Annotated in this window: 49 protein-coding genes and 1 pseudogene (2 of these 50 cut by a window edge); 25 read left to right on the top strand and 25 right to left on the bottom strand. The window is 68.3% G+C overall.

What is annotated here, in order from left to right; genetic code table 11:
• The 6 genes from fabG to ACEOAB_RS06380 form a co-directional block, all read right to left on the bottom strand.
• Positions 1-156: the 5' portion of a 3-oxoacyl-ACP reductase FabG gene (gene fabG, locus ACEOAB_RS06405; protein WP_056510018.1), read on the bottom strand. It extends 588 nt beyond the left edge of the window; 156 of the gene's 744 nt are visible here — the first part of the coding sequence; its start codon is at positions 154-156; the stop codon falls past the left edge of the window.
• A gap of 28 nt (positions 157-184) precedes the next feature.
• On the bottom strand, positions 185-1,138 hold the full coding sequence (fabD, locus tag ACEOAB_RS06400) for an ACP S-malonyltransferase (protein WP_413748674.1): 954 nt from the start codon (positions 1,136-1,138) through the stop codon (positions 185-187).
• A 53-nt stretch (positions 1,139-1,191) separates the two neighbouring features.
• Positions 1,192-2,172, bottom strand: coding sequence for a beta-ketoacyl-ACP synthase III (locus tag ACEOAB_RS06395; protein WP_056586708.1), 981 nt, complete (start codon positions 2,170-2,172; stop codon positions 1,192-1,194).
• Positions 2,172-3,269 (bottom strand): phosphate acyltransferase PlsX, encoded by a 1,098-nt coding sequence (plsX, locus tag ACEOAB_RS06390; protein ID WP_413748673.1) that lies wholly within the window; start codon positions 3,267-3,269, stop codon positions 2,172-2,174. Before plsX ends, ACEOAB_RS06395 begins: the two co-directional genes overlap by 1 nt.
• 61 nt (positions 3,270-3,330) lie before the next feature.
• Positions 3,331-3,513: a 50S ribosomal protein L32 gene (gene rpmF / locus ACEOAB_RS06385; protein WP_007830466.1), complete on the bottom strand. Its 183-nt coding sequence runs from the start codon at positions 3,511-3,513 to the stop codon at positions 3,331-3,333.
• Positions 3,514-3,677: 164 nt separating this feature from the next.
• Positions 3,678-4,235 (bottom strand): YceD family protein, encoded by a 558-nt coding sequence (locus tag ACEOAB_RS06380; protein WP_413748672.1) that lies wholly within the window; start codon positions 4,233-4,235, stop codon positions 3,678-3,680.
• Between the two features lie 82 nt (positions 4,236-4,317).
• On the opposite strand from ACEOAB_RS06380, the gene ACEOAB_RS06375 reads away from it, so the two are divergent.
• The 3 genes from ACEOAB_RS06375 to ACEOAB_RS06365 are packed head-to-tail and all read left to right on the top strand — an operon-like array spanning position 4,318 to position 6,823.
• Positions 4,318-4,899, top strand: coding sequence for a Maf family nucleotide pyrophosphatase (locus ACEOAB_RS06375; protein WP_056510010.1), 582 nt, complete (start codon positions 4,318-4,320; stop codon positions 4,897-4,899).
• On the top strand, positions 4,896-5,666 hold the full coding sequence (locus tag ACEOAB_RS06370; protein ID WP_413751371.1) for an SAM-dependent methyltransferase: 771 nt from the start codon (positions 4,896-4,898) through the stop codon (positions 5,664-5,666). The genes ACEOAB_RS06375 and ACEOAB_RS06370 overlap by 4 nt, the downstream gene beginning before the upstream one ends.
• 2 nt (positions 5,667-5,668) lie before the next feature.
• Positions 5,669-6,823, top strand: a complete 1,155-nt coding sequence (locus tag ACEOAB_RS06365) for an MFS transporter (RefSeq protein ID WP_495653551.1) — start codon at positions 5,669-5,671, stop codon at positions 6,821-6,823.
• A 4-nt stretch (positions 6,824-6,827) separates the two neighbouring features.
• Here ACEOAB_RS06365 and ACEOAB_RS06360 read toward each other — a convergent pair whose 3' ends face one another.
• The 4 genes from ACEOAB_RS06360 to ACEOAB_RS06345 are packed head-to-tail and all read right to left on the bottom strand — an operon-like array spanning position 6,828 to position 9,992.
• Entirely contained in the window at positions 6,828-7,844 is a 1,017-nt protein-coding gene (locus tag ACEOAB_RS06360) for a S49 family peptidase (RefSeq protein WP_413750770.1), read from the bottom strand.
• Position 7,845: 1 nt separating this feature from the next.
• Positions 7,846-8,217, bottom strand: a complete 372-nt coding sequence (locus tag ACEOAB_RS06355) for a Rieske (2Fe-2S) protein (RefSeq protein WP_007830460.1) — start codon at positions 8,215-8,217, stop codon at positions 7,846-7,848.
• A 10-nt stretch (positions 8,218-8,227) separates the two neighbouring features.
• The gene (locus ACEOAB_RS06350; RefSeq protein WP_413750771.1) at positions 8,228-8,899 is read right to left on the bottom strand and encodes an HAD family hydrolase; all 672 of its coding nucleotides are present in this window, start codon (positions 8,897-8,899) and stop codon (positions 8,228-8,230) included.
• Complete coding sequence (locus ACEOAB_RS06345) at positions 8,892-9,992, bottom strand: RluA family pseudouridine synthase (RefSeq protein WP_495653550.1); 1,101 nt, start codon at positions 9,990-9,992, stop codon at positions 8,892-8,894. The genes ACEOAB_RS06350 and ACEOAB_RS06345 overlap by 8 nt, the downstream gene beginning before the upstream one ends.
• A gap of 561 nt (positions 9,993-10,553) precedes the next feature.
• Between ACEOAB_RS06345 and ACEOAB_RS06340 the strand changes: the two genes are divergently transcribed.
• Complete coding sequence (locus tag ACEOAB_RS06340) at positions 10,554-13,787, top strand: Rne/Rng family ribonuclease (protein WP_495653549.1); 3,234 nt, start codon at positions 10,554-10,556, stop codon at positions 13,785-13,787.
• Between the two features lie 209 nt (positions 13,788-13,996).
• Here the strand turns inward: ACEOAB_RS06340 and ACEOAB_RS06335 are convergent, their stop codons facing one another.
• From ACEOAB_RS06335 to hemC, 4 genes and pseudogenes are all read right to left on the bottom strand, one after another.
• Complete coding sequence (locus tag ACEOAB_RS06335) at positions 13,997-15,280, bottom strand: heme biosynthesis protein HemY (protein ID WP_495653548.1); 1,284 nt, start codon at positions 15,278-15,280, stop codon at positions 13,997-13,999.
• Between the two features lie 6 nt (positions 15,281-15,286).
• Positions 15,287-16,386, bottom strand: a pseudogene (locus ACEOAB_RS06330) (uroporphyrinogen-III C-methyltransferase).
• On the bottom strand, positions 16,383-17,156 hold the full coding sequence (locus ACEOAB_RS06325) for a uroporphyrinogen-III synthase (protein WP_413750301.1): 774 nt from the start codon (positions 17,154-17,156) through the stop codon (positions 16,383-16,385). Before ACEOAB_RS06325 ends, ACEOAB_RS06330 begins: the two are co-directional and overlap by 4 nt.
• Positions 17,157-17,172: 16 nt before the next feature.
• The gene (gene hemC / locus ACEOAB_RS06320) at positions 17,173-18,078 is read right to left on the bottom strand and encodes a hydroxymethylbilane synthase (protein WP_007830453.1); all 906 of its coding nucleotides are present in this window, start codon (positions 18,076-18,078) and stop codon (positions 17,173-17,175) included.
• Between the two features lie 104 nt (positions 18,079-18,182).
• On the opposite strand from hemC, the gene ppc reads away from it, so the two are divergent.
• The 4 genes from ppc to ACEOAB_RS06300 all read left to right on the top strand — a co-directional run bounded on the left by ppc (position 18,183) and on the right by ACEOAB_RS06300 (position 23,464).
• A complete protein-coding gene (gene ppc, locus ACEOAB_RS06315; protein ID WP_056586670.1) occupies positions 18,183-21,026 on the top strand; it encodes a phosphoenolpyruvate carboxylase in 2,844 nt (947 codons plus the stop codon).
• Positions 21,027-21,090: 64 nt separating this feature from the next.
• Complete coding sequence (locus ACEOAB_RS06310) at positions 21,091-21,492, top strand: GFA family protein (RefSeq protein WP_413750299.1); 402 nt, start codon at positions 21,091-21,093, stop codon at positions 21,490-21,492.
• Positions 21,489-22,040 (top strand): hypothetical protein, encoded by a 552-nt coding sequence (locus ACEOAB_RS06305; RefSeq protein WP_413750298.1) that lies wholly within the window; start codon positions 21,489-21,491, stop codon positions 22,038-22,040. Before ACEOAB_RS06310 ends, ACEOAB_RS06305 begins: the two co-directional genes overlap by 4 nt.
• A gap of 176 nt (positions 22,041-22,216) precedes the next feature.
• Complete coding sequence (locus tag ACEOAB_RS06300) at positions 22,217-23,464, top strand: MFS transporter (RefSeq protein WP_413750297.1); 1,248 nt, start codon at positions 22,217-22,219, stop codon at positions 23,462-23,464.
• Positions 23,465-23,475: 11 nt separating this feature from the next.
• Here the strand turns inward: ACEOAB_RS06300 and ACEOAB_RS06295 are convergent, their stop codons facing one another.
• A complete protein-coding gene (locus ACEOAB_RS06295) occupies positions 23,476-24,402 on the bottom strand; it encodes a LysR family transcriptional regulator (RefSeq protein WP_495653547.1) in 927 nt (308 codons plus the stop codon).
• Positions 24,403-24,450: 48 nt separating this feature from the next.
• On the opposite strand from ACEOAB_RS06295, the gene ACEOAB_RS06290 reads away from it, so the two are divergent.
• The gene (locus tag ACEOAB_RS06290; protein WP_413750421.1) at positions 24,451-24,975 is read left to right on the top strand and encodes a GNAT family N-acetyltransferase; all 525 of its coding nucleotides are present in this window, start codon (positions 24,451-24,453) and stop codon (positions 24,973-24,975) included.
• A 60-nt stretch (positions 24,976-25,035) separates the two neighbouring features.
• On the opposite strand, the gene ACEOAB_RS06285 is transcribed toward ACEOAB_RS06290, so the two are convergent.
• Genes ACEOAB_RS06285 through ACEOAB_RS06275 form a run of 3 tightly spaced genes read right to left on the bottom strand, consistent with a single transcriptional unit; the run spans position 25,036 to position 28,045 of the window.
• Entirely contained in the window at positions 25,036-26,304 is a 1,269-nt protein-coding gene (locus ACEOAB_RS06285) for an AI-2E family transporter (protein ID WP_413750420.1), read from the bottom strand.
• Positions 26,301-27,050: a LytR/AlgR family response regulator transcription factor gene (locus ACEOAB_RS06280; protein WP_413750419.1), complete on the bottom strand. Its 750-nt coding sequence runs from the start codon at positions 27,048-27,050 to the stop codon at positions 26,301-26,303. The genes ACEOAB_RS06285 and ACEOAB_RS06280 overlap by 4 nt, the downstream gene beginning before the upstream one ends.
• Positions 27,047-28,045 carry a sensor histidine kinase gene (locus ACEOAB_RS06275; protein WP_413315898.1) on the bottom strand — a complete coding sequence of 333 codons (999 nt, stop codon included), beginning with the start codon at positions 28,043-28,045 and terminating at the stop codon, positions 27,047-27,049. The genes ACEOAB_RS06280 and ACEOAB_RS06275 overlap by 4 nt, the downstream gene beginning before the upstream one ends.
• Here ACEOAB_RS06275 and ACEOAB_RS06270 point away from each other — a divergent pair.
• The 3 genes from ACEOAB_RS06270 to ACEOAB_RS06260 are packed head-to-tail and all read left to right on the top strand — an operon-like array spanning position 27,990 to position 31,063.
• Complete coding sequence (locus tag ACEOAB_RS06270; RefSeq protein WP_413750423.1) at positions 27,990-28,145, top strand: hypothetical protein; 156 nt, start codon at positions 27,990-27,992, stop codon at positions 28,143-28,145. The genes ACEOAB_RS06275 and ACEOAB_RS06270 overlap by 56 nt on opposite strands.
• Positions 28,146-28,176: 31 nt before the next feature.
• Positions 28,177-29,574 carry an argininosuccinate lyase gene (gene argH / locus ACEOAB_RS06265; protein ID WP_413750418.1) on the top strand — a complete coding sequence of 466 codons (1,398 nt, stop codon included), beginning with the start codon at positions 28,177-28,179 and terminating at the stop codon, positions 29,572-29,574.
• 19 nt (positions 29,575-29,593) lie between these two features.
• Positions 29,594-31,063: a rhomboid family intramembrane serine protease gene (locus tag ACEOAB_RS06260; RefSeq protein ID WP_413750417.1), complete on the top strand. Its 1,470-nt coding sequence runs from the start codon at positions 29,594-29,596 to the stop codon at positions 31,061-31,063.
• Positions 31,064-31,076: 13 nt separating this feature from the next.
• Here ACEOAB_RS06260 and ACEOAB_RS06255 read toward each other — a convergent pair whose 3' ends face one another.
• Positions 31,077-32,387 (bottom strand): hypothetical protein, encoded by a 1,311-nt coding sequence (locus ACEOAB_RS06255; RefSeq protein ID WP_056586645.1) that lies wholly within the window; start codon positions 32,385-32,387, stop codon positions 31,077-31,079.
• Between the two features lie 39 nt (positions 32,388-32,426).
• Complete coding sequence (locus ACEOAB_RS06250) at positions 32,427-32,966, bottom strand: hypothetical protein (protein ID WP_056586641.1); 540 nt, start codon at positions 32,964-32,966, stop codon at positions 32,427-32,429.
• 142 nt (positions 32,967-33,108) lie between these two features.
• On the opposite strand from ACEOAB_RS06250, the gene ACEOAB_RS06245 reads away from it, so the two are divergent.
• The 3 genes from ACEOAB_RS06245 to ACEOAB_RS06235 are packed head-to-tail and all read left to right on the top strand — an operon-like array spanning position 33,109 to position 35,264.
• Entirely contained in the window at positions 33,109-33,702 is a 594-nt protein-coding gene (locus ACEOAB_RS06245) for an RNA polymerase sigma factor (protein WP_056586637.1), read from the top strand.
• Positions 33,703-33,733: 31 nt separating this feature from the next.
• Positions 33,734-34,483, top strand: coding sequence for an anti-sigma factor (locus ACEOAB_RS06240; protein ID WP_495653546.1), 750 nt, complete (start codon positions 33,734-33,736; stop codon positions 34,481-34,483).
• 28 nt (positions 34,484-34,511) lie between these two features.
• Positions 34,512-35,264, top strand: a complete 753-nt coding sequence (locus tag ACEOAB_RS06235; protein ID WP_413751271.1) for an SGNH/GDSL hydrolase family protein — start codon at positions 34,512-34,514, stop codon at positions 35,262-35,264.
• 12 nt (positions 35,265-35,276) lie between these two features.
• On the opposite strand, the gene opgC is transcribed toward ACEOAB_RS06235, so the two are convergent.
• Positions 35,277-36,419, bottom strand: a complete 1,143-nt coding sequence (opgC, locus tag ACEOAB_RS06230) for an OpgC domain-containing protein (protein ID WP_413751269.1) — start codon at positions 36,417-36,419, stop codon at positions 35,277-35,279.
• A gap of 459 nt (positions 36,420-36,878) precedes the next feature.
• Here opgC and ACEOAB_RS06225 point away from each other — a divergent pair, with 459 nt between their 5' ends.
• The 5 genes from ACEOAB_RS06225 to ACEOAB_RS06205 all read left to right on the top strand — a co-directional run bounded on the left by ACEOAB_RS06225 (position 36,879) and on the right by ACEOAB_RS06205 (position 49,484).
• Positions 36,879-42,905 carry an alpha-2-macroglobulin family protein gene (locus tag ACEOAB_RS06225; protein ID WP_495653545.1) on the top strand — a complete coding sequence of 2,009 codons (6,027 nt, stop codon included), beginning with the start codon at positions 36,879-36,881 and terminating at the stop codon, positions 42,903-42,905.
• Positions 42,906-43,560: 655 nt separating this feature from the next.
• Entirely contained in the window at positions 43,561-44,745 is a 1,185-nt protein-coding gene (locus ACEOAB_RS06220; RefSeq protein ID WP_235507825.1) for an HlyD family secretion protein, read from the top strand.
• Between the two features lie 37 nt (positions 44,746-44,782).
• Positions 44,783-46,096 carry a hypothetical protein gene (locus tag ACEOAB_RS06215; protein ID WP_495653544.1) on the top strand — a complete coding sequence of 438 codons (1,314 nt, stop codon included), beginning with the start codon at positions 44,783-44,785 and terminating at the stop codon, positions 46,094-46,096.
• The gene (locus ACEOAB_RS06210; protein WP_495653543.1) at positions 46,084-49,029 is read left to right on the top strand and encodes a TolC family protein; all 2,946 of its coding nucleotides are present in this window, start codon (positions 46,084-46,086) and stop codon (positions 49,027-49,029) included. The genes ACEOAB_RS06215 and ACEOAB_RS06210 overlap by 13 nt, the downstream gene beginning before the upstream one ends.
• A complete protein-coding gene (locus ACEOAB_RS06205) occupies positions 48,912-49,484 on the top strand; it encodes a TolC family protein (protein ID WP_495653829.1) in 573 nt (190 codons plus the stop codon). The genes ACEOAB_RS06210 and ACEOAB_RS06205 overlap by 118 nt, the downstream gene beginning before the upstream one ends.
• Positions 49,485-49,524: 40 nt before the next feature.
• On the opposite strand, the gene ACEOAB_RS06200 is transcribed toward ACEOAB_RS06205, so the two are convergent.
• The 3 genes from ACEOAB_RS06200 to ACEOAB_RS06190 form a co-directional block, all read right to left on the bottom strand.
• On the bottom strand, positions 49,525-50,214 hold the full coding sequence (locus ACEOAB_RS06200) for a hypothetical protein (RefSeq protein ID WP_413750144.1): 690 nt from the start codon (positions 50,212-50,214) through the stop codon (positions 49,525-49,527).
• Positions 50,215-50,450: 236 nt separating this feature from the next.
• Complete coding sequence (locus tag ACEOAB_RS06195) at positions 50,451-51,002, bottom strand: hypothetical protein (RefSeq protein ID WP_495653542.1); 552 nt, start codon at positions 51,000-51,002, stop codon at positions 50,451-50,453.
• A gap of 29 nt (positions 51,003-51,031) precedes the next feature.
• Positions 51,032-51,931 (bottom strand): TapB family protein, encoded by a 900-nt coding sequence (locus tag ACEOAB_RS06190; RefSeq protein ID WP_413750146.1) that lies wholly within the window; start codon positions 51,929-51,931, stop codon positions 51,032-51,034.
• A 210-nt stretch (positions 51,932-52,141) separates the two neighbouring features.
• On the opposite strand from ACEOAB_RS06190, the gene ACEOAB_RS06185 reads away from it, so the two are divergent.
• From ACEOAB_RS06185 to ACEOAB_RS06175, 3 genes are read left to right on the top strand one after another with little or no spacing between them, the layout of a single operon-like run.
• Entirely contained in the window at positions 52,142-52,510 is a 369-nt protein-coding gene (locus tag ACEOAB_RS06185; RefSeq protein WP_495653541.1) for a SnoaL-like domain-containing protein, read from the top strand.
• Between the two features lie 36 nt (positions 52,511-52,546).
• Positions 52,547-52,825: a DUF2277 domain-containing protein gene (locus ACEOAB_RS06180; RefSeq protein WP_413750147.1), complete on the top strand. Its 279-nt coding sequence runs from the start codon at positions 52,547-52,549 to the stop codon at positions 52,823-52,825.
• 54 nt (positions 52,826-52,879) lie between these two features.
• Entirely contained in the window at positions 52,880-53,506 is a 627-nt protein-coding gene (locus tag ACEOAB_RS06175) for a LysE family translocator (protein ID WP_056586601.1), read from the top strand.
• 67 nt (positions 53,507-53,573) lie between these two features.
• Here ACEOAB_RS06175 and ACEOAB_RS06170 read toward each other — a convergent pair whose 3' ends face one another.
• A complete protein-coding gene (locus ACEOAB_RS06170; RefSeq protein ID WP_007830422.1) occupies positions 53,574-53,780 on the bottom strand; it encodes a thrombospondin type 3 repeat-containing protein in 207 nt (68 codons plus the stop codon).
• Positions 53,781-54,044: 264 nt separating this feature from the next.
• On the opposite strand from ACEOAB_RS06170, the gene pbpC reads away from it, so the two are divergent.
• Together pbpC and ACEOAB_RS06160 are read left to right on the top strand one after the other, a co-directional pair.
• Complete coding sequence (pbpC, locus tag ACEOAB_RS06165; RefSeq protein ID WP_495653540.1) at positions 54,045-56,297, top strand: penicillin-binding protein 1C; 2,253 nt, start codon at positions 54,045-54,047, stop codon at positions 56,295-56,297.
• A 125-nt stretch (positions 56,298-56,422) separates the two neighbouring features.
• Positions 56,423-56,776, top strand: the 5' portion of a protein-coding gene (locus ACEOAB_RS06160; RefSeq protein WP_495653539.1) for a FadR/GntR family transcriptional regulator. The gene runs 348 nt beyond the window's last position; the window shows 354 of its 702 coding nt (coding positions 1-354); the start codon lies at positions 56,423-56,425; the stop codon falls past the right edge of the window.

Below are 56,776 nucleotides of genomic sequence, written 5' to 3'. Positions count from 1 at the left end.
GAGTGCCGAGGTGATCTTGGCCGCGCCGTCGTCGGTGGTGCCGGTGCCCACGACCTTGAGACCGCGCTGGGCCAGTTCCAGCGCGATCGCTGCGCCGATACCGCGCGTCGCGCCGGTGACCAGGGCGACTTGCCCTTCGAATTTGGGAATGCTCATAAGAAAAAGTGTCGGGGCCTTGCCGGGTTCAGCCGGCGAGCGATTGTCGGGTGTCCGCGAGCGTGGCCGGGTCGTACACCGACGCGGCTTCCAGATCGGGGGCGATGCGCTTCACCATGCCGGCCAGCACCTTGCCGGGACCGCATTCGATGATGGCGGCTATACCGCGCAGTTTCAAGGCCTGCACGCTCTCGACCCAGCGCACCGGGCCGGCAGCCTGCCGCACCAGGGCGTCGCGAATGCGGTTGGCATCGGTTTCAACGGCAACGTCGATATTGTTCAGTACGGGAATCTGTGGCGCGGCCAATTCGAGGGAAGCCAGCTTCTCGCGCAATGCTTGCGCCGCGGGTTTCATGAGGCTCGAATGGAACGGAGCCGAAACCGGCAGCAGCAGCGCGCGCTTGGCGCCGTTGGCCTTGAGCAGTTCGCAGGCCTTGTCGACCGCGGCCTTGCTGCCGGCGATCACGGTCTGCATCGGGTCGTTGAAATTCACCGCCTCGACGATTTCCGCACTGCCGGCGCCAAAACTGGCCGTGGCTTCCGCACACCCGGCCACCACTTTACCCGACTCCATGCCGAGCACCGCAGCCATTGCGCCGACACCGACAGGCACCGCCTGCTGCATCGCCTGCGCGCGAAAACGCACCAGCGGCGCGGCCTGCGCGAGCGTGAGCACGCCCGAAGCCACCAGCGCGGAATACTCGCCGAGCGAATGGCCGGCCACGGCTGAAGGCGCCGCGCCTCCCTCTGCCAGCCAGGCACGCCACGCGGCCACGCCGGCAACCAGCATCACGGGCTGGGTGTTGGTGGTGAGCGCCAGCTCTTCCTTGGGACCATTCTTGATGAGCGCACCGATGTCTTCGCCGAGCGCTTCGGAAGCTTCGAGAAGCGTTTCGGCCACGGCCGGATGATCGCCCCAGGCGTCGAGCATGCCGACGGCCTGCGAGCCCTGACCCGGAAAGACAAAAGCAAAGGATTTCATTGTTTCAAGCGTCATCTCGCATCGCAGCACCCTCTTCCGGGCGCTGCAACGCACTACAGATTCAACAGCACCGCGCCCCAGGTGAAGCCGCCGCCCACGCCTTCGAGCATGAGCGTCTGGCCCTTTTTCACCTTGCCGGAGCGCACGCCCTCATCGAGCGCCAGCGGAATCGATGCAGCGGAGGTGTTGCCGTGCTCGTTCACCGTGACGATCAATCTCTCGCGCGGAAGCTTCAGCTTCTTCGCCGTGCCTTCCATGATGCGGATGTTGGCCTGGTGCGGAATGAGCCAGTCGATATCGGAATCGGTCTTGCCGGCCTTGGCCAGCGTGGTGCGCGCCGCTTCCTCGAGCACGCGCACTGCGAGCTTGAAGACGGCTTGGCCATCCATGTGCAGCAGCGGCGTACCAAGCACGTTGCCGCCGGACACGTGGCCCGGCACGCAAAGAATGCCGACGTGCTTTCCGTCCGCATGCAGGTCGCTGGCCAGGATGCCAGGCTCTTGACTGGCCTCGAGCACCACCGCGCCCGCGCCGTCGCCGAACAGCACGCAGGTGGTGCGGTCATTGAAGTCGAGGATGCGGGAGAACACTTCGGCGCCCACCACCAGTGCGCAGCGCGCGGAGCCCGTGCGGATCATCGCGTCGGCAACGGTGAGCGCATAGACGAAGCCGCTGCAAACCGCCTGGACGTCGAATGCCGGGCAGCCGGCAATGCCGAGCTTGTTCTGCAGGATGGCGGCCGACGACGGGAACACCATGTCGGGCGTCGAGGTCGCGACGATGATCAGGTCGACGTCGCTGGCCTTGCGGCCGGCGGCTTCCAGGGCGTGCCGGGCGGCTTCGAAACCAAGGTCGCTGCTCGTGACGTCCGGCGCGGCGAAGTGCCGCGCATGGATGCCGGTGCGTTCGACGATCCATTGGTCGGAGGTTTCGATACCGCGCGTCGCCAGATCCTTGGCGAGATCGTCATTGGTCACGCGGCGTGGAGGCAGGTAGCTGCCGGTGCCGGTAATGCGTGAGTAAGGAGGGGTCATCAAACGTGAAGGGCCGTCGCGTCGACCGGCGCCGCCGGGTCCTGCCGCGCGAGCAAAGGCGCGGCGTGGGCGATGCGGGCCCGCACGCGATCGAGCAGGTTGTTGCGAGCGGCATCATAAGCGCGATCCAGCGCATGGCCGAAAGCCACTTCGTCAGCCGAGCCATGGCTCTTGAAAACCAGGCCACGCAGGCCCAGGAGCGCTGCACCGTTGTACCGTCGATGGTCCAAGCGCGTTTTAAATGCTTTTAGGACCGGATAGGCAACAATTGCAGCAAGTTTCGTGAAAACGCTTCGCGAAAACTCGACTCGAATGAACTCACCGATCATGGAGGCCACGCCTTCGCTGGCCTTCAAGGCTACGTTTCCGACGAACCCGTCGCAAACGACGATGTCGGTGGTGCCTTTGAAGATATCGTTGCCTTCCACGTTGCCGTAGAAGTTCAGATCCTTGGAATTGGCAGCCGTACGCAGCAGTTGGCTTGCTTTTTTGATGGTTTCGCTGCCCTTGATAGCTTCTTCGCCAATATTGAGCAAGCCGACCGAAGGCGCCTCGTTACCGGTCAATGCCGAGACCAGCGCCGAACCGAGCACTGCGAACTGAAGCAGGTCCTCGGCATCGCAATCGACATTTGCCCCCAGGTCGAGCACCGTCGTCGCCCCGCCCTTCGCGTTCGGCAACTGCGGCGCGATGGCCGGACGGTCGATGCCTTCCAGCGTCTTGAGCAGGTAGCGCGCAATGGCCATCAGGGCGCCGGTGTTGCCAGCCGAGACCGCTGCCTGGGCAGCGCCGTCCTTTACCTGCTGGATCGCCACGCGCATCGAAGAGTCCTTCTTCTTGCGCAGGGCGATTTCAATCGGATCGTCCATGCCCACCACTTCGCTGGCAGCGACGATGCGGGCACGTGGATGCGCGGCAAATCCCGCCAGTGCGGCCGGCGCACCGACCAGCAGCAACGAGGCCTCGCTGTGCCGCTCGAGAAACGCGCGGCAGGCCACGAGCGTGACGCGCGGCCCATGGTCGCCTCCCATGCAATCCACGGCGAGCGTGATTGCAGAAGGCGCAGCAGTGATTTCGGGAGAAGAAGGCGTAGCCATCAAAACAAAGGCCCGACGCTACGGCAGAAGTAGCTTCGGGCCTTGGCCTTGGGATGCGGAATCAGGCTTCGGACTTGTTCTTGAGCACCTGGCGGCCACGGTAGAAACCGTTGGGGCTGATGTGGTGACGCAGGTGCGTTTCGCCGGTGGTCGGCTCCACGGCGATGCCGGGAACGACCAGCGCATTGTGGGAACGGTGCATGCCGCGCTTGGAAGGCGACTTCTTGTTTTGCTGGACGGCCATGATGGCTCCTGGACTGTTAGGTGAGTGATTGGATACGGGCTCAAGCGGTGGCAATACAGAAACTTCAGCGGCATGTATGGAATGCCCCTCTCGTTGCTACCTGTATCGCTGCTCACGGCGGCGCGCGCGAAGCCCATGATTATAGCCCAGCCGGCAGGAAAGGGCTACTTCCCCTCTTCCGGCTTGCGCGAACGCAACGCACCGAGCACCGCAAAAGGGTTCGGCTTGGCTTCCTCGGCCGCCTTGAAGTCTTCGTCGCTGGACGAAAGCTGGACCGGCGTCGGACAGACATCATGGGCGGGCATGACAGGGATTTCCATCAGCAGTTCGTCCTCGATCAGGGCGTGCAGGTCGAAATCCCGGCTTACGACGAGCAGATCTTCCTCGGATTCCTCGTCCTGCGCCTCGGCGGTGGCCTCATCGGCCACGAAGCGGAACCAGCGATCCACCGACAGCAGGGAATCGACGGGCGACAGGCAGCGCTGGCAAACCAGCGGCACCACGGCTTCGGCCTCCAGGTGCAGCCAGGGCGTAGCCTTGCCATCCGCGCCGGGGCGTTCTTCCCCATGGGCCACCCACCGGACCAGCGCATCGGGCGCCGGAATGGCCAGTTCGGCAACCAGGCGCTCATAGTCAGGAACCGGGTCGGCGGCTTCCAGGGTGGCGGCAGCGGCGGTAAAGCCCGGCACATTGAGCCGTTCGGGGGCAAATTCTCTCTTCATCCGCGGCAGTCTAGCGCGCCGGGCGTTCCCCCGGCGCGGGACATGGCGGAGGGTCTTGAGCGGCTCACGCACAATCGCCCTCATGCAACGCACCGTGATCCTCGCCTCGACCTCGCGCTACCGCCGCGAATTGCTCACCCGCCTGCGCCTGCCCTTCGATGTGCACTCGCCGGAAGTCGATGAAACGCCACTTGCCGGCGAAACACCGCATGACCTCGCCGTGCGCCTCGCGCTGGAAAAGGCCAATGCCGTGGCCGCCCGCTTCCCCGACGCTGTGGTGATCGGTTCCGACCAGGTGGCCGACCTGGCGGGCGAAGCGCTCGGCAAGCCCGGCGACCATGCCCGCGCCACCGCCCAGCTGCGCCGCATGCGCGGCCAGACGTTGATCTTCCAGACAGCCGTGGCCGTCGTCTGTCATGCCACCGGCTTCGCCCAGCGCGACATCGCGCCCGTGCGCGTGGTGTTTCGCAACCTCACCGACACCGCTATCGAACACTATCTGCAAGCCGAGCAGCCCTACGACTGCGCGGGCAGCGCCAAGAGCGAAGGCCTGGGCATCGCATTGCTGAGCGCCATCGACAGCGACGACCCGACCGCACTGGTCGGCCTGCCGCTGATCCGCACCTGCCAGATGCTGCGCGCCGCGGGGGTCGATCTGCTGTGACACAACAAAAGGGCAAGCTCTACCTCGTACCCGCGCCGCTCGACTTCGGCTGCGACGTGCAAGCCCCGCTGCAGGACGCCCTGCCACTGGGCACGCTGCAAGCGGCCGCCGGCATCACCCACTGGATCTGCGAGAACGCGAAGTCCGCGCGCGCCTACCTCAAGCGCATCGACGCAGTCGCGCCACTCGCTGCACCACTGCAGGCTCAGGCCATCCAGGAACTGCCGCGCGAAGTGCACAAGAAAGGCGATCATGCCGGCCAGTTCGATGCCCGCCCCCTGCTGGCCGCCGCGCTCGAAGGCCACGACATCGGTCTATTGAGCGAAGCCGGCATGCCGGCGGTGGCCGATCCGGGCTCCTCGGTGGCGCGCGCCGCGCACGACCTGGGCATCACGGTGGTGCCGTTGACCGGCCCTGTTTCACTGCTGCTGGCGCTTGCAGCGAGCGGCCTCAACGGCCAGAACTTCGCCTTCGTCGGCTACCTGCCGCAGGACGCCGTTGAGCGCCAGACCCGCATCCGCGAGCTCGAAGCGCTCGCGCTCAAGTCAGGCCAGACGCAGCTGTTCATCGAAACGCCCTACCGCAACGCCGCGCTGCTGCAGGCGCTCGTGCAGACCCTGCAGCACAACACCCGGCTCGCCGTGGCGCGCGGCCTGACGCTCGCCACCGCCCACGTACGCAGCGAGACGATCAAGTCCTGGCGCGCCGCCAAGCCGCAAGCCACGACAGACGAACGCCTGCCCGCCGTGTTCGCCATCGGCCGCTGACGATGGGCGGCGTTACCGCAGCCACGCGCTGGGCATCGCGCGCGCAGTTCTTTTGCGCCGGCTTCATCTTCGCGACCTGGGGCGTGCACGTGCCGACGGTCAAGGCGCACTACGGAATCGACGAAGCGCAGCTCGGCCTGGCGATGCTCGCGGCCGGCGCCGGTGCGATGTTCGGCCTGACCAGCGCGGGCCGCTGGATCGGACGCCACGGCCCGCGCCGCGTGGCCGGCATCTGCGGCTGCATCTACGCGCTGCTGCTGGCCGGCCTGATCGCGATGCCTGGTTACGCTGCCCTGTTGGGCCTGCTGGCCGCCTTCGGCCTCGTGACCAGCGTGTTCGACGTGTCGATCAACACCGAGGCGGCGCAGCTCGAGCTGCATGGCGACACGCCCTTGATGAGCGGCATGCACGGCATGTTCAGCCTGGGCGGCATGGCCGGCGCCGCGAGCGGCAGCGCCGCGCTGGCAGCCGGACTCAGCGCGCAGGCGCACCTGCTGCTGGTCGCCGCAGCAATGGCGCTGCTCGTCGCGGCGGCCTCGACGCGCATGCTGCCCAGAGCCGCCACCAGCGGCGCCACCGAGGCCGACCATGGCTTCCTGCTGCCCCGTGGCGCGCTCGCGGTACTGGGCGTGCTGGCCGCGCTGGGGCTGATCGCCGAGGGCGCCATTTACGACTGGAGCGTGCTCTACATGCAGCAGGAAATCGGCAGCCCGCAGCAACAGGCCGCGCTGGCCTATGCGAGCTTCTCGGCCGCAATGGCGGCGGCGCGTTTCGGCGGCGACGCGATGCGCGCCCGCTTCGCCCCGGCCACGCTGCTGCTCGGCAGCGGCCTCCTGGCAGCGCTAGCGATGACGCTGGTACTGGTCACCGACCTGCCGTGGCTGGCGCTGATCGGCTTCGCGGGCGTGGGCGTCGGCTTTGCGAACGTGGTGCCGATCCTGTTCTCGGCTTCGGCAAAAGTGCCGGGCATCGAGCCTGCGCGAGGCATTGCATCGGTCTCGGCCCTGGCGTACCTGGGATTCATGGCAGGCCCGGCGGTGATCGGGCTGCTGGCGCGGGCGACCTCGCTGACTGTGGCGCTCTATGTGGTCGTGGCCTTCGCCGCGGCGCTGGCGGCGTCGGCGCGCTACACCGCCAGCGGCGAGAACAACAAATAGGAAATCAGCGCAGGGCCGGAGCGGTGTGCATCAGGCGCACCGTGGTTTCGGCCATCGCGGCACCGAATTTCTTGGCCAGCTTCTCGGCCACGTTGTCGCGCCGCGTGTAGTCGATCACCTCTTCGGCCTTGATGACTTCGCGCGCCACGTAGTCGACGTTGCCCAGCTGATCGGCAAGGCCGAACTCGACCGCCTGCTCGCCGCTCCAGAACAAGCCGCTGAACAGGCCCGGGGTGTCGAGCTTCAGGCGGTCGCCGCGGCCAGCCTTGACCACGTTGATGAACTGCGTGTGGATCTGGTTCAGCATCGTCTGTGCATGGGCGCGCTGCGCATCGGTCATCGGGCTGAAGGGATCGAGGAAGCCCTTGTTCTCGCCGGCGGTCAGCAGGCGGCGCTCGACGCCGACCTTCTCCATCACGCCCGTGAAGCCGAAGCCGTCCATCAGCACGCCGATGCTGCCGACGATGCTGGCCTTGTCGACGAAGATCTTGTCGGTGGCAGCAGCGATGTAATAGGCAGCCGAAGCGCAGGTTTCCTCGACCACGGCATAGACCGGCTTCTTGTACTTGGCCTTCAGGCGCTTGATCTCGTCGTTGATGATGCCGGCCTGCACCGGACTGCCGCCGGGCGAGTTGATCAGCAGCACCACGCCCTTGGCACCCTCGTCCTCGAAGGCCGTCTTCATCGCTGCGATCACGAACTCCGCGCTCGCATCCCCGCCGTTGGCGATTTCGCCCTTGATCTCGACGACGGCCGTATGGGCCGTGGTCTTGGCCGCGCTCGGCGTGCCGCGCGAGAGCGCGAACCAGGCCAGGAAGATGAAGAAAGCCAGCCACGACAGGCGCACGAAGGTCTTCCAGCGGCGCGTGGCCCTCTGTTCGTTCAGCGAAGCGAAGGCGAGCTTTTCGAGCGTGGCGCGCTCCCATCCGGGGCGCTGCGTGGGATCTTTGGCCATGTTCTTGGAGGGGGCCGGCTCAAATGGTTCGAACCCTTCGGGTTCCGTTCGGTTCGGGTCGGTCATGTCAGAAGGTCAGGGGGTGAAGGTTCCAGTCAGTATGCCAGTGCACCACGCCGTCATGCTCGCTCAAGGCGATCTTCACGAGGCCACCGCGGCATGGGCCGCCCATGCATTCGCCGGTGTCGGGCTTGTAGACCGCGCCGTGCGTGGCGCACAGCAGCCACTGGCCCGTGTCGTCGAAGAAGCGGTCGGGCTGGAAGTCGAGCTCCATCGCGACATGGCTGCACCGGTTGAGAAACGCATGCGGCCGCCCCTCGAAACGCACCGCGAAGGCGCGGCATGTTTCTCCGCCGTAGACCACGTCGAAAGGCACGGCCAGGCCACCCTCGACCAGGTCCGAGGCGTTGCACAGCGGAATGCGTTCTTCGTCGCTCATGGCGGGGTCTTCAGGCGTTGTCGAGGAGCCAGGCTTCCAGCCCGGCCACCGAATGCGCGATGTGCAGCGGCTTGAATTCGTCGAAGCTGGCCGGTTCGTGCGCGCCGTAGCTCACGCCCACGCTGGCGGCGCCCGCGTTCTGGGCGAGCTGCAGGTCGTGCGTGGTGTCGCCGATCATCAGCGTGCGTTCCGGCGGCACGTCGAGTTCTTCCATCAGCTCCAGCAGCATGCGCGGATGCGGCTTACCGAAGGTTTCGTCGGCCGTGCGCGAGGCGTCGAAGCGGTCGCGCAGCGCGACCGACCTGAGCGCTTCGTTGAGGCCGCGGCGCGACTTGCCCGTGGCCACGGCCAGCTTGTGGCCGCGCGCGCGCAGCGCATCGAGCATCTGCAGCACGCCGTCGAAAAGCACGAGGTCGTCCTGGTGCTGGAGGTAGTGATAGCGATAGCGCGCGCCGAGTTCGGCATATTTTTCCTTCGGCACGTCGGGCGCCGCGCGGGCGAGCGCCTCGGCCAGGCCCAGGCCGATCACCCAGGCGGCGTCGTTCTCGCTCGGCTTGGCACCACCGACGTCGATCACCGCCGCCTGGATGCAGCGCACGATCAGGCGCGTGGAGTCGTAGAGCGTGCCGTCCCAGTCGAAGGCGATCAGGTCGAAGCGAAGGGGGCGGGGGGAATCAGTCATGGGTCGTCGCAACGGGGTGTTGGGCCAGCGCCTCGAGGGCGGCAGGCGGCATGAGCGCGTGCAGCTCGGGCGGCAGGCGGGCCTGCAACGCCACGCGATCACCGCTGGCCGGGTGGTTGAATTGCAGCCGCCAGGCATGCAGGAACATGCGCTTGAGGCCGAGTTTCTGCAGCGCGCGCTGGCGTTCGGACTCGCCGTACTTGTCGTCGCCGGCAATCGGATGGCCGGCCGACGCGAGGTGGACACGGATCTGGTGCGTGCGGCCAGTCTTGATCGTCACCGCGAGCAATGACAGCGGCGTGGCATCCCCCGGCAGCGACAACCGTGCCAGCACGCGCACCAGCGTGACGGCGCGCATGGCATCCGGATGGTCCTTGGCGACCACGCGCACACGGCGCTCGCCGGCGCCCGCACCGGAGCCGTCGGGCAGCAGATATTTGGCGAGCGGCGCATCGAGCACCTTCTTGTTGGCGGGCCAGGTCCCCTCGACCAGCGCCAGGTAGGTCTTGCCGGTCTCGCGTTCGCGGAACTGGTCCTGCAGCGCGACCAGCGCGCTGCGCTTCTTGGCGACCAGCAGGATGCCGGAGGTTTCGCGGTCCAGCCGATGCACCAGTTCCAGGAATTTGGCGGCGGGCCGCGCCGTGCGCAATTGCTCGATCACGCCAAAGCTCACGCCGCTGCCACCGTGGACGGCCACGCCGGCCGGCTTGTCGATGGCCAGCACGGCATCGTCTTCCAGCAGCACCGGGAACTCGCGCGCCGGCGCGGGTGGGGCCGCGCCCTCTTCCGCGCGGGGCGAGATGCGGATCGGCGGCAGCCGCAGCACGTCGCCCACCTCGATGCGGGTTTCGGCCTGCGCCCGGCCTTTGTTGATGCGCACCTCGCCGGACCGGATGATCCGGTAGACGTGCGTCTTCGGGACGCCTTTCAGATGGCGGAACAGGAAGTTGTCGAGCCGCTGCCCGGCAGATTCGGCGTCGACCGTGAGGAATTTGATGGCCGAATGCGGCGCCCCGGTATCGGTTGGGGCTTTTGGGTCTGCGGGATTTGGAGCAGCCGCCGGGCCCTGCTTCGCACCTATAATGTTTTTCACCAGCGCGGTCATGTAAGTGCTTGATTAGACAGAAGTTTAGTCCACTGCCATCAAATACCCAGGACAGCGCTGCGAGGTCGATGCCGCTTTGGCGCCGAGCTGCAAACCCCGCGCAATGGCGCAAAGTGGCAGACCAGGCACCCAAGTCAAGCCGACACCCACGAAACACCGATACGGAATACCCAGCCTGCAGCTTCCAAGCTGCCGGCGGATCGAAGCGAGTCCCTTGTTGTGTTGATGCTGCTGATTCAAATGTGCCTGCGCTGGCCGACCTGGTTTCGACCAGCGGCCTCAGGCATTGAATCGTCCGCGGCGCGCGCCACCCTTGCGCAACCGGCTATCAAAAAGATAGCCACTCAACACCGAATCTGGCTCGCGCCCATCCACGCGCCCCCACCCCGGCTGTCTTCTTGAGCTAGCGCTCGAGAGGCCTGCTCGCGCCTGGCGCGGCAGTCACAGCATCCGGGGCCCAAGCGGCAATTCCCTGGTTTCGCGGGCGTCGTCCGTGCATCGTTGGCTCGTCAAGAGCCGGTAGAACGATACATATAAGGACAACGCATCATGAAGCGGATGCTGATCAATGCCACGCAGGCCGAAGAACGCCGCCTGGCCATCGTCGACGGGCAGAAACTGCTCGACTACGAAATCGAAATCGAAGGGCGCGAACAGCGCAAGGGCAACATATACAAGGCGGTCGTGACCCGCGTCGAGCCCTCGCTCGAAGCCTGTTTCGTCGACTACGGCGAAGACCGCCACGGCTTCTTGCCGTTCAAGGAAATCTCCAAGCAGTACTTCGCCGAAGGCGTGTCGGCCAGCCAGGCCCGCATCCAGGACGCGATCCGCGAAGGCCAGGAACTCACCGTCCAGGTCGAGAAGGAAGAACGCGGCAACAAGGGCGCGGCCCTCACCACCTTCATCTCGCTGGCCGGCCGCTACGTCGTGCTGATGCCGAACAACCCCCGTGGCGGCGGCGTCTCGCGCCGCATCGAGGGCGACGACCGCGCCGAACTCAAGGAGGCGATGGACCAGCTCGAGTACCCGAAGGGCATGAGCATCATCGCGCGCACCGCCGGCATCGGCCGCATCGCGTCCGAACTCCAGTGGGACCTGAACTACCTGCTCAAGCTCTGGAGCGCCATCGACGGCGCGGCCAAGGGCGGCAAGGGCGCCTTCCTGATCTACCAGGAATCGTCGCTCGTCATCCGCGCCATCCGTGATTACTTCAATCACGACATCGGCGACATCCTGATCGACACCGACGACATCTACGACCAGGCGCAGCAGTTCATGGCGCACGTCATGCCCGAGCATGCCGCCCGCGTGAAGCGCTACCGCGACGACGCGGCGCTGTTCAGCCGCTTCCAGATCGAGCACCAGATCGAATCGGCCTACGCACGCACCGTGCAACTGCCCTCGGGCGGCGCCATCGTGATCGACCACACCGAAGCGCTGGTCTCGGTCGACGTGAACTCGGCCCGCGCCATCAAGGGCGGCGACATCGAAGAAACCGCCACCCGCACCAACCTCGAAGCCGCCGACGAAGTGGCCCGCCAGATGCGCCTGCGCGACCTGGGCGGCCTGATCGTCATCGACTTCATCGACATGGACGAGTCGAAGAACCGCCGCGAAGTCGAAAGCCGCCTGCGCGACGCGCTGCGGCAAGACCGCGCCCGCGTGCAGTTCGGCTCGATCAGCAAGTTCGGCCTGATGGAAATGAGCCGCCAGCGCCTGAAGCCGGCGCTCAGCGAAGGCTCGTCGATCCCCTGCCCCCGCTGCGGCGGCTCGGGCCACATCCGCGACACCGAGTCGAGCGCGCTGCAGATCCTGCGCATCATTCAGGAAGAGTGCCTGAAGGACAACACGGCCGCCGTGCACGTGCAGGTGCCCGTGGAAGTCGCCTCGTTCCTGCTGAACGAAAAGCGCCCCGAAATCGCCAAGATCGAACTCAAGCAGCGCGTCACCGTGCTGATGGTGCCCAACAAGACGCTCGAAACGCCGAACTACAAGCTCGAGCGCCTGAAGCACGACGATCCGCGCCTCGACCACATCGAAGCCAGCTACAAGATGGCCGACGAGATCGAGGACCCGACCTCGGTCACGCGCCGCTCGCAGGAGCCCACCAACAAGCAGACGCCGGTCATCAAGGGCGTGCTGCCCGACGCTCCCGCGCCAGTAGTGCCGCCCAAGCCCGAAGCGGTGCGCGCGCCTGTCGCCGCAGCACCCGCACCGGTCGCTCCGCCCGTGGTGAGCGCGCCGGTTCCGGCACAGACCGGCTTCTTCGGCTGGATCAAGAACCTGTTCGGCGGCACGCCGGCACCCGCTCCAGCGCCTGCGCCGGCTGCGATTCCGGTCGAGGCGCCGAAGCCCCGCCGCGACGGCCGACCGGGCCGCGATGGCGAACAGCGTGCCGGCGGACGTGACGGTGAACAGCGCCGCGGCGGCCGTGGTGGCGAAGCTCGCGGTGAAGGCCGTGGCGAGAGCGGCGGACGCTCCGGTGGCCGCGACGGCGAACGCCGTGGTGGCCGTGGCGGCGAGCGCCGTGAAGGTCGCGAAGGCCGTGAAGGCCGCGTCAGCGAGCAGCGCAGCGACGGCATCAACCAGCCGCGTGAACAACGCGAACCGCGCGAGCAGCGTGAGCCCCGCGAGCCACGTGAAGCGCGCGCACCGCGCGACGGCGAACAACGCCGCAGCGGCCGTGGCGAGCGCCGCGAAGGCGAAGGCCGTGAAGGCCGCAACAACGCGCCGGCCGAGGCCCTCGACGGCAACATCAGCCTGGAAGCCCAGCAACTGGCATCCGGCGCTGTCGCAGGCGACGAAGGCAACGCAGCTGAACGCGCACCCCGCGCCCGCGGCGAACGCCGTGAACGTGGCGAGCGCAATGAGCGTGGCGAACGTGCTGAACGCGGCAACGACCGTGGTGGCGAACGCGCCGAGCGCAACGGCGACAACGGCCAGCCGCGCGGCGACGCAGCACCCGCTGGCGACGAAGCCGCCCAAGGCGAGCGCCAGCCCCGCAGCGGCCGCGACGAACAGCGCGCTCCGCGTGGTGACCGTGGTGGCGATCGTGGCGACCGCAACGACGGCCGCCGCGAACGCCGCAACGATGCGCCGCAAGCCGAAGCGGATGCACGCGGCGCCGAAGCCGCGGCTTCCGATGCGGCGCAAGGCAATGAAGCCATCAACGGCAACAACGAGCAGATGCCTCGCCGCGAAGGCGACGAGCGTCGCGGCCGTTCGCGCGACCGTTACGGCCGTGACCGCCGCGAACGCGGCCCGCGCGACGAAGCTGAAGCCGGCAGCACGGCCGGCGCGCCGGTCGCCGAAGGCGTCGCAGCGGAAGCCCCGGAGTCCCGTCCGCAGCAGCAACTGCCGCTGGTGTCGGAACGCGCCGAAGCAGCTCGAGAAGTTGCCGCACCGGAAGCCCGCCAGCCCGCCGCACCGCAGCAGGTCCGCACCGAGCGCCCGGCGCCGGTGTCCGCACCGATCGTGGTCGAAAGCGCCAAGGCACCTGCAGCCGCCAACGGCCGCGCGCTGCCCAAGGTCCAGTCCTTCGAGCTGCCACTGACCGAACTCGCGCAGATCGCCGAGAACTCGGGCCTGCAGTGGGTCAACTCGGATGCCGAGCGCATCGCCCAGGCCCGCGCCGCCATCGAGGCCGAGCCGAAGCCGGTGCACGTGCCGCGCGAACGCCCGCCGGTGGTCATGCTCGACGAAGGCCCGCTGGTGCTGGTCGAAACCCGCCGCGACCTCGGTTCGATGTCGCTGCCGTTCGAGCAGCAGCAACGCACGCTTTGAGCGACACACGCCCGCAACCAAAAACGGCGCCACCTGGCGCCGTTTTTTTATGCCTTGCAATGAGCCGGTAGCTCGCATCGCCGCGCGAATGCCATGCTGGATCGCCGGGATATCTTCAGGGTGCGTCGGGCTACGACGCGGTCATGGCCCGCTCGGGACTCCGGGTGCGCGCCCCCGCCCCGCGCTCATCCGCCTGCCGCTGCAGACGCTCAGCTGTTCTCGACCTGCGCCGCGCGCTTCCACGCCTCGGCGGCCTGCTCGGTGTCGTTGCGGTCTTCGGCCAGCCTGGCCAGTGCAAGCCAGGCGCGGCGGTACAGCTCGGTGTCCTGCAGTCCCAGGCCGGCCTGCATCAGCAACTGCTGGGCCTTGCCCCACAACTGGCGCTTCATGCAGGCCATGCCCGCGAGGTATTGCAGGTTCGGGTCGCGCGGGTTGTTGCGCTGTGCACTTTCGATGCGCGCCAGCCAGTCGGCGTCCACCGAATCGAGCCCCGCTTCGAGCGCGCGCGCGAGCTTGACGCGCAACGCGTCACCCAGCCCACGCGGATTGGCCACCATGCGCTCCCAGGCCGGCAGCAGCCAGCCGCGCGCCAGTGCGAGGTCGCCACGCAGCGCGACCATCCGTTGCGCGGCATGGATTGCCACCTCGGGCATTCCGCGTTCGCTGGCATCGAGTTCGGTCCAGGCGCGAAGCAGCTGCGCAGGATCGTGCGCGCCCGACAGCAACTCGGTCGCGAGGCCCCGCACGATGCTCTGCGCCGCGGCTTCCGAGAACGCCCGGTGCTTGGCCAGCAGGCGCGCGGTTTCGAGCGCCTCGAGCGTGCGGCGATCCTGCCGCGCCGCCTTGAGCCGCAGCCGCAGGGCCAGCGTGCGGCGCTGTGCGCCTTGCGGCAGCTCTTCGAGCCGGGCGAGCGCCGCCGCCGCATCGCGGTCCTCGAGCGCCCAGCGCGCCGCGCGCAGTTGCACGCCCTCGCGCGTCTCGGGGCTGGAGAGCACGGCGCGGTCGGCGCTTTCGTTGAGGGCCTGCTGCAGGTGGGCGTCGCGCGCCGGCTTGTCCTGCAGGGCCTGCGCGCTTTCAGCGGCCAGCAGATGCGACAGCACGCGCACCTGCTGCGCCTGCGGCAGGCTGGCGCCCAGCGCGGCCAGCGTCTTCTCTTGCGTCAGTGCGGCCTGGGCCGCCTTGCGGGCGCGCGAGAAGCGGCCGGAGATGAGTTGCACCATCGCGTCGAGCAGCGCCGCATGCAGCGTGCGTTCCTTCTGCTGCAGCCGCCATTGGCGCGCCTGCTTCGGCAGCGAGAACAACGCCGCCAGCGCGCGCAGCGCGGCGTGCAGCAGCACGAAGGCCACCAGCAGGATCACCAGCACGAGGTTGAGCGACAGGTCGACGCGCCACGGCGGCCAGAACACGGTGATGGTGCCCTGGTTGTTGCCTGCGAACAGGGCGACGGCCGCGGCAACGGCAAACAGCGCGAGGAGCCAGATTGCGGCGCGCATTCCCGGTCAGCGTCCTGCAGCCGCGGTGGCGAGCGCGGTCAATGTGTCGTCGATGCGCACCGGCTCGGTCGTCTTGATCTGGGCCTGCAACTGCTGCAGCAGCGTGGCGGCAGCCTGGGTGCGACGCGATGCGGGATCGAAATAGCGGTTGAGCGACGCGGTCACCTGCGACAGTTCGCTGCGCGTGGCTTCCATCTGCCGCGACAGCAGCGACAGGCGCGCATTGAGCAGCTTGAGCTTGAGGTTCTCGCGCAGGAAATAGGACTGCTCGGGCGCCAGCAGGATCGCCTCCGGGCTCTGGATGCGGCCGACGCGCACCAGCGAGCGGGCTTCGCCGCGCACCGTGAGCAGTGCGCGCTGCCACCACGGCGCATCGGCGGGAATCGGTTCGGCCTGCCAGGCGTTGGTGCCGTTGCCGCGCACGGCAACCGCGTTGAGCGTGGGCAGGTCGTCCACGCCGCGCATCAGTTCGTCGAGCTTCTGAAGCGCTTCGGCGCTGTCGGTGCTGACGCTGCTGCGCAGGCGGTCGGCATCGCGCTGCATGGCCCGCTGCAGGGGGTCAGCCGCGGCTGCGCGGCACGCGCGATGCGCACGTCGCCGGCCTTGAGCGCGGCCAGCAGCGGCTCGACGCTGCCCGTGACCTGTGCCTGCTGCAAGGCAAGGCGCACGGCCGAGTCGATGTCGACCACGAGGTTCTCGTCGCGCGAACGCGAGAGGCTTTGAATCAGTTCTTCGAGCTGCGAGCGCTGCAGCGCGACTTCGGCCACGCGGGTTTCGACCAGGGCCACACGGGCTGAAGCGTCGCGCACGGTGTCGCTCGCCTGGCGCGCCAGCGTGCGCGCCTCCATCGATTGCGCGATGGCGTCGGCGCTCTGGCGCGCCAGCTGCTCCTTCATGCCGCTGACCTTCTGCCACAGCGCGATCGCAATCAGCAATGCGGCCAGCGCCACGAGGGCCACCAGGCCGAATCCCAGGCGGGAGAGGAGCAGCGCGCCCGCGGCCTGCGCGGCCGGCGTCTGGTGCGGTGCCAGCGTGGCAGGCACCGGCGCGGTGGCAGCGGTTGGGGAAGAAGAGGAAAGATCGTCTGACGGGGACGCGGCGCTCATGCCAAGGATTCTATAGACGCGATCAGCGCATCCAGCAGCGGCGTGCTTACACGCAACGCCCCGAAACCCGCGGCCCGCGCGGCTTCGCCGATGCGTGCATGCGTGGCGACCGCGCTTGCGGCATGCCAGTCGACGCCAGGCATCGCCCGCTGGAGATTGCCGATGGCCTCGGAACTGCTGAAGAGCCAGATCGCGCGGCCCTCGGCACCATCGATGGCCAACTGGCGTTGTACGACGTCCAGCGATGGCGACAGCCGGCGATATGCCACCACGGTGTCGCGATGGCCGCCCGAAGCATCGATCTCGTTGGCGAGCCAGTCGCGCCCCGTCGGTCGTCCGGCCTCGTCGCCGCCGCGCACGATCAGCACGCGCACGCCGGCCGACACCTGGGCCTGCACGCGCTCCCACAGCGCTTCGGAGTCGAAGCGCGTGGCTTCGGGCGGCGGCGCATCGATGGACCCGGTCGGCACGCCGGCACGAAGCAAGGCGCGCGTGGTACCCGGGCCCGTGGCCCAGAAGCGGCATCCCGCCAATGCGCGGCCAGGCTCCCTGTGCTGGAAGAAATGCTCGACGGCTGTGGCGCTCACGAACATCAGCGCCGAGTAGTCCCCGAGTTGCCGCCACGCCGTGCGCAAGGGCTCGGCATCGACCACCGGCTCGATCACGATGAGCGGCAGCGCGACTGCGTCGAGCCCCGCCGCGCGCAGGTCGCTCACCCATTGCCCTGCCTCGCGCGCCGGCCGCGTGACGATGACGGGACGGGCGGTCATGCGATGACCACGGATGTCAGTGGGCTCCGGCGTCGCGCAGCAGCGCCGCGGCGCGCTGGCCGAGCGCGTCGGCCTCGGCGAAGCCGGCGGCGGGCGCCAGCGCATGCACCTTCACCAGCGGCGCGTTGCCTTCCGGGTCGCCCCACGCTGCATCGATGCGCAGCGCGCCATCGGCCTGCCATCGCGCGTGGGCCGCGAGCGGCATCGAGCAGCTGCCGCCCATTGCGCGGCTCACCGCGCGCTCGGCAGTGGTGGAAAGCCAGTCGCCGTCATGGGCCAGCGAGCCCAGCAGTCCGATGAGATCGGTGCGGTCCGCGCGCACCTCGATGCCCAATGCACCCTGCCCCGCGGCCGGCAGCATGGTGTCGGGGTCGAAGGCCACGCGGATGCGGCTCTCGAGCCCCAGCCGCTTGAGTCCGGCCGCAGCCAGCACGATGGCGTCGTACTGCCCTTCATCGAGCTTGCGCAGGCGGGTGTCGAGGTTGCCGCGCAGCGGTTCGATGCGCAGGTCGGGCCGCAGCGCGCGCAGCAGCACCACGCGGCGCAGGCTGGAGGTGCCGACCACCGCGCCCTGCGGCAGTGCGTCGAGCGAGTCGTAGCGCGGGGAGACGAGCGCGTCGCGCGGGTCTTCGCGCTCCAGCACGCAGGCGAGCGCGAAGCCTTCGGGCAGGTCCATCGGCACGTCTTTCAGCGAATGGACCGCGATGTCGGCGCGCCCTTCTTCGAGCGCGAGTTCGAGCTCTTTCACGAAGAGCCCCTTGCCGCCCACCTTGCTGAGCGAGCGATCGAGGATCTGGTCGCCGGTGGTGGTCAGGCCGAGCAGGCTGACCGTGTGGCCCTTTTCTTGCAAAAGCGCCTGCACGTGTTCGGCTTGCCAGAGTGCCAGGCGGCTTTCGCGCGTGGCGATCACGATATTGCTCAAGACCTGTTCCAAAAGTACGTGTTCCAAACCCTTGGAATGCTAGCATGTTGCGCCGCAGCAACGCAGACGGCGCATCCATTCAAGAAGTCCAGGACCAACATCGAATGAAAGCCAGCAAGACCCCTGCTCCCCCCAAGCGCCGCCAGGCCGAAGACCAGCCGTTGATCGACGACATCCGGCTGCTGGGCCGGATCCTCGGCGACGTGATCCGGGAGCAGGAGGGAGACGAGACCTACGCGCTGGTCGAGAAGATCCGCACCTTGTCCGTGGCTTTTCGCCGCGATGCCGACCACGCCGCCGACCGCGCGTTGAAGAACCTGCTCAAGGGCCTGAGCGCGGCCGAGACGGTGCGCGTGATCCGCGCCTTCACCTACTTCAGCCACCTGGCCAACCTCGCGGAAGACCGTCACCAGATCCGCCGCCGCACCGAAACCGAGCGCGCCGGTGAAAGCGTCGACGGCGACCTGCAGACCGCCCTCGCCCGCATCCGCAAGGCGGGCGTAAAGCCCGACGAGATCGTTGCCTCGCTGGCCCACAGCTACGTCTCGCCGGTGCTCACCGCGCATCCGACCGAAGTGCAGCGCAAGAGCATCCTCGACGCCGAGCGCGCCATCGCGCAACTGCTCACCGCGCGCGACGAGATCAAGCTGCGCCAGAGCGCCTACGCCGGGGGAAAGGATGCGCTCACGCCGCTCGAATTCGCCGAGAACGAAACGCAGATGCGCATCCGCGTCACGCAGATCTGGCAGACGCGCCTGCTGCGCTTTTCCAAGCTCACCGTGGCCGACGAGATCGAGAACGCGCTGAGCTACTACGAAGCCACCTTCCTGCGCGAGATTCCGCGCGTGTACGCCGACCTCGAAAAGGCACTGGCCCAGGGCGGACACACGCCTTCGGTCGCCCCCTTCCTGCGCATGGGCCAGTGGATCGGCGGCGACCGCGACGGCAACCCCAACGTCACCGCCGAGACGCTCGAATACGCACTGAGCCGCCAGTGCGAGCTGGCGCTGCGCTACTACCTCACCGAGGTGCACTACCTGGGCAGCGAGCTGTCGCTGTCGGCCACACTGGTCGACGTGTCGGTCGAGATGCAGGCGCTGGCCGAGCGCTCGCCCGACAAGAGCGAACACCGCAAGGACGAGCCTTACCGCCGCGCGCTCACCGGCGTGTATGCGCGCCTCGCGGCCACGCTGCGCGAGCTCACCGGCGGCGAGGCCGCACGCCATGCCGTCTCGCCGCAGAACCCGTATGCCGCGGCCGAAGAGTTCCTGGCCGACCTGCGCACCGTGGCCGAGTCGCTCGAGGAAAAGCACGGCAACGTGCTCGCCGCACCGCGCCTGCTGCCGCTGATCCGCGCGGTCGAAGTGTTCGGTTTCCACCTGGCCACGGTCGACCTGCGCCAGAGCTCCGACAAGCACGAGGCCGTGATCGCCGAGCTGCTGGCCACCGCGCGCATCGAGCCCTCGTATGCGTCGCTGGCCGAAGAGGCCAAGCAGACGCTGCTGCTCAAGCTGCTCGACGACGCGCGTCCGCTGCGCGTGCCCGACGCCGACTACTCGCCGCTCGCGAAGAGCGAACTGGCCATCTTCGCCGCCGCGCGCACCGCGCGTGCGCGCTATGGCGCAGCGGCCATCCGTCACTACATCATCAGCCACACCGAAACGGTGAGCGACCTGCTCGAGGCGCTGCTGCTGCAGAAGGAAGTGGGTCTGCTGCGCGGCGCGATGGCCACCAACGCGGTGTGCGACCTGATCGTGGTGCCGCTGTTCGAAACCATCGAAGACCTGCGCAACGCCGCGCCCATCGTGCGTGCCTTCTACGCGCTGCCGAACATCCAGGCGCTCATCGAACGCTCGGGCGCCGAACAGGACGTGATGCTCGGCTACAGCGACAGCAACAAGGACGGCGGCATCTTCACCAGCAACTGGGAGCTGTACCGCGCGGGCATCGCGCTGGTGTCGCTGTTCGACGAGCTGAACAAGAAGAAGGCCAACCCCATTCGCCTGCGCATGTTCCACGGTCGGGGTGGCACGGTGGGGCGCGGCGGCGGCCCGAGCTACCAGGCGATCCTCGCACAACCGCCGGGCACGGTGCGCGGCCAGATCCGCCTCACCGAACAGGGCGAAGTCATCGGTTCGAAGTACGCCAACCGCGAGATCGGCCGGCGCAACCTCGAGACGCTGGTGGCCGCCACGCTCGAAGCCACGCTGCTGCCGCAGGGCAAGCTGGCGCCGGCCACCTTCCTCTCGGCAGCCGGCGAGCTGTCGACCGCGAGCATGGCCGCATACCGCAAGCTGGTGTACGAGACCCCGGGCTTCGGCGACTACTTCTTCGGCTCCACGCCGATCCGCGAGATCGCGGAACTCAACATCGGCTCGCGCCCCGCGTCGCGCAACCCCAGCCACAAGATCGACGACCTGCGCGCGGTGCCGTGGAGCTTCAGCTGGGGCCAGTGCCGCCTGACCATTCCGGGCTGGTTCGGTTTCGGTTCGGGCGTGGAGCAGTTCCTGGCCGCCGCCGGCACCGCCGCGGGCAAGAAGGAACGCGTGGCCCTGCTGCAGCGGATGTACGCGCAGTGGCCCTTCTTCCGCACGCTGCTGTCGAACATGGACATGGTGCTGGCCAAGAGCGACCTCGCGCTGGCCTCGCGCTACGCCGAACTCGTGACCGACCGCAAGCTGCGCCAGAAGGTGTTCTCGATGATCGACGCCGAATGGCACCGCACGTCGGATGCGCTCACGCTCATCACCGGCGCGAAGCAGCGGCTCGAAGGCAACGCCGAGATGCAGCGCTCGGTGCGCCACCGCTTCCCCTACATCGACCCGCTGCATCACCTGCAGGTCGAGCTGATGCGGCGCTACCGCGCGGGCGACGGCGGCGAGCGGCTGCAGCGCGGCATTCACATCTCGATCAACGGGGTGGCGGCGGGGCTGCGCAACACGGGCTGACGCATCCGGGGAAGAGGCGAAAGCGGGCATAGACTCGCGGCCCCAACACCCAAGAGAGATCGCCATGAAAGGCTCCTGCCTCTGCGGCACCGTCCGGTACGAAGCCGCCCGCCTCGCCGGGCCCATCGCCCACTGCCATTGCGCGACCTGCCGCAAGGCGCACAGCGCGGCCTTCACCACGACCGCGCGCGTCGACAGGTCCGACTTCCGCTGGACCGCGGGCGAAGACGCCATCGGCTCCTTCGAATCGACGCCCGGCAAGCTGCGCCACTTCTGCACCCGCTGCGGCACGCACCTCGTCGCCGAATGGGTGGCGCAGCCGCAGGTGATCCTGCGCCTGGGTTCGCTCGACGACGACCCGGGCCAGCGGCCCACCGCGCACATCTGGACCTCGCACGAAGTGCCGTGGCTGGACCACGCTTGCGACATTCCCTCCTTTGCGGAAGCGGCACCGCCCAAGGCATGAGCACGAAGATCCAGTTCCGCCGAAAGATCATCGTCGCCGTCCTGCTGTGCGTGGCCATCGGCGGCGCCGTCGTGCGGCACTACGCAGTGCCCGGCTCCACCACCCGCGACATCGGCACGCTGCTGATGGTGCTGTGGGTGCCGATCATCGGCAACGTCATCGCGTGGCTCATCAGCAAGCGGCCACGCCGCGCGCCGCCGCCCGCGGCAGTGGCGCCACCGAGCTTCGACACGCTGGGCGCGTTCGCGCCGCATGCGCTCGCCGAGCTCATCTTCCGCAAGCCAGCCCTGCCCTCGCAGGACATTCCTGTCGCGCCGGGTGAATACCGCTGCGCGCTGGTGATCGACAAGGAAGGCTTCTCGGCGCGCTGGGTCGTGCCGCCGGGCGATGCGCTGGAACGCGGCAAGCCTGCGGCACTGGAGATCGAGTTCCTCTCGCCGGCCATTGCCCAACCGAAGTTTCCGCAGGGTGCGGCCTTTCGTGTGCTGATCGGCGACTCGTTCATCGCCGATGGCCGGATATTGCAGCTGCGGCCAGCGCTCACCTGAGCCGCGCCAGCGGGCATGCGGATGGCGATAGCCATCAAAAGGGCCGATTGTTCGCCCTCGGGAAACTGACTACTGCTTCCCGGCCCCTATGTCGCGCACGCGACCGCTCGCACACTCGAATGCCTCTTCACCAGCATTGGCGTGCTCATCGCCGGTGCTTCCAAGGACCGCATTCCATGATGAATTCACCCAGCAGCACCCCCTGCATCGACGAGCTCGCGAGCGCGGCGGCACCCGCACCGGCCTCGGCCTCCCGCTCCGCATGGCTTGCCGTCGGCTCCATCGCCGTCGGCACCTTCGCCATGGTCTCGACCGAGTTCATGCCCATCGGCCTGCTGACCGACATCGCGCGCGGGCTCAACGTGTCCGACGGCACGGCCGGCCTGATGGTCACCATGCCCGGCGTGCTGGCCGCCTTCGCCGGCCCGGCGCTGATCGTCGCTTCGGGCAAGCTCGACCGCCGCACCGTGCTGATCGCGCTCACCACGCTGCTGATCGCCTCGAACCTGCTCGCCGCCTTCGCGCCCAACTTCGCCACCATGCTGGTCGCGCGCCTGCTGCTCGGCTTGTGCGTCGGCGGCTTCTGGACCTTCGCACCCGCCGCCGCCACGCAGCTGGTGCCGCATGCCTCGCAGGCACGGGCCATGTCGTACGTGCTAGCCGGCGTGTCGGCCGCCACCGTGCTCGGCGTGCCGGCCGGCTCGTTCCTCGGCACGCTGTTCGGCTGGCGCGCCTCGTTCGCCGTGACCGGTGCTCTCGCCACGTTCGTGCTGCTGGTGCAGCTGTGGCTGCTGCCGTCGATTCCGCCGGTGCGCGCCATCGGCGCACGCGACCTGCTGACGCCGCTCACGCGCCGCATGGCGCAGGTCGGCCTGCTCGCGGTGCTGTTCTTCATCGCCGGCCACTTCGCGGCCTACACCTACCTGAAGCCGCTGCTGCAGCAGGTGTTCGGCCTGGCGCCCAACTCCGTTTCGACGCTGCTGCTGGTCTACGGCGCGGTGGGCTTCGTCGGCACTTTCGTCGGCGGCAGCCTGGTGGCACGCAGCGTGCGCGGCACCACCCTGCTGGCGGCGCTGATGCTCGCGACGGCGCTGCTGCTGACGACCGTGATCGGCTCTGGCTTCGTGCCGGGCGCGGTGGTGGTCGTGATCTGGGGCGTGGCCTTCGGCCTGATCCCGGTGGCGCTGACCGGCTGGATGATGGAAGCGGTGCCCGACGCGCCCGAAGCCGGCCAGGCCCTGCTGGTGAGCGGCTTCCAGGTGGCGATCGCCTCGGGCGCGCTGATCGGCGGCGTGACGGTCGACAGCTTCGGCATCTCCAGCGCGATGGTGCTGAGCGGCGTGCTGGTGCTGATCGCCGCGCTGATTGTCGGCACGCTGGGCCGGGCGCGCGGCGGCGCGGCGCTGGCCGCCGTTCCCGAATAACGAAAACCTGGCTAGCGGCGGGCGGGCGGCTTTCCGGCTGCCACGAGGGCATCGAGCACTGCGCGCAAGGCCTTGCTGACGGGCTTGTCCCGCCGCATCACCACGGCCAGCGTGCGGTGCATGCGGGGATTCAACCGGCTGGCCTTCAGCTCGGGATGGGCGCCGCGGCCCACCATCGACATGCCGGGCACGATGGCATGGCCCAGCCCTGCGGCCACCATTTCCTTCATCGCCTCGACGCTGCCCAGCTCCATCACGGGCTGCGGCTGCAGGCCCTGCGCAGCGAACCAGCGGTCGACCAGCTTGCGCGTATTGGCGGCGGGCTCGAACAGCACCAGCGGCAACGCGCCAAGGTCGCCCGGCGCCACCCTCGCCTTCAATGGCGAGGAGTCCGCCCGGCCGATCGCGACGAACTCGTCATCGAGCACCGGCGTCACCGCCAGCGACCGCCCCGCCACCGGCAGCGTGACCAACGCGAGGTCGAGGCTGTTCTCTTCCACCTTGCGTGCCTGGTCTTCCGTGTTGCCGGTGCTCACCACCACGCCGAGTTCCGGAAACCGTTCGCGCAGGCCGCGCAGCACGGCCGGCAGGAAATGCAGGCAGGCCGTGGCGCCCGTGCCCAGCCGCACCCGGCCCGCGATGCCGCTCGCATGGTCGGCCAGCGCATCGATCGCGTTCTCCACCGCGGCGTCGATGTGCGGCATGTGGCGCAGCAGCTCCATGCCCGCGGGCGTGGCCTTCGCGCGCTTGCCGACGCGCTCGACGAGCCGCACCGCCAGGCGACGCTCCAGCTGGCGGACCTGCAGGCTCACGGCGGGCTGCGAGAGGCCGAGCCGGTCGGCGGCCGCCGAGAAGCTGCACGTTTCGATCACCAGCCCGAAAGACCTGAGCTGGTCGAGGTTCAGCGACTTGTCCAAAGTATTTCTCATGCCTTGCATATCTCGGCGAAGCTTCACTTATCGAATGTGGATCGTCAAGATCGGGGCATGCCATCGCAATCCATCGCTTCCGCCACCGTCGAAGTCCTCGACGCCGAACCGCACCACATGGCCGCCGTGCAGGCCATCTACAGCCACTACGTGCTGCACGACCTCTGCTCCTTCGAGGAAGAAGTGCCCACCGTCGAGCTGATGCAGGCGCGCCGTGCCGACGTAGCCGCTCGCGGCCTCCCCTACCTCGTGGCGACGATCGGGGGCGAAGTGGCGGGCTATGCCTACGCCACGGCCTACCGCGCCCGCTCCGCCTACCGCCATACGGTGGAAGACTCGATCTACGTCGCGCACGGCATGCACGGCCACGGCATCGGCCGGGCGCTGCTGCACGAAGTGATCCGCCGCTGCACCGACAACGGCTTCACACAGATGGTGGCGGTCGTCGGCAACAGCGCGAACATGGGCTCGCAGCGGCTGCACGAAAAACTGGGCTTCGATCGGGTCGGCGTGCTGCGCGACGTCGGCTTCAAGTTCGGTCGGTGGGTGGACACCGTGTTGATGCAGCGCGCCCTGCGCTGAGCCCCGCGCCGAACGACGACGGCGCCCGGGAGCGGCCGGCTTGCGCTGCTGTGCGCAGCCCTACTCCCCCAGCAGCTCCCCGACCGGCTGCAGGTCCTCGACCCGGTCGCAGATCGACTTGATCACCATCGTGATCGGAATCCCCAGCAGCAGCCCCCAGATACCCCAGAGCCAGCCCCAGAAGATCACCCCGACGAACACCGCCACCGGGTTCATGCGGCTGGTGCGGCTGGTGAGCCAGGGCATGAGCAGGTTGCCGACCAGCGTGTGGATGACCAGCGAGGTGCCGGCCACCAGCAGGCCCATCTGCAGCGTGTTGAACTGCAGGAAGGCCACGAGTCCGGCCGCCGAAAGCACGATCACCGAGCCGATGTAGGGAATGAGGTTGGTGACCGCCGCGAGGATGCCCCAGACAGCAGCGTTCTCGAGGCCGATGGCCCAGAACGAGAGACCGGTGGCGAGGCCGACCAGCGCGCTCGTGAAGATCTGCACCAGCAGATAGCGCTCGATGTTGCGCGTGATGTCGTCGAGCACATGCACGGTGACTTTCTTCTTCTGCAGGCTCGGCCCGGTGATCTTGATCAGCTTACGCCGGAAGGTGTCGCCCGAGCACAGCGCGAAGTACGTCAGAAAGGCCACCAGCGTGAGCTGCCCCATGGCGCTGAGCAGCCCGACGGTGCCGCTCAGCAGGTAGTCGCGCACATTGAAGTTGGGCCGTTCGACGATGACGCGCGCCACGCCCTTGCGCGCCGCCACGCGGGCCGAGTTTTCCTCGGCGGCGCGTTCGAGCTGGGCGGCGGCCTGTTGCACGCTTTCGAGCGGCGTGGCGCTGGCGTTCCTGTCCCTGCGCATCGCCTGCCCGAGCTTCTGTGCTGCGATCGGCAGCGCATCGAGCAGCTGCGAGGCATTGCCCGAGAGCGAGTAGCCGGTCCAGCCCACTCCGCCGAACACGCCCGCGAGGATCAGCGCTGCGCCGATCCAGCGCGGCAGCTTCCAGCGATACAGGCGCTCGACCAGCGGCGACAGCGCATAGGCCAGCAGCAGGCTCAGCATCAGGGGAATGAACACCGCTTTCGCCCACTGAAGCGTGAAGACCGTGGCCAGCACCGCGAGCAGCACCAGGGAGGCGCTGCGCACGTCGATCGGCATGTCCAGCACCAGGCGTTCGCGCCCGGTCGGCGCGGGTTGCGCGAGCAGTTCCTCCGGCGAAGGTTCGGGCGGGGGTTCGGACGTGGCCTCGGATGCAGGCGCGGCAGGCGGAGGCTCCGCGGAGGCTTCGGCGGGTGCGGGCTTTTCTTCGGAGGCCGGGGTCTTCTGCTCGTCGTTCATCGCGTTTCCTTCAGCACTTCGCGCACCGCGGCGAGCTGGCGGCGCGACACGGCCACGGGTTCGGGAATGGCGTCGAGCCGCAGCGCCCAGCCTTCGGCGTCCTCGCCATCGTCGTACTTTTCCAATGCGCGGATGGCCCAGCGCGCCACCAGCGCATTGCGGTGCACGCGCAGGAAGCGGTTCGGATAGCGCTCCTCGAACTCGTTGAGCGAGCCGTCGAGGATGTGGCTGCGCGTGGCGGTGCGCACGGTGAGGTACTTGTATTCGGACTTGAGGTAGAGCACCTCCGACAGCGGCACGCGTTCGGCGCGGCCGCGGTCCTGGATCAGCACCGTCTCGGGTACCTGGGTCTCGGCCTGCAGTGCACGGCGCTCCTTCAGGAAGCGCTCTGCCTTCTGCAGCGCCTGCTGCAGGCGCTCGGCGCGCACGGGCTTGGTCAGGTAGTCGACCGCATCGAGGTCGAAGGCCGTCACCGCATGGCTCGCATGCGCGGTCACAAACACCACGGCCGGCGCGTCGGGCCGGCTGCGCAGCGCGCGCGCCACCTCGATGCCGTCCACGCCGGGCATGTGCACGTCGAGCAGCACCAGGTCGAGCGCCAGCGCAGCAAGATGCCGCTGCGCTTCGGCGCCCTGCGAGGCCTCGGCCACCACGTCGGCGGCAGGCGAGGTGCAGTCGCGCAGCAGGGTGCGCATGCGCGAACGCGCCAGGGCTTCGTCGTCGACGATGAGGGTCTTGAGAGTCATGATTCGGCAGGAATGGCGATGCGAACCCGGTAATTCTTCTGGTCCATGCCGGCGCTGAACTGCATCTGCATGTCGTGCAGCAGCCGCAAACGGTCGCGCACGTTGGCCAGCGCAATGCCGTGGCCGCGCGGCAGCGGCTCGTCGGCCCAGCGCAGCGGCGGCAGGCTGTTGACCACCTCGATCACCACCATGCCGCCGCGCCGCTCGGTGCGGATGCGCACCTTGGCGCCCTCGGGGCTGGGCTCCACGCCGTGCTTGATGGCGTTCTCGACCAGCGGCTGCAGCAGCAGCGGCGGCAGGCGCGCGTTGCTGGCGGCGGCATCCAGGTCCCAGCGGATGCGCAGGCGGTCGCCGAAGCGCACCTGCTCGATGGCGAGGTAGCGCTCGGCCAGCGCGATCTCGTCGGCCAGCGTGCCCGATTCGCCGGGGTCGGCCAGCGCCTGGCGGAACAGTTCGGCCAGGTCTTCGAGCATGGTCTCGGCCTTGGCCGGCTCCTCGCGCACCAGCGCGATGGCGCTGTTGAGCGTGTTGAACAGGAAGTGCGGGCGGATGCGCGACTGCAGCTCTTCGATCCGGGCCGTCATCGCCGCGGGCGTCTGGCCGCGCGCGCGCAGCACCATCGCGGCCATCACCAGCGCCGAGAACAGGGTGCCGGCCAGGGCGCTGGCCAGCCAGGGTGCGGTGGAGAGCACGCCCGTGAGGCGCAGCAGGCCGCAGCCATACAGCGCCGACACCGCGCCAAGCACGGCGCCGGCCGTGTACTGCCATTGCTTGGGCAGGCGCTGCAGCGGCTTCTTGAGCCCGCAGGCGCTCACCAGCCACAGCAGCGTGGCAGGCAGGGCCCCGCCCGTAACCGTGGCCGCCTGCACCAACCATTCGCCGGGCGTGGACGCCACGAACAGGGTCGCAATCGCCACCACCACCTCGACGAACACCACGGTGCGCAGCACCACTCCGATCTGGCAGGCGTCGAAGATGGACGGACTGCCGCGCAAGGGCGCGCGCGCCCTTTCCGGCGATGGCGGGGGCGTGGGTGTGGAGCTGGCCGATAAAATCGCCGGGTTGCGCATCGCAGACATCAGTTACATCGGGTGACCAACCCATTATTGCCTCCTGGACGGCTCCCATGACCCAAAACCAACTCGACAAGAAATCCGAAGCCTGGTCGGCCCTGTTCTCCGAACCGATGAGCGACCTGGTGAAGCGCTACACCTCCAGCGTCTTCTTCGACAAGCGCCTGTGGCAGGCCGACATCCAGGGCTCCCTGGCCCACGCCGGCATGCTGGCTGCGCAGGGCATCATCGGCGTGCAGGACCACGCCGCGATCGAACGCGGGATGGCGCAGATTCGCGCCGAGATCGAATCCGGCGCCTTCGAGTGGAAGCTCGACCTCGAAGACGTTCACCTGAACATCGAGGCCCGCCTGACCCAGCTGGTCGGCGACGCCGGCAAGCGCCTGCACACCGGCCGCAGCCGCAACGACCAGGTCGCCACCGACGTGCGCCTCTGGCTGCGTGGCGAGATCGACCTCATCGGCGACCTGCTGGTCGAGCTGCAGAAGGCGCTGGTGGACATCGCCGAGAAGAACGTCGACGTGATCCTGCCGGGCTTCACCCACCTGCAGGTGGCGCAGCCGGTGAGCTTCGGCCACCACATGTTGGCGTACGTGGAAATGTTCAGCCGCGACGCCGAACGCATGGGCGAGGTGCGCCGGCGCGTCAACCGCCTGCCGCTGGGCGCCGCCGCACTGGCTGGCACCAGCTACCCGCTGGACCGCGAGCTGGTCGCCAAGACGCTGGGCATGGACGGCGTCTGCCAGAACAGCCTGGACGCCGTGAGCGATCGCGACTTCGCCATCGAGTTCACCGCCGCGGCCAGCCTGTGCATGGTGCACGTGAGCCGCATGAGCGAAGAGCTGATCCTGTGGATGAGCCAGAACTTCGGCTACATCAACATCGCCGACCGCTTCACCACGGGCTCGTCGATCATGCCGCAGAAGAAGAACCCCGACGTGCCCGAGCTGGCACGCGGCAAGACCGGCCGCGTGGTCGGCCACCTGATGGCGCTCATCACGCTGATGAAGGGCCAGCCGCTGGCCTACAACAAGGACAACCAGGAAGACAAGGAGCCGCTGTTCGACACCGTCGACACGCTCAAGGACACCCTGCGCATCTTCGCCGAGATGATCGGCGGCATCACCGTGAAGCCCGAGGCGATGGAAGCCGCAGCCCTGCGCGGCTACGCCACCGCCACCGACCTGGCCGACTACCTCGTGAAGAAGGGCCTGCCCTTCCGCGACGCGCACGAAACCGTGGCCCATGCCGTGAAGGCCGCCACCTCGCACAAGGTCGACCTGGCCGAGCTGCCGCTGGCCGTGCTGCAGCAGTTCAACCCGAGCATCGAGAAGGACGTGTACGACGTGCTGAGCCTGCGCGGCTCGCTGAACGCGCGCAACATCCTGGGCGGCACCGCGCCCGCGCAGGTGAAGGCACAGGTGGTCCGCCACCGCGCCCGCCTCGGCTGATCGCGACCGAAGCGGCACCGTGTTCTACGCCATACCGCTCGAGAACAAACCGAGCTGGCGCAATCCACCGTGGATGACGGTGCTGCTGATCCTCGTGAACATGATCGTGTGGTGGGGGCCGCAGCGCAGCGAGGAGAACGCGCGCGAGCGCGCCGCCCACTACTACGTGAACAGCGTGCTGCCCGAACTCGAGCTGCCGCCCTTCGTGGAATGGCTCGAAAAGACGGACCCCAAGCGCGGCAAGCTGGCTCGCCGGATGCTGCCGCACGAGGAAACCTATCCGCAGCTTCTGGAAAGCCTGCAGAACGACAGGAAGTTCCTGGCGAAGCTGCAAGCCGACGGGATCATCACGCCCACCAACCCGCAGTACGGCGAATGGAAGCGCGACCGCCAGCAGTACGAGGCCATGCTGCCCGCGCCTTTCACCGCGCGCTGGTCGCAGGACTACACCAAGGATGCCGAGTTCAAGCCCTGGACCTGGATCACCGCCGCCTTCCTGCATGGCAGCACCGGCCACCTGCTGGGCAACATGCTGTTCCTGTTCCTGTTCGGCTTCTCGGTCGAGCTGGCGCTCGGACGCGGCACCTACCTGAGCTTCTATCTGCTGGGCGCCGTCGGCGCCTCGGCGCTGGCCGGCTGGGCTTATGCCGGCAAGGATGGCTATGGGCTGGGCGCCTCGGGCGCCATCTCGGCGCTGATGGGCATGTACGCGGTGATGTACCGGCTCAAGCGCATCCGCTTCTTCTACCAGCTGTTCTTCTATTTCAACTACGTCACCGCGCCGGCCTTGCTGCTGCTGCCGGCATGGATCGTCAACGAGCTGATGCAGCATTGGCTGGGCGGCCAGGGCATTGCCTACATGGCCCACCTGGGCGGCCTGCTGACCGGTGCGGCCTTGATGACCGGCGCCCTGCTGCTGCGCCGCGTGCAGGCGCCGGAGACGGCCGCCGCACCCGAGCCCGACCGCTTCGGCGAGCACGTGGCCGCTGCCCAGAAGTTCAGCGCCGCAATGAAGTTCGACAAGGCATGTGGCGAATGGCGCGCCGCCGCCGCGCTGCGCCCCGGCGACAGCGACACGCTGCGCGCCTGGTTCAACACCGCGCGGCTGCAGCCCGCGAGCGACGACTTCCACCAGGCCGCCCGCCGCATCTTCCGCCTGCCCGCCACCGACGAGGGCACGATGGCGCTGCAGCACGCCAGCTACAAGACCTACCTCGACCAGGCCAAGCCCGGCGCACGGCTGAAGCCCGAGGACATGGCCCGGCTCGCGCGCCGCTTTGCCCGCATCCGCCAATTCGAAGACACCGACAAGCTCTGCCGCATCCTGCTGAAGACAGCGCCCGACCATCCGGAACTGGCCGATACGCTGTCGGCCTGTGCGAACGGGTTGCTGCATGCGGGCGAGCGCGACAAGGCGATCGGCCTGCTGCCGCACCTGCTGCGCCTCGCGCCGAACGACATGGTGACGCGCGCACTGCAGCGCGCCTGAGGAGCCTGAAGAACTAGGCGGCCGCCGCCGGCCGCAGCAGCCAGCGCACTTCCTGCGTCTGCTCGCTGTCGGGGTAGCGCGACTCCATCGTCGCGAGGATGGGCTGTGCCATGTCCGAGCGCCCCAGCCCCTGCACCAGCGCACGCGCCGCCAGCTCGTAGGCCTGCGGAATCGCCTCGTGGCCGCGAAAACGCTTGTCGAAGCCCGACAGCAGCGCCAGCGTGGCGTGCGCGTCGCCGCTGCGCCACTCGGCGCGCGCCATCGCGACCACCATCGCCGCGTCGTCGAGCGCGAAGGCCTTGTCCTTCTCCTTGCAGGCCTTGAAGACCTTGAGCGCCTCCGAGGCCAGGTCGCGCCGCATCAGCAGCGGAATGAAACGCCGCGCCTGGTCAAGCATGGTGTCCTTTTTCTCGGGCATCAGCGCCAGCACGCGGTGGTAGCGGCGCTGCGCCGCGAGGTCGTCGGACGCGGCCGTGCGCTGGGCTTCGTAGGCCGAGCCCAGCGCGGCCGCGAGATCGCCCTCGGTGATCAAATGGGCCACCTCGGCGTCGATGCGCTGCGCCGCGATCTGCTCGGGCGTACGGCGGTCGACCGGGGAGCCGTCGCCCAGTTCGCTGCCCGGCACCGCGTCGAAACCAAAGGCATCGTGGTGCTGGAACATCACGTAGCCCAGCAGGCTCGCCATGACCCAGCCGAAGTAGATGAACGCGAAGTTGATGACCGGCAGCGCGATGCGCCCGTCGAACATCGGCAGCAGCAGCGACAGCGCCACCTGCGCGCCCGTGCTCAGCAGGAACAGGAAGAAGCACAGCAGCGCATACGGCGAGCCGATGATGCGCATCGCGTCCATCACGTGGCCGGGGTTCATCGCCTGGAAGAAGCTGCCCGACTGCACCAGCACGATCACCGCCGCCGGGAAGGTGAAGGACATGACGAACAGCCCCACCGTGCCCAGGATCGGCGCATACCAGGCGAGCCAGCCGATCAGGAAGGCCTGCACCAGCGTGATCGCGAACAGCTTCCACGGCAGGTAGGTCCAGTCGTCGCTCGATTCGCGGCCGAAGTCGGCCGAATCGCGGATGCCGCGCGCGCCCAGCGCGATGACCTTGAAGCCGTATCGGCTGGCCGCCAGCATGATGCCGACCTCGATGACGAAGAGCGCCAGCGCATCCGGCAGGAAGAAGATCGCGTCGAAGAGCAGGCTGCAGAACGACAGCAGCAAGCCGTAGGCCAGCGGCCGCATCTGGAACGGGAACGCGAAGAAGCTGTTCAGGCGGCGCCAGAACGGCGGTGGCGGCGGCAGCGAATCCTTGACGGCGATCATGGCAATTCCTCCTGTTTTTCTTTTTGTGCCTGTATCCGCTTACTTGCGAAAGAACTCGCTCTGGCTCATGGCGCCGGCACCGCCCATGCGCATCACCGTGACCTCGTCGGCATGCACGAGGCGCATCTGACCGAGCTCGCGTTCCAGGCGCTGGGTGAAGCTGGTCTTGTACTGCAGCAGCGACTCGCCCATCTTCAGCACATTGGTGCCCGTGACGGTCGCGCTCTTGCGGTCGGTGGCCACCTCGATGGTGTCGATGTGGTAGTCGTACTCGATGGTGAGGATGCCGCCCATCCGCTCGCCCACCCTGCTGAAAGTCTCGAAGGCCTCGCGGTTCGCCTGGCAGGCCTCGTCGCGGTTGTGGGAGCGCTCCACCGTTTTCCCCATCATGGTGGTCTTGCTCTCGATCCGGGCCTTGCGGCTGAGCTGCTTGCACAGCATCTCGGCGTCGCGCGAGTAGATGGCGTGGGCTTCCTTCTGGTAGAAGTCGCGCACCATCGATTCGTCAAGCTTGCGGCCGCCAATAAAGAAATACCACGCGCCCACGCAGAGCGCGATCACGATCGCAATTTGCTTCATTTCTTCCCGCCCGCGCCTGCGCGCATCCCTCTTGATTTTGCGGGGCAGTATACGTTGCCGAATGTTTCCTGGAGGCGTCGAAACGAGCTCGTGCCCCTGAATCCGGCCGCCCGGGAGCCCCGTATACCGGGCATGTGCATCGATGCCCGACAATCCCCGAATGCCAGCACCCAGCCCCGACGCCGAACTGATGGCACTGATCGACCGGATCGGCCGTCGCGACGAAGCCGCCCTGCGCCTGCTGTACGACCGCACCTCGCCCAAGCTGATGGGCCTCGCGATGCGCGTGGTGCGGCAGCGCGAATGGGCCGAGGACGTGCTCCAGGAAGCCTTCCTGACTGTCTGGCGAGTCGCCGGCGACTATCGCGCCTCGCTCAGCCCGCCGCTCGCATGGCTCGGGCTGATCGTGCGCAGCCGGGCGCTCGACCTGCTGCGCCGCCGCGCCGCCGACCGCACCCGGCTGACCCAGGAATTCGACGAAATCATGGCCGACCAGTTCGAATCGGATGCACCCAACCCCGCCGACACCGCCGATGCCAGCGAGCAGGCCTGGGCGCTGCACCAGTGCCTGAGCCGGCTCGAGGGCCGCCAGCGCGAGGTGGTCAGCCTGGCCTACCTGCGCGAAATGAGCCACGGCGAACTGGCCGAGCAGCTCAGGCTGCCGCTGGGCACGGTCAAGACATGGATCCGGCGCGGGCTGGAAAAACTGCGCATCTGCATGGGGCGCTTTGCGTGAGAGCGATGGCGAAGAAGAAGGCGACCCTCCCATGAATCTCCTCGCGCACCCCGAGCTGCTCGAACTGCTGGCCGCGAACCACGCGCTCGGCACGCTGCGCGGCGGCGCCCGCCGCCGTTTCGAGACCCTGGCCCGCGAACAGGCGCCGGTGCGCGCCGCCGCGCTGGTCTGGCAGAGCCGGCTCGCGGGCATGACCGAAATGCAGCCCCCGGTCGTGCCCGACCCGGCCGTGTGGACCCGCATCCGCAACACGATCGACGCCGAGCAGGCCGCGCTCGCCATCGAACGCCAGCGCAATGCCGCCGCCGGCAAGCCGCAGTCGCAAGGCGGCTGGCTGCGCAGCCTCGCGCTGTGGCGCGGCGCCACGGCCGCCGGCGCACTGGCCACGGTGCTGGCCGTGGTGGTCGGGCTGAACCTGCGCGACCAGCTGCAGAACGCCCCGGCGGTGCAGTACGTGGCCGTGCTGAACGACGACAAGGCCGCGCCCTCGATGCTCGTCACCTTCGATCCGAAGAAGAAGCAGCTGGTGCTGCAGCGCGTGGGCGGCTTCGACGAAGGCAACGACAAGTCGCTGCAGCTCTGGGCCCTGCCCCCGGGCGGCGTGCCGCGTTCGCTGGGCGTGCTCGACAAGGCGCCCGCGCTGCGGCTGGCTGCGTCAGAATCCGACGTGCGCGTGCCGGCCCTGGCGATCAGTCTCGAACCGAAGGGCGGCGTGCCCAGCGAGGGCGGCCCGACCGGCCCGGTGCTCTTCCATGGCGCGCTCATTGAAAAAACCATCTGACCTGTTTGCTGTCCTTCCGATGCCTTCGATGAAAACCGCGCTGGCCGCGGTCGCGCTGCTGACTGCGGCACTCGCCTCGCATGCCCAGTCCGCCTTCTTTCCCCAGGAATCGGAGACCGCCGCCGCCGAGGCCGCGTCCGCGCGCGACTACCTCGCCGCCAAGGAGCGCTGGCACAACGAGCTCGCGGCCTTCGCGCGCGCCGACCAGGAGCGTTTTCCGGCGCCCGGCGGCGTGGTGTTCGTCGGCAGCTCCACGGTGCGCATGTGGACCCGCCTTGCGCAAGATTTCTCGCGCGTGCCCGGCGGCGTGGTCAACCGCGGCTTCGGCGGCTCGACGCTGGCCGACTGCAGCTTGTTCGCGCGCGATCTCGTGGTGCGCTACAAGCCGCGCCAGGTGATGGTCTATGCGGGCGACAACGACCTGGCCGAAGGCCGCACCCCGCTGCAAGTGCTCGACAGCTTCGCGCGCTTCGCCAACACGGTGCGCGCCGAGCTGCCCGACACGCGCATCAGCTTCATCTCGGTCAAGCCCAGCCCCTCGCGCGAGCAGCTGATGCCGCAGATCCGCGAGACCAATCACGTGATCTCGGCCTACCTGAACCTGCTGCCCAACAGCGAGTTCATCGACGTCTACACGCCGATGCTGGGCGCCGATGGGCGCCCGCGCGCGGAGCTGTTCCGGGGCGACAGGCTGCACATGACGGACGAAGGCTACCGGCTGTGGCATTCGATCATTGCGCCGCACCTGCCGGCCCCGGCGCCGACGGCCCCCTTGCCCTGAGACCGTTGCCGGTCAGGCGCGCGCGGTCTCCGACGGCATGTCGTCCGCCGGCGGCGGTACATCCGCCCCGCGCGTGAAGCGCGCCACGAAGTACATCCCCGAGAACACCGCCAGCAGCAGCAGGCCGTCGCCCCACCAGGGCCGCGCCATCTGGTTGTCGCCGTAGAAGGCCAGCACCAGCAGCACCGCCACGAGGTGCGCGCAAAACACCGGCAGCGAGGCCGAGCCCATCGCCTCCAGCCAGCGCAGCCGCGGAATGCAGCGCATCAGCCATGGCCCGAAGCGCACCGCCAGGATGCACAGCGCCACGAGGTTCACCAGCCGCAGCGGGCCGAGTTGCCATTTGTCGAACAGCAGGTTCAGCTCGACGTCGCCGCCGAACGGCGCCTGGCCGTTGATGCCGGTGTGGCGCCAGTAGACCCCGTAGAGCGCAATGCCTGCCGCAAGCAACAGCAGCCACCACGGAAAACGCAGCGGCCGGGCTTCCGGCCCACTGCGCGTGGCGCCGATGCAAAGCCCCGCGAACCACAGGAACTGCCACGCATAGGTGTTGAACGCGCCCATCTCGTGGAATGGCACCGGCACGTCCAGGTAGCGCACAGCCAACGCATAGATCCATTCGCTGACCCCGAACTGCGCCGCTGCCCACACGATCGCGCTCGCCACCATCACCCCGGTCCAGCCGTGGCGCATGGCAAAGGCCAGCACCCAGGGGCTCAAGAGCATGAAGAAGATATACATCGGCAGGATGTCGAGCAGCGCCGGCTCGTAGATCAGCAGCAGCCCGAACAGGAAGCCGTCGCGCGGCTCCGCCAGGTAATACGACACCAGGTTCTTCACGGCCGGCTGGTCGATGTGCAACCCCACCGCCGCGATCACGGTGAACAGGAACAGCAGGATCGCCGCCTGGCACAGGTAGACCTTCACCACGCGCCGCCAGAAGGCCTGGCGCATCGAGTCGACGCCGCGCAGGTAGCCGATGCGGCTGTACACCAGACCGGCGACGAAGGCCGACAGCAGCACGAAGCCCTCGGCGGCCGAGACGAAGCCGAAGGGCTGGCCCAGCGGATCGGTCAGGCGGGTGGGCAGATGGGTGACGGTCATCAGCACGAGCATCAGCCCGCGCAAGGCGTCTATTTCCCAGTAGCGTTTCATCGGTCGGCGGCGAGGTCTTGGTGGCGGTCCGCGCGGCGCACGCACGACAGGGTTCGATTGTAAGAAGGCCGGCAGACTCGTTCGGGGGGCGTGCGAATGACACCGGGTACTCCCCTCCGCGAATGTCCCCCGGCCTGCGGCCTCCTCCTTTATTTCGCTGCGGGGAGCACCCGGTGCCATTCGCACATGGACGCTCTGCTCGTGCCGGCGGTTCAACCGCTCTGCTGAACGCTCACGCCGATGGGGTGCCTTGCGCAGCGAAATAAAGGAGGAGGCCGCAGGCCGGGGGACATTCGCGGAGCAAGGCACCCCGTCGGCGTGAGCACACCCGGACAGCGACCAACGCATCGGCATGAAAGCGAATGCGACCACCCCAACGGCCTGTGACCGTTGGCACTGCCGAACCGTCGCGCAAATCGGATACGCTGCGCGCTGCCTTCAGGTGGAGATACAACAAAAGTGAATCATTTCGTTCCAACATTGCTCCTGGCCGGCGGTGTCCTCGCGGCCGCCCCGGGCTTTGCCCTCCAGATAACCAGCCTCACGCCCCAGGGCGAAGTCGCCCGAGTGCGCCAGGTCGTCGCCAAGTTCGACCAGGCGGCCGTCAACTTCGGCGACCCCAAGGCCCCCGCCCCGCTCACGGTGAGTTGCACCGACGCGCAGGCCGCCAAGGGCACCGGCCGCTGGACCGACGCCAAGGCCTGGGTCTACGACTTCGAAAACGACCTACCGCCCGGCGTGCGCTGCACCGTCACCCGCATTCCAACCTTCAAGCCCGCCTCGGGCGAACTCACCGGACCCGAGCGCTACCAGTTCAACACCGGCGGCCCGTTCGTGCGCAACTACATGCCGGGCAGCTACAGCCGCATCGACGAGCAGCAGATGTTCATGCTGGAACTCAACGGCGCAGCCACGCTCGACAGCGTGCGCCAGAACGTCTGGTGCGCGGCCGACGGCGTGGGCGAGCGCATTCCGGTCAAGCTGCTCGATGGCGACCAGCGCGCCGGCCTGCTCAAGGCCTTCGGCCGCGACAAGGCTGCGGAGAAAGACCCGCTGCGCTTCGTCACGATGCAATGCAACCGTACGCTGACGCCCGGCGCGAAGGTGCAGATCGTCTACGGCAAGGGCGTGGCGACGCCCTCGGGCGTGGCGAACAACGTGGAGCGCCGCTTCGACTTCCAGGTGCGCGAGCCCTTCGCCGTGTCGTTCACCTGCGAGCGCGAGAACGCGCAGGCCGGCTGCCTGCCGCTGCGACCGATGCAGCTGCAGTTCAACGCGCCCGTCACGCGCAAGCTGGCCTCGCAGATCCAGCTCAAGGGCGACAAGACGATCAAGGCCAAGCTCGACAACGAGGGCGGCGCGCAGAGCGACGACGACGTGGTCAGCAGCGTGAGCTTCGAGCCCCCGCTGGCCGAGAGCGCGCAGTTCAGCATCGAGCTGCCCTCGAAGTTCGAGGACGCCTCGGGCCGACCGCTGGCCTCGCCCGGCAGCTTTCCGCTGAAGGTGGCGACCGGCGCGATGCCGCCCCTGGCCAAGTTCGCCGCCTCGCCCTTCGGCGTGGTCGAGCGCCTGGCCGAGCCCGACACCCCGGCCATGATGCCGGTCACCGTGCGCCGCGTGGAGCCGAAGCTGATGGTCAACGCCCTCACGCCCGGCAAGGTGAGCGACATGAACCCGAAGACCGACGCGGAAATCATCGCGTGGTTCCGCAAGGTGCGCCGCTACGACAGCTTCACCATCTCGCGCGAGCAGGCGCGCAAGGACGTGAAGGGCCCGCTGCCCCCGGTCATCGACAAGGACGACCGCACCACGCTGCAGACCCGCATGCTGTCGCTGCTGGCGGGCCAGTCGGGCGTCAAGGCGCTGGACATGCCCAAGTCGGACAGCGGCGATCCGCGCCCCTTCGAAGTCATCGGCATCCCGCTGACGCCGGGCTTCCACGTGCTCGAAATCGCCTCGCAGAAACTCGGCGAGGCGTTGCTCGACGAGCGCTACAACGCCGGACGCACGATGTACGTGCGCACCACCGCGCTGGCCACCAACCTGGCGGTGCATTTCAAGCTGGGCCGCGAGAACTCGATGGCCTGGGTCACCACGCTCGACAAGGGCAAGGTCGTGGCCGGCGCCGATGTGCGTGTGTCGGGCTGCGACGGCAAGGCCGTGGCCACCGGCACCACCGATGCCAACGGCGTGGTCATGCTCAATGGCATCTCGCCGCAGGCGCCGTCGTGCAACGGCCCGAACGAATACGACACGGCGGCCTGGTTCGTCAGTGCCCGCGCCAAGGACGACAAGGGCGTGGAAGACCTCGCCTTCACCTGGAGCGACTGGCAGCGCGGCATCGAGCCCTGGCGCTTCAACGTGCCGACCAGCATGCAGGCCGAGGCCGACCGCGTCGCCCACACCATCTTCGACCGCACGCTGCTGCGCGCCGGCGAGACGGTGTCGATGAAGAGCCTGATCCGCACGCAGACCAGCAAGGGCTTCGGCCTGCCCGAGAACCGGCCCGACACGCTGGTCATCACCCACGTGGGCAGCGGCCAGCGCTTCACGCAGCCGCTGAAATGGCGCAAGACCGCCACCGGCGGCCTGAGCGCGGAGAACACATTCCCTATTCCGCCGGCCGCCAAGCTCGGCGTGTACGAGGTGATGCTGCGCACCGGCGGCGGCAAGGACGCCAACGGCGAGGGTGAAAGCGATGGCGACGAAGGCTACGGCCGCAGCTTCTCCACCGGCATGTTCCGCGTCGAGGAGTTCCGCCTGCCCGTGCTCGAAGGCCGCATCGCGCCCACCGACAAGAAACCGCTGGTGGCTGCCACCAGCGTGCCGACCGACGTGCAGATCAACTACGTGGCCGGCGGCGGCGCCGCCAACCTGCCGGTGCGCGTGTCGGCCATGGTGCGCGGCAAGAGCCTGAGCTTCTCCGACTACGACGCCTTCAGCTTCAACCCGCCGCGCGCAGCGCAGGGGGACGGCAGCGAGGCCGCCACCGCAGTCAGCGCCGCGGCCGAGGCAGGCTCGGGCGAGGAAGACCTCAACAGCGTGAACGACACCCGCGTGATCGCCGACAAGTTGCCCCTCACGCTGAACAAGGATGGCGCCGGCAAGGTCACCATCGACAAGGTGCCGAAAGTGAAGGCCGCGCGCGAGCTGCTGCTCGAAGCCACGTACGCCGACCCGAACGGCGAGGTGCAGACCATCCGCAGCACGCAGACGCTGTGGCCCGCCTCCGTCATCGCCGGCATCAAGACCGAAGGCTGGGTTTCGACCAGCCAGAAGCTCAAATTCCAGGCGCTCGCGCTCGACCTCTCGGGCAAGCCCCAGGCCAACGTGACGCTCAACGTGCGCGCCGTGGCGCGCATCACCACCACCAGCCGCAAGCGCATGGTGGGCGGCTTCTACACCTACGACAACAAGACCGAGACGAAAGACATCGGCACCGTCTGCAGCGGCAAGAGCGACGCGCGCGGCCTGCTGCTGTGCGAATCGGAGCTGAAGGAAGCCGGCGAAGTCGAACTCATCGCCAGCGCCACCGACGGCGAAGGCCGCGACGCCAAGGCCGTGAGCTCGGTCTACGTGACCAAGCAGGGCGAACTCTGGTTCGGCGGCGAGGACAACGACCGCATCGACGTGCTGCCCGAGAAGAAGAGCTACCAGCCCGGCGAAGTCGCCAAGTTCCAGGTGCGCAGCCCGTTCCGCTTCGCGACCGCGCTGGTCGCGGTGGAACGCGAAGGCATCATCGAGACGCACGTGGTGCAGCTCGACGGCAAGGACCCGACCGTCACCCTGCAGGTCAAGCCCGAGTGGGGCCCGAACGCCTACGTGAGTGTGCTCGCGCTGCGCGGCCGCCTGCGCGAGGTGCCGTGGTACAGCTTCTTCACCTGGGGCTTCAAGTCGCCGCGCGAGTGGTGGACGGCCTTCTGGTACGAAGGCAAGGAATACGTGGCGCCGACCGCCATGGTCGACCTGAGCAAGCCCGCCTACCGCCTCGGCATGGCCGAGATCCGCGTCGGCACGCGCGCCCACCAGCTCGACGTGACCGTCACGAGCGACAAGCCCAGCTACCCGATCCGCAGCAAGGCACAGGTCACCATCAGCGCCAAGCTGCCCGACGGCAAGCCGGCCGCCGGCGCCGAAGTGGCGCTGGCCGCGGTCGACCAGGCCCTGCTGGAACTGATGCCCAACGACAGCTGGAACCTGCTCAACGCGATGCTGCAGCGGCGAAGCTGGGGCGTGAGCACCTCCACCGCGCAGATGGAAATCGTCGGCCGGCGCCACTACGGGCGCAACGCCGAGCCTGAGGGCCGCGGCGGCGGCAAGGGGCAGACGCGCGAGTTGCTCGACACCCTGCTCGTGTGGAATCCGAAAGTGGTGCTCGACGCCAACGGCCAGGCCGTGGTGACGGTGCCGCTGAACGACGCACTCACCACCTTCAAGATCGTGGCCGTGGCCGATTCGGGCGCCAGCCTGTTCGGCACCGGGCAGGCCAGCATCCAGGCCACGCAAGACTTGCAGATCATCAGCGGCCTGCCGCCACTGGTGCGCGAGGACGACCAGTTCCGCGCACAGATCACCTTGCGCAACACCACGCAGAAGCCGATGAAGGTCGAGGCCACGCCGCGCGCCACCCTGCTCACGCTGGAGACGCAGACCGTGGACATCCCGGCCGGCGAGGCACGCGAGGTGGCCTGGACCGTGACCGCGCCCGCGCAGCTCGCGCAGACGCGCGCCGAAGCCATCCTGTGGGAGATCGAGGCCAAGGACACCATCGGCGGCGCGCGCGACGCGCTCAAGGTGCGCCAGCGCATCATCCCGTCGGTGCCGCTCACGGTGCAGCAGGCCACGCTGGTGCAGCTCGATGGCCCCTTCACGCTCGACGTGGCGCCGCCCGCCGACGCCCTGCCCGGCCGCGGCGGCCTGAAGATGTCGCTGCAGCCCAAGCTGGCCGAAGGCCTGCCGGGCGTGCGCGACTGGTTCGCGAACTACCCCTTCATCTGCCTCGAACAGAAGACCAGCAAGTCGGTCGGCCTGCGCGACGCGAAGATGTGGCAGAGCGTGCTGGCCCAGCTGCCGACGTATCTCGACAGCGACGGCCTGGCCAACTACTTCCCGCCGCGCGACGGCGAGGCGAACCGCGGCAGCGACGTCCTCACCTCGTACCTGCTCGCATCGACCAACGAGGCCGCGCAGCTCAACCCCGCCTTCGCGCTCGCCGATGACGTGCGCGCGCCGATGGAGTCCGGCCTGATCGCCTTCGTCGAAGGTCGCATCACGCGCGAGTTCTGGAGTCCGCGCAAGGACCTCGACGTGCGCAAGCTCGCCGCGCTCGAAGCGCTCTCGCGCTACGGCAAGGCCAAGGGCAGCATGGTGGGCAGCATCACCATCGCGCCGAACCAGTGGCCCACTGGCGCAGTGATCGACTGGCTCAACATCCTGAAGCGCGTGAACGACGTGCCGCAGCGCCAGCAGCGCCTGGACGAGGCCAACAACGTGCTGAAGGCGCGACTGTCGTACCAGGGCACCAAGCTGATCTTCAGCACCGAGCAGGACGACTACTGGTGGTGGCTGATGACCAACGGCGACGTCAACACCGCCCGCCTGCTGCTCAGCGTGATGGACGACCCGGCCTGGAAGGACGACATCGGCAAGCTGGCCAACGGCTTCATCGGCCGCCAGCAGAACGGCGCCTGGCACACCACCACCGCCAACCTGTGGGGCGGACTGGCGCTGGAGAAGTTCAGCAAGGTGTTCGAGAGCACCCCGGTGGCCGGCGTGACCGCCGCCACGCTCGGCGCGGTCAAGGCGCAGGTCGACTGGAGCAAGGTCGAGCGCGTGAAGACCAGCGACGCGGCCGGCGCGCCCAACCAGACCACCTTCTTCGGCGCGCCCGCCTCGCCGGGCAACCTGAAGAACAACACGATGTTCCTGCCGTGGGCTGCATCGCCGTCGGGCGCACCCGTGCGCGACACGCTGCTGGTCACGCAACAGGGCACCGGCAAGCCGTGGCTCACGCTGCAGTCGATTGCCGCCGTGCAGCTGAAGGCGCCGTTCGCGGCCGGCTATGCGCTCAAGAAGACCATCACCCCGGTCGAGCAGGCCGTGGCCGGCAAGTACACGCGCGGCGACGTGCTGCGCGTGAGCATCGAGGTCAACGCCAGCACCGACATGACCTGGGTCGTCATCAGCGACCCGATCCCCGGCGGCGCCACCATACTCGGCAGCGGCCTGGGCCGCGATTCGCAGATCGCCACCCAGGGCGAGAAGAAGAGCGGCGCCGGCTGGCCGGCCTTCGAGGAGCGCAGCTTCGAGGCCTTCCGCAGCTACTACGAGTACCTGCCCAAGGGCGTGGTGAAGATGGAATACACGGTGCGCCTGAACAACGTCGGCGACTTCGCGCTGCCGCCGAGCCGCGTCGAGGCGATGTACGCGCCCGAGATGTTTGGCGAGACGCCGAATGCGCGGGTGAAGGTGGAAGCGGCGAAGTAGCGGCGCCCGGCGCTTCTTCTCCAGCTTCTTTACCTCGTCGACCCAGCCGGATCCGCACCCCGCGGCGCATCCGGCTGTTTCGCCCCGGCCGCGGGCGAGCGCAGCGCGGGGGTCGGCGAGCCCCCCAACCTGGCCAGGTTGTGCGGCCGCGGTCAGCATCGTTACTGAATACCGCGCCGGTTCGCCTCCCGCCATCCCGCATGGCGAAAGGCCATCGGCCGCCCATCGGCGTCTTTCGGCGCCGTCATCCCACGCATTCCCTTGAGAAGCCCGGCCCCGCCTCGGCTGGCATGCCGGTGCGCCTTTTGATCGTCAACGGCGCGCAATCCGACGCCTTTGTAGGACTTTGGCCTGACTCGCGCTGTGGCTGAAATGTGAAGTTTGCACACTTTGTTTCGCCTCGACGCAGCCCAAATCCGGGTTTTGCCCTACCTTTATATTGCACTGCAGCATGCCACGTGAGGGCCGCGGGCAGTCTCTTCAATCCCCTGGATGCACGCCGACGTTCCGGCGTGCGCCGTCGCCACGAGAGGTTGGTATGCATGTCTCGAAAACCGGTTCGTTCCGTCCTTCCCGCGCCCTGAGGCGCAATGCCCGCGCCTCGGCCCGCCGCCCTTCCGGCTCGTCCGGCCGCCACCGACAGCGGGGCGCTTTCGTGCCCAAGCTCGCGGGCTACGGGCTGCTGGCGTTCGTGCTGTGGCTGATGGTCGAAACGCTGATCCAGCCGCTGCTGTCCTCGCAGGCCACCCGGGCCGTGTTGCAGGCGCCGGTAGGGCTGATCACGTCGCCGATCAACGGCGTGGTCACCCGGATGGTGGTCCACACGCGCGATGCGGTCGAAGCCGGCACCGTCGTGGCCACGGTACGCAATCCGACCGTCAACCAGGAAATACTGACCACCCTGAGATCGCAGCACCTCGCGCTGCAGAGCCAGCTTGCGCAGCTGGGCAACCAGTTCAAGGCCGACAGCCAGGAAATGAAGTTCGTCGGCCATGAGGCCAATGTCCATCGCGAGGCCTCGCTGGCCCAAGCCTGGGAGGCCTGGCAGATCGCCCAGCGCCAGCGCGACGTGGCGCAGAGCGTGGTGGAGGAGCAGGAGAACAAGGTCCGCACCAACCAGGCGCTGCTGGAACAGGGGGCGATCAGCGAGCAGGTGATGAACGCGTCCGAGGCCCAGCTGAACACGGCGCGTGCCAACGCCGCGGTGGCGGCACAGGCCTTCGCCGGGCAGGCCCAGACGGTGGCGAGCGCCGGACAGGGCGCCTTCGTGGGGACAGGCGGCAACAGCCTGTTCCAGACGCTGGAGAGCCGGCGCGGCGTGCTGCGCAACAGTGTCGACCGTGCCCGACAGGACGGCACCGCCATCGTCCAGCAACTCAAGCAGGTCGCGGCGCTCGAGGAAGAGGAGCGCCAGCGGGTGGAGAAACTGTCCTCCTACGAGATCAAGGCCACCCAGTCGGGGCAGGTCCACACCGTGCTGGCGCCCGAGGGCGCGTATGTGACGGCGGGGCAGTCGCTGGTGCGCGTCACCGATTGCAGCCGGCTGGGCGTGGTGGCGGTGTTTCCGGCCCGGCTGGCCAAGCGGCTGAGCATCGGTTCGGTACTTGACGTGAAGGTCGGCCAGGCCGTCGCATCGGTGCCGGCGCGCGTGGAGCAATTGCTGCCGGTGGCATCGGACGCACTGCAGAGCACCTACAGCGTGCCCTTCCCCTTCGCCGAGCAGGGCTCCATCTACGCCGTGGCGCGCATCGACAGCAACGAGCCGCCGAAGGCGCAGTCCGCCGGCGAGAGCAACCTGTGCGCGCCCGGCAAGGTGGTCTCGGCCAGCCTCAGGTCCTGAGTACAGGCAATGAACTGCCCTGCATCGAAAGACAAGCATGCGTTTTTTCCCTCGCGGCCTGGCCCTGGCGCATTGCACGGCCGCCCTGGCGGCGCTGGCCCCGCTGCCGGCGCTCGCCCAGCAACCCGGTGCCACGCAGCAGCGCCTCGTACAGCAAAGCTGTGAGGGTTTGCGCCGGGCGGTGGCCGAAGACCAGAAGGGCGCTGCGTCAGGTCCGCTCTTCCTTGCCAGCTACAGGCTCGCCGCAGGCGGCCAGGGCACGCCACCGCTGGAACCCGCGCTGGCGGGCGCAGCCTTCACCTACGACAACGCACTGGCCGGCATCGCGCTGCTGGCATGCGGCGACCCGGGCTCGGCCAGGCGCATCGGCGACGCGATCGTCCGCGCGCTCGAGCGCGACCCGAACGTGGCCGACGGGCGCGTGCGCAACGCCTATCGCGCCGGCCCGATGACCGAGGACAAGGCCGCGCTGCCGGGCTACTGGGATGCCGGCAAAAAGCAATGGATCGCCGACGCCTACCAGGTGAGCACCGCGACGGGCAACGTGGCATGGGCCGCGCTGCTGCTGTTGAACCTGAACCAGGCCGAACCGACGCCAGCCTATCTGGCGAGCACGCGCAAGCTGCTCGGCTGGATCGAGCAGCGCACGCGTGCCCGGAACGCACCCGACGGCTACAACGGCGGCTGGTACGGCTGGGACAACAAGCAGCGCCCCCAGACCTGGAAGTCGACCGAGCACAACATCGATGTCGCGGTGGTCGCCGCGTGGGCGGCGCGCGCCGGCGGGCAAGGCGAGGCCGAGACCCAGCAGGCGCGCACCGCGCTCGATTTCGTGACCCGCATGTGGAACCCGTCCGAGCAGCGCTTCAACATCGGCACCAAGGAAGACGGCGCCACCATCGCCACCGAAGGCTCCGGGCTCGACGCCCAGCTCTGGCCGCTGCTGGCGGCCACCGACCGTTCCTGCGGCTGGATGCGAGGGCTCGAATGGGTGGAGAAGAACCATCGCTTCGGCGAAGGCTATGGCTTCTCGCGCAGCCCCGACGGCATCTGGACCGAAGGCAGCGCGCAGGTCGCCGCCACGCTGGTGGCCCGCAAGGGCGCGGCGCCCGAAGCGCTATGGCGCCTGCTGGCGTCGCAGCGCGCCGACAACGGCCTGTACTACGCCACCCCCGCTTCCCGCATCTCCACCGGGCTGGCCATCGGGCCCGACTCGGCGGGCGCCGACTTCTTCTACTACCACTGGCCGCACCTCGGCGCCACTGCGTGGATCGCATTGGCCGCCACCGGCTTCAACCCATTCACCGGCAAGACCGCCGCAACCGGAGCCATTCCATCATGTCCCACCTGATCGCCACGCCGGAGTTCCAGCTCAATGCCCTCGTGGCGGGGCTTGCGCTCCTCCTGATGACGTGGGGCCGCGTTGAGCGCATCGGCCACCGCGCGTTGTTTGGAGCACTCACCGCCCTGCTGCTGATGCGCTACGCCGTCTGGCGCGTGGTGGCGACCATGCCGCCCTCGGACCTCGGCTTCGAGACCCTGTTCGCCTGGATCTTCCTGGTCTTCGAGCTGACGGCCATCGTCTACACGCTGATGTCCATCCACATGCTGCTGCGGCGGCGCGACAACCACGGGCTGGCCGATCGCGGCGAGGCCGCGTTGCGCGGGCGTGGCGAGCAGGTGCCGGCACTGGACGTGTTCATCTGCACGTACAACGAGGAGCTGGCCGTGCTCGAGAAAACCATCATCGCCGCCCAGGCCATCGACTACCCGCAACTGAAGGTCTGGGTGCTGGACGACACCCGCCGCGACTGGCTGCGCGACTACTGCGAGCGCCGGGGCGTGCACTATGCGCGGCGGCCCGACAACAGCCATGCCAAGGCCGGCAACCTCAACAACGGCCTGCGCCTGTCGGCGGAGGTGACCAACGCGCCTTTCATCCTGGTGCTCGACGCGGACTTCGCGCCGCAGCGCCAGATCGCCTACCGCATGCTGGGCCTGTTCGACGACCCCAAGGTGGGCCTCGTGCAGACGCCGCAGTTCTATTACAACGCCGACCCCATCCAGCACAACCTGCGCGCCACCAACAGCTGGGTCGACGAGCAGCGCGTGTTCTTCGACGTGCTGCAGCCCGCGAAGGATGCCGTGGACTCGGCCTTCTGCGTGGGCACTTCGTTCATCGTGCGGCGCGACCTGATCACGGCCGCAGGCGGCTTCCCGGTCGGCAGCGTCTGCGAGGACATCCACACCACCTACCTGCTGCTGCGGCATGGCCACATCACGCGCTGGCTGGGCGAGCGGCTTTCGCACGGCCTGTCGGCCGAGAGCATCGTCGACTACATCAACCAGCGCAGCCGCTGGTGCCTCGGCACGGTGCAGCTCGCGCTGCTGCCTCAGGGGCCCTTGCGCGGCAAGGGCTACAGCCTGTCGGCGCGGCTGCATTTCCTGCACGGGCTCCTGCACTGGCTGGGCAAGCCGTTCATGGCGATGATCATGGTGGCGCCGGCGTTGTACTGGTATGCCGGTGTCTCGGTCTTCCACGCGACGCCGCAGGCCTTCGCGGCCTACGGGTTGCCGCCGCTCGTGATGTTCTGGGCCTACAGCTACTGGATCAGCCAGCGGCGCTGCCTGCCCGTGTTCAGCGAGGTGAGCCAGCTCGTGGCGGCGATGGCCGTCACCAGCACGCTGCTCGCCGCGATGCTGAAGCCCTTCGGCCATCCCTTCAAGGTCACCGCCAAGGGCCTGGACCGCTCGAAGACGGTGGTGCACTGGAAGCTGGTCGCCGTGTTCGGCGGGCTGCTCGTCGCACTGCAGGGCGGCGGTGCATCGGCCGTCATGAGCGGCGCTGCGCTCACGCCGGGCGACCAGCTCAATCTGGTGTGGACCGGTATCGCGCTCATTCTGTGCCTTGGCGCGCTCATCGCCTGCGTCGACCTGCCGCGGCCCGACCAGGAAGAGCGCTTCCCCTGGCGCGCCGCGACGCGGGTCCGCACGGCGACGGGCGAAGGCGACTCGCGCTTCGTCAATATCGCCGTGGACGGGGCACTGCTCGAAGGCGGCGCCCTGCTGAAACGCCTGCGCGTGGGGCAGGCCCTGGAGGTCTACGTCGATGCGGTGGGCTGGCTGCCCGCGCTCGTCGCCGGCCGCAGGCGCGCCAGCGCGGAACTGCGCTTCGCCGGCACCGAGACGCAGCGCGAGCAACTGGTGAGCCATGTCTTCAACGTGCTGCCGAGCCACGTCGCGGTGCAGGTGCGCCCGTGGGGGGCGGCTTCGGCGCTGCTCGCCAGCGCGGGGTTCCGTGCGCCTGGCGCCGGCTTCGTGCGCCTGTTCCTGCGGCTGTCGCTGCTCGTCCTGGCGGCCGGCCTCCTGCTGGTGGTAAGCGGCTGCAACCTCACGCCGCCGCTCAAGCAGCCCGACCTGGCGGTGCCTTCCAGCTGGCCCGCCGGCAAGGCGGTGCCGGCATCGGAGCCCGCGGACTGGCGCAGCTTCGTGCGGGATGACGAACTGCGCGGCCTGATCGCCACCGCCCTGAACCAGAACCGCGACCTGCGCGTCTATGCGGCCCGTGCGCGCGAAGCCCGCGCGGCCTACGCGGGCAGCCGCGCCTCGCTGTTCCCGCAGATCGGGCTGTCGAGCCATGCGCAGCGCGCCCAGACCACGACGCAGGGTTCGCTCAGCCCGGTGGGGAACGTGCCGTCCGACGGGCGGATCTCGAACAGCTTCGACGTGCAGGCCGGCGTCACGTCGTACGAGCTCGACTTCTTCGGCCGCCAGCAGAGCACCGCCCAGCAAAGCGGCTCCCTGGCCGAGGCCGGCGACAAGGACTACGCCGCAGCCCGCATGAGCCTGGTGGGCGAAGTGACCAATGCGTATCTCACGCTGCGCGCCGACCGCGCCCAGCTCGCACTGGCCAACGCCAACGAGGCCTCGCTGTCTTCCAACGCCGACATGATCGGCCGCGCCAAGGCCGCAGGCGGTGCAGCGCAGCTGGACGTCTTCCGCGCGCAGTCGCTGCTGCAGAACGCCCGTGTGCGGCAGGAGGAATACCGCATGCGCGTTGCCCAGGACCTGCAGGGGCTCAACGTGCTGGTGGGCCAGCCTGTGTCGCCGGACACCGGCGCCGCGCGCCCTGGCCCGAGCAGTCGACGGAATCCGTGGCCGCGGGCCTGCCGTCCAGCCTGCTGCAGCGCCGGCCCGACCTTCTCGCGGCCTATGCCCGCGTCGAGGCCGCGAACTCCGGCGTCGGCGCGGCCAAGGCGGCCATGCTGCCGACCATCTCGCTGACGGCCCTGGCGGGCGGCGTCAGCGGCGAGCTGTCGACGCTGCTGAGCAGCGGCAGCCGCAGCTGGGCCGGCGTGCTCGGCGTGTCGCTGCCGCTGTTCGACTGGGGACGCCGCTCGGCCAACATCACGGGCAGCGAAGAGCGGCTCGCGGCAGCGATGGCCTCGTACGAATCCGCCGCGCAAGTGGCCTTCCGCGAAACCGCCAATGCACTGATCGCCAGCGACCACCTGCGCCCGCAGCTGCAGGCGCAGCAGTCCCGCGTGCAGGCGCTGGAAAACGTGGCGCGCATCTCGCGCACGCGCTTTCGCAGCGGCCTGGAAGACTACTTCTCGAGCCAGGATGCGCAGCGCGAGCTCTATTCCGAGCAGCAGCAGCTGATCGAGCTGCAGCTGAAGGAAGCCGTGAACATGGTCAACCTCTACAAGGCCTTGGGTGGGGGGTGGAGCAGCACCTAGCGCGAACTGGCGTCGTCGAACGTGGCCGCCCGGCTCGTGCTCAGAATTCCTTGTCCTTGAGCAGATAGCCAGGCGGTATCACGTAGTTCCAGTTTTTCTCGTTGAAGGCGAACTCCCAAGCCTGCGGCGCGAGGGTCTTGCCGCCGTCCTTGCCCGTGACCACGATGCGCAGGGGAAACACCTTGTCCTGGATGCGGCTGGCGTCGATCTCCAGGGTGCTGTCGAGATCGGAGGCCTTTTGCTCGCAGGCCTGGTCGTCGTCGCCGTTGCAGGCACCGGCATCGGAGTACTCGGCTGTCATGCCGCCGAGGTCCTTGATCTTCCTGCCGTAAGGTGCGAGCACGATATACCAGCTGCCGGCGTAGCCCTGGTGCATGTCGCCATGGGTATTGAGCCACCCCCAGTAGTCCGAAGGCCCGAGCTTGACGAACTCCCAGTTGGTGGGGGCGTTGCCGTACGAACCGTAGTTCATGCGCGCATCGCCCGCGAGCATGACCCACCGGCCCTGTTTCTGCTCCAGAACGAAGGCGCCGACCAATCCGGGCGTAGGGTGTCCTCCGTCCCCCGTGCTGCCGCGCGTGAGCAGGTAGAGCCGCTCGCCGTCGGGTGCACTCACGCGGTCGACCCGATCCAGTTCCATGCAATAGGTCAGGCCTTCGGCTGCTGTTTTCCAGCAGTGCCCAGCCTCGTCATAGCCGCTGTAGACCTCGTCCAGGATGGGCTTGGCCAAGGCCAGCAGGGTCGGACTGCCGATCGTGCGCGGGGTTTCGTGTTCACGCGCAGTCGAAAAGACAGAAGCATGCGGTGCGGGAGCTGCCACCGATTGCGCCTCTGGCGAAGGTGCTTCGCTGCGCTGGCAAGCGGCAAGAGAGGCTGCGAGGCAGGCCATGAAGATCGCGGAATGAGAAAACTGGGGCATAGGAATAAGGGATGCGTGGGGTCGATGGGAAACGCTCTCGCGTTCCGTCACGGGGTGCACAAGAACGGAGCCGGTGGCCTCACCGGCACTGCGGTTGCCAGGACGATCTCGCCCTTCAGGTCGGGCAACGACGCTGCATGCGCCCTTTGCAGATTGCCAGGGTCGCGGCGGATCACGACATCGTCGTTGCGCGCATAGACGAAATCACCGATGTACACGGTGCGCGCTTCGGGTGCAGCGAAGGCCCATGCGTCCTGCGCCAGCGGCGCGCTGTTGAAGGGGCTGTAGACATAGTTTCCGGGCGGCACTTCGAAGGCGAAATACTGGATCGGGCCCGACGCCGCGGGCACCGTGGCCCTCGTTCTGTCGAACCGGAAGCAATTGCCCGCCAGGGCCTGCTTCCCGAGGTCGTACGCCGCCAGCTCGATGCCGAATCTTTCGTGTTTCCAGTTTCCCTCGACGCCCACGCCGTAGATGACGACCGCACCAGCATTGCTTGCCGCCATGCCTGCCGGGATCAACCTCACGGCGTTCGAGACGCAGCCCGACAACACCAGGGACAGGGCGAGCAGCACGGGCAGTCGGGACATCGCTTTCATGGAGAGACAGCGCACGTTGCCCGTTGGAGCTACTTCGGCATGTAGTTCATCTTGGTCACGACAATGGTCAGCTCCGGCGCGGCGGCCGTTGCGTCGAAATGCTGCTTGAGCGACTGGCCGCGATAGGGACCATCGGCCGCCAGCCAGTTGTCCGACAAAACGACGGTCGTCTCGGTGTCGGGTTTCTTCATTGTCATCTTGCTGGAGAACTTGCAGACATTGAAAGTCCCGAGCGGGGTTTGCAGGGTTTCCCGGCCGTGATAGGTCAGTTCGGTCGTCATGTCGTAGTTGGCGTTTGCCGCACTTCCTCCATCGATCGTCGAGGCCGACGTGTTTTTCTGCACATAGCTCTGGCTTGCCATCTGTCCGGGCTGCATATCGGCCGGAAACGACACGGGCGGCTCGAAGACCGTGGTGTTGGTGACGGTCCCCTCGGGCGTCGCAGTTGCAGTGATCGACCCGTAGGCCACGCTGTTTCCGTCGACGAGGTCCTTGTATCCCTTGGACGTGGTGGTGACACTGCCGTTGATGATGTCCGGCGTCGTGAAGCTGACCGGATTGGCGCCGGCGAAGGACTCGCGTTCGCCGATCGTTATCTTGCTGTTGGAGACGGTGGGCGTTCCTCCCGGGGAAGTCAGCTCGCTTTCCGTTTCCAGCACGGTCCCCGCGTGATAGTCGGCCTCGTTCAGGCATGGTGCCGAACTGTTCGAGGTGGCCGGGGGCGGCGGTGCGGCGGGCGGCGGCTCCGAGGGTGCAGGCGCCGGAGTCGATGCTGGCGCCGCACCGATCGGTGCAATCGGGAAGCCGCCGCCACCTCCACTCCCGCCGCCACCGCCGCAAGCCACCAGCGTTGTGGCCACGAGCGCCGCTGCGCCCGCGACTCGCAGCAGCCGCTCGCGCGAGCCCTTCCTGTTTTCCGACGTTCTCATTGTTTTCTCCCTGGTGAAGTAGATCGATTTGCTCGATGCGCCTGCACGGCGAAGCGCAGGGCAATCTAGCTTCGGCAAGGCACAACTTGGTAGTGCCCAAAGTCACCTCTTTTCGAAAAGCATGGGCATGCAGCAGTAGCCTTCGGCACGCACACAGGCCTACACTCCCGCCTCGGTCATCACTGCCCCGGTTCATTGCAGGAGAAACACATGAACACCCTGGAGATCGCCAACAAGCTCGTGGCGCTGTGCAAGGAAGGTAAATACGAGGATGCCAAGGTGCTCTACGCACCCGAGGCCGTGAGCGTCGAGGCCGGCGCGCCGCCCGGCCAGGCGCGCGAAGCGGCCGGCCTCGCGGCCATCAAGGCCAAGGGCGATTGGTGGGTCGCCAACCACGAGGTGCATTCCGCGCAGGTCGCAGGCCCATGGCCGCATGGTGACCGCTTCATCGTCGGCTTCCGCTTCGACGTGACCATGAAGTCCAACGGCCACCGCTTCACGATGGAAGAAATGGCGCTCTACACCGTCAGGGACGGGAAGATCGTGCGGGAAGAGTTCTTCTACACGGACGGGGCCTGACGCGACGACGCCTGCCCACGTCGAACGGAGAGCGCCATGTGCCGCAGCATCAAGACCCTCTACAACTTCGAGCCGCCCGCCACCGAGCAGGAAATTCGTGCCGCCGCGCTGCAGTTCGTGCGCAAGCTCAGCGGCTTCAGCGTGCCGTCCAAGGCCAATGAGGAAGCTTTCGGGCGCGCGGTCGATGAAGTGGCCGCCACCGCGGCTCGGCTGATCGAATCGCTGGTCACCACGGCCGAGCCGCGCGACCGGGGCGTCGAGGCCGAACGCGCCAAGGCCCGCGCGGCCGTGCGATTCGGCAGCAGCCCCGCGTGATAAAAGACAAGCGATAGCCTCCATCCGAGCAACAACCACACAGGAACACAACCCATGCCCATCGAACTCTGGCTCGCCTTCGTCGCGGCCTCCGCCGTCATGCTGGTCATTCCGGGACCGACCATCCTCACTGTCATCAGCTATTCGATGTCGCACGGCCGCCGCGCCAACGTGCCGCTGGTCGCTGCCGTGGCGCTCGGCGACTCGACGGCGCTGGTGGTGTCGCTGCTGGGGCTGGGTGCGCTGCTGGCCACCTCGGCTTTCTGGTTCACGGTGGTCAAGTGGGTGGGCGGGCTGTACCTGCTGTACCTCGGCATCAAGCTGCTGCGCGCGGGCATCTCGTCCACCGAAATCGCCGCGCCGGCCGCGCCCGCCTCGCGGCTGCGCCTGTTCGCCAACACCTACCTGGTGACGGCGCTGAACCCGAAGGGCATCGTGTTCTTCGTGGCCTTCCTGCCGCAGTTCATCAGCCCGGCGGCCAATGTCACGTACCAGTTGTGGGTGCTGGCCGTCACTTTCGTCGCACTGGCCGCAACCAATGCCACGCTCTATGCGGTGTTCGCGGGCTCGGCGCGCCGGCTGCTGTCATCGCCGCGCGCGCAGCGGCGCTTCAACTTCGCGGGTGGTTCGCTGCTGAGCGCGGCCGGCATCTGGGCGCTGATGGCGCGCCGGCCGGGCTGAGCGGCCCGCGCGCGCTCATGAAAAAGGGCCGCAAAGCGCCATGCTTCGCGGCCTTTTCCTGTGGCAGTCAGTAGCGGTACGGATTGTTCGGGGCGCGGTCGTAGCGATTGGGCACGCCGTCGTTGTCGCGGTCCCTGTCGTAGCGGTTCGGCACGCCGTCGCGGTCGCGGTCGCCGTAGTAGTGGCCGCGCGGCGGCGGGCGGTCGTAAGGCGCGACCACGCAGCCGGCCAGGATGGCCGACGCGGCCAGCAGGATCGCCAATGTCTTCGTCATGTGAGTTCTCCTTGGAGTGTTTGTGGAACCGGGCTTCGCCTCCTGCGAGCCGGTACTGCATTGAAGGCCACGCCGGTACGCATCGGGTTTCTGCAGTGAGGCGCTTGCGTGAAGTTGGTTACCGGATGTGGAACATGGCGAGAACTTTGGGCTGAAGTTTTCATGCCCGCAAGGCGGCAAGCCGCCCGTCGCGGGGTAGGCGCCGTTCCCGTGGTGCATCGCAGAGAATGTCGGCGCCCACGCTTCCGGACACCGACCTTTTCGATGCAATCCGCGCCCCTCTTCGTCCCCATCCGCAAGGCCCTCGCCGCAGCCCTGCTGGCGGCGGCCTGCGTCCATCCAGCCTGGGCCCTCGTGAGCTTCGAAGAAGTGAAGCGCGACTTCCGCTCCTCCGACACCGAGGTGCTCGACCGCAACGGCGAGTTGCTGCAGCGCGTGCGCACCGATCCCACCGTGCGGCGCGGCCGGTGGACCGCGCTGGCCGACGTGTCGCCCGCGCTGCGCACGGCCATGGTGCTGAGCGAGGACAAGCGCTTCTACGAACACAGCGGCATCGACTGGCGCGCGGTCTCGGCCGCGGCCTGGGCCAACGTGTGGAACACGCGCACGCGCGGCGCCTCGACCATCACGATGCAGCTGTCGGGCCTGCTCGACGACGACCTGCGCCGCGCCTCTGGCGGACGCAGCTTCACGCAGAAGATCGGTCAGACAGTGGCGGCCGCGCAGCTGGAGCGCAACTGGCGCAAGGACCAGATCCTCGAGGCCTACCTCAACACCGTGCCGTTCCGCGGCGAGATCGTGGGCATCGATGCGCTCTCGCGCACGCTGTTCGGCAAGGCGCCGAGCGGGCTCGATGCGCGCGAGGCCGCCGTGGCATCGGCGCTGGTGCGCGCGCCGAATGCAAAGCCCGCCGTGGTGGCGCAGCGCGCCTGCGAGGTGCTGCGCGCGATGGAACCGCAGCAGAAGGTCGACTGCGAGGCGCTCGACATGTTCACGAGCGCAGCGGTGCAGCGCCGCGCCTTCGAGACGAACGAAGGGATCGCGCCGCATGCGGCTCGGCGCGTGCTGCGCGAGATTCGGGATGCGAATGCGGGGGCGGCCCCCACCCCGGCCCCCCCCCAGAGGGGGAGGGAGAAAGACAGCAAGGAAACCAGTGTGCGCACCACCCTGCGCGCGCCGCTGCAGCGCTTTGCGCTGGACACGCTGCAGCGCCACCTGCGCGAACTGCGCGAGCGCCACGTGGAAGACGGCGCGCTGGTGGTGCTCGACAACGCGACCGGCGAAGTGCTTGCCTGGGTCGGCTCCTCCGGCCCGCTGAGCCAGGCGGCCGAGGTCGACGGCGTCACCGCGCTGCGGCAGCCCGGCTCCACGCTCAAACCGCTGCTCTACGGCCAGGCGATTGCCGAGCGGCGCATCACCGCGGCCTCGCTGATCGAGGACTCGTCGGCGCAGATCAGCACCGCCAGCGGCCTCTACATTCCGCAGAACTACGACCGCCGCTTCAAGGGCCCGGTGTCGGCACGCACCGCCCTGGCCGCCTCGCTCAACGTGCCGGCCGTGCGCACGCTGGTGATGGTGTCGCCCGAAGCCTTCGCGCGCGAGCTGCGCGCCGTCGGCCTGCCGCTGCGCGAGAGCGGCGACTACTACGGCTACAGCCTCGCGCTCGGCAGCGCCGAGGTGTCGCTGCTGTCGCTCACCAACGCCTACCGCATGCTGGCCAACGGCGGGCGCTACGGCACGACGACGCTGACCGTGCGGCCACCCGTCCCGGCCGAAAGATCGAAGCCGCCGATGCTCGACCCGCGCGCCGCCTTCATCGTCGGCGACATCCTCTCCGACCCCAACGCGCGCACCCGCACCTTCGGACTCGACAGCATCCTTTCCACCCGCTTCTGGACCGCCGTGAAGACCGGCACCAGCAAGGACATGCGCGACAACTGGGCCGTGGGCTGGTCGCAGCGCTACACGGTAGGCGTGTGGGTCGGCAACGCCAGCGGCGAGTCGATGTGGGACGTGAGCGGCACCAGCGGCGCCGCACCGGTGTGGGCCGAGGTGATGCGCTTCCTGCACGCGCGCGAGCCGAGCCGCGCGCCCGCGCCGCCGCCCGGCCTCGTCGAAGCGCGCGTGAGCTTCGGCAACGGCGCCGACGGCAACCCGCTCGAAGCGGCACGCAGCGAGTGGTTCCTGCAGGGCACCGAGCAGCCGCTGTTCGCGCTCGATACCGGCATGGCGGCCGGCGCCGCCTCGGCGCGCATCACCGCGCCGGCCGACGGCACCATCATCGCGCTCGATCCCGACATCCCGCCGCAGCGCCAGCGCGTGCGCTTCGACTCCGAAGGCCGCGGCGTGCAGTGGCGCATCGACGGCAAGCCCTTCGAGCGCGGCAACAGCGTGCAGTGGTTTCCCTGGCCGGGGCGCCACGTGATCGAACTGGTGGACGCCGGCGGCAAGGTGGTGGACCAGCGCCGGCTCGAAGTGCGCGGCGCCGGCGTGGTGACGAAAAGCGCGCGCCGGTAAAGGCCGTGGACGGCGCGCTTCGGGGCGCGAAGAGAGGGCCGGCGCTTGGTAAAGATGCCGTCCGGGCCAACCACCACATGGACAGTCCGGGCTTTGTTTGGCGGCAAAATTCGTCCAATCATTGAATGACCCAGGTCCTCCCGATGCTTGCCCAAGCCCCCCGAACCTCCCTGGCGGACACCGCCGCCGACAGCATCCGCGCCGAGATCTCCGCCGGCCGCTGGGCCGTCGGCTCCCGCATTCCCATCGAGCCTCAGCTCGCGCAATTGCTGGGCGTGAGCCGCGGCACGGTGCGCGAGGCGGTCAAGACGCTGGTGTCGCGCGGGCTGCTCGAAGTGCGGCAAGGCTCGGGCACCTATGTTCGCTCGGGCTTCGACCCTTCGTCCAGCCTGCAGAAGCTGCGCCTGGCCAGCCTGCGCGACCAGTTCGAAGTGCGCCGCGCGCTCGAGGTGGAAGCCGCCCGGCTCGCCGCAGTGCGC

It is taken from the genome of Variovorax sp. Varisp53 (assembly GCF_059491555.1).
This window is presented reverse-complemented; position numbering and strand designations above follow the sequence as displayed.

Coding starts and splice junctions, on each gene's coding strand:
- ACEOAB_RS06365 (WP_495653551.1), top strand. CDS start 5,669: ATGGGCGGCGTTACCGCAGCCACGCGCTGGGCATCGCGCGCGCAGTTC.
- ACEOAB_RS06305 (WP_413750298.1), top strand. CDS start 21,489: ATGAGCACGAAGATCCAGTTCCGCCGAAAGATCATCGTCGCCGTCCTG.
- ACEOAB_RS06215 (WP_495653544.1), top strand. CDS start 44,783: ATGCGTTTTTTCCCTCGCGGCCTGGCCCTGGCGCATTGCACGGCCGCC.
- ACEOAB_RS06355 (WP_007830460.1), bottom strand. CDS start 8,217: ATGAGCGACGAAGAACGCATTCCGCTGTGCAACGCCTCGGACCTGGTC.
- fabD (WP_413748674.1), bottom strand. CDS start 1,138: ATGAAATCCTTTGCTTTTGTCTTTCCGGGTCAGGGCTCGCAGGCCGTC.
- ACEOAB_RS06180 (WP_413750147.1), top strand. CDS start 52,547: ATGTGCCGCAGCATCAAGACCCTCTACAACTTCGAGCCGCCCGCCACC.
- ACEOAB_RS06240 (WP_495653546.1), top strand. CDS start 33,734: ATGAATCTCCTCGCGCACCCCGAGCTGCTCGAACTGCTGGCCGCGAAC.
- ACEOAB_RS06285 (WP_413750420.1), bottom strand. CDS start 26,304: ATGAACGACGAGCAGAAGACCCCGGCCTCCGAAGAAAAGCCCGCACCC.
- ACEOAB_RS06295 (WP_495653547.1), bottom strand. CDS start 24,402: ATGCAAGGCATGAGAAATACTTTGGACAAGTCGCTGAACCTCGACCAG.
- ACEOAB_RS06235 (WP_413751271.1), top strand. CDS start 34,512: ATGAAAACCGCGCTGGCCGCGGTCGCGCTGCTGACTGCGGCACTCGCC.
- ACEOAB_RS06335 (WP_495653548.1), bottom strand. CDS start 15,280: ATGCGCGCCGCAATCTGGCTCCTCGCGCTGTTTGCCGTTGCCGCGGCC.
- ACEOAB_RS06325 (WP_413750301.1), bottom strand. CDS start 17,156: ATGACCGCCCGTCCCGTCATCGTCACGCGGCCGGCGCGCGAGGCAGGG.
- ACEOAB_RS06175 (WP_056586601.1), top strand. CDS start 52,880: ATGCCCATCGAACTCTGGCTCGCCTTCGTCGCGGCCTCCGCCGTCATG.
- argH (WP_413750418.1), top strand. CDS start 28,177: ATGACCCAAAACCAACTCGACAAGAAATCCGAAGCCTGGTCGGCCCTG.
- ACEOAB_RS06300 (WP_413750297.1), top strand. CDS start 22,217: ATGATGAATTCACCCAGCAGCACCCCCTGCATCGACGAGCTCGCGAGC.
- rpmF (WP_007830466.1), bottom strand. CDS start 3,513: ATGGCCGTCCAGCAAAACAAGAAGTCGCCTTCCAAGCGCGGCATGCAC.
- ACEOAB_RS06375 (WP_056510010.1), top strand. CDS start 4,318: ATGCAACGCACCGTGATCCTCGCCTCGACCTCGCGCTACCGCCGCGAA.
- ACEOAB_RS06310 (WP_413750299.1), top strand. CDS start 21,091: ATGAAAGGCTCCTGCCTCTGCGGCACCGTCCGGTACGAAGCCGCCCGC.
- ACEOAB_RS06380 (WP_413748672.1), bottom strand. CDS start 4,235: ATGAAGAGAGAATTTGCCCCCGAACGGCTCAATGTGCCGGGCTTTACC.
- ACEOAB_RS06290 (WP_413750421.1), top strand. CDS start 24,451: ATGCCATCGCAATCCATCGCTTCCGCCACCGTCGAAGTCCTCGACGCC.
- ppc (WP_056586670.1), top strand. CDS start 18,183: ATGAAAGCCAGCAAGACCCCTGCTCCCCCCAAGCGCCGCCAGGCCGAA.
- ACEOAB_RS06255 (WP_056586645.1), bottom strand. CDS start 32,387: ATGATCGCCGTCAAGGATTCGCTGCCGCCGCCACCGCCGTTCTGGCGC.
- ACEOAB_RS06280 (WP_413750419.1), bottom strand. CDS start 27,050: ATGACTCTCAAGACCCTCATCGTCGACGACGAAGCCCTGGCGCGTTCG.
- ACEOAB_RS06170 (WP_007830422.1), bottom strand. CDS start 53,780: ATGACGAAGACATTGGCGATCCTGCTGGCCGCGTCGGCCATCCTGGCC.
- opgC (WP_413751269.1), bottom strand. CDS start 36,419: ATGAAACGCTACTGGGAAATAGACGCCTTGCGCGGGCTGATGCTCGTG.
- ACEOAB_RS06195 (WP_495653542.1), bottom strand. CDS start 51,002: ATGAAAGCGATGTCCCGACTGCCCGTGCTGCTCGCCCTGTCCCTGGTG.
- ACEOAB_RS06350 (WP_413750771.1), bottom strand. CDS start 8,899: ATGACTGATTCCCCCCGCCCCCTTCGCTTCGACCTGATCGCCTTCGAC.
- pbpC (WP_495653540.1), top strand. CDS start 54,045: ATGCAATCCGCGCCCCTCTTCGTCCCCATCCGCAAGGCCCTCGCCGCA.
- ACEOAB_RS06245 (WP_056586637.1), top strand. CDS start 33,109: ATGCCCGACAATCCCCGAATGCCAGCACCCAGCCCCGACGCCGAACTG.
- ACEOAB_RS06340 (WP_495653549.1), top strand. CDS start 10,554: ATGAAGCGGATGCTGATCAATGCCACGCAGGCCGAAGAACGCCGCCTG.
- ACEOAB_RS06185 (WP_495653541.1), top strand. CDS start 52,142: ATGAACACCCTGGAGATCGCCAACAAGCTCGTGGCGCTGTGCAAGGAA.
- ACEOAB_RS06250 (WP_056586641.1), bottom strand. CDS start 32,966: ATGAAGCAAATTGCGATCGTGATCGCGCTCTGCGTGGGCGCGTGGTAT.
- ACEOAB_RS06395 (WP_056586708.1), bottom strand. CDS start 2,172: ATGACCCCTCCTTACTCACGCATTACCGGCACCGGCAGCTACCTGCCT.
- plsX (WP_413748673.1), bottom strand. CDS start 3,269: ATGGCTACGCCTTCTTCTCCCGAAATCACTGCTGCGCCTTCTGCAATC.
- ACEOAB_RS06190 (WP_413750146.1), bottom strand. CDS start 51,931: ATGAGAACGTCGGAAAACAGGAAGGGCTCGCGCGAGCGGCTGCTGCGA.
- ACEOAB_RS06210 (WP_495653543.1), top strand. CDS start 46,084: ATGTCCCACCTGATCGCCACGCCGGAGTTCCAGCTCAATGCCCTCGTG.
- ACEOAB_RS06360 (WP_413750770.1), bottom strand. CDS start 7,844: ATGACCGACCCGAACCGAACGGAACCCGAAGGGTTCGAACCATTTGAG.